Origin of the sequence: Bradyrhizobium sp. CB82 (assembly GCF_029714405.1) — a bacterium.
In the GTDB taxonomy this organism is placed as follows: Bacteria; Pseudomonadota; Alphaproteobacteria; order Rhizobiales; family Xanthobacteraceae; genus Bradyrhizobium.
In genome coordinates this window covers 3207821-3265491 of sequence record NZ_CP121650.1, presented here as the reverse complement: position 1 = coordinate 3265491, position 57671 = coordinate 3207821, and the positions used below count along the sequence as shown (strand labels likewise).

The window sequence follows — 57671 nt, the reverse complement described above, 5'->3', positions numbered from 1 at the left end:
ATCATGCGCTCGGCGAGATCGACGATCTTGACCGGCTGGCCCATGTTGAGCACGTAGACCGAGACGTTCGAACGCTCGGCCCCGAGCGCGTGGGTCGCAGCCGTGATCACGAGGTCGCAGGCCTCGCGGATGGTCATGAAGTAGCGGACCATGTCGGGATGAGTAACCGTGACCGGACCGCCGGCATCGATCTGCGCCTTGAATTTCGGCACGACCGAGCCGTTCGAGGCGAGCACGTTGCCGAACCGGACCGAGATCAGGCGCATCGGCGACTTGGCTACCACCTGCGACGACAGATCGTGATCGAGCGCCTGGCAGTACATCTCCGCAAAGCGCTTGGTCAGGCCGAGCATCGAGACCGGCTCGATCGCCTTGTCCGTCGAGATCATCACCATGGCTTCGGCGCCCGCGGCGAGTGCGGCGTCGGCCACGTTGATCGAGCCGAAGATGTTGGTCTTGACCCCTTCGCTCCAGTCGCGCTCCAGGATCGGCACGTGCTTGAGCGCAGCGGCATGGAATACGATGTCAGGCTTGAACTCGGCCATCAGGCGCATGACGCGTTCGCGATCGCGGATGTCGGCGATCCGGCCTTCGATCGTCGCCGCAGACCCCCGCGCCGCAAGCGCTTCCGTGACCGCATAGAGCGCCGGCTCGGAATTCTCCAGCACCAGGAGGCGCGCGGCGCCGAAGGCGACGACGCGCTCGCAGATTTCGGAACCGATCGAGCCGCCGCCGCCGGTGACGATCACGGACTTGTCCCTGATCAGGGTTTCCAGGCGCGCATAGTCGATCTTCTCGCTCGGGCGCAGCAGAAGATCCTCGACCGCGACGGCCGTCAGCCGCGGCGTGTCGCCGCTCTCCAGCGAGGGCATGCGGTTGACGATCACGCCAAGCTTTCGCGCGCGCATCAGGATCGATTCCGGATGGGCTTCGGGCTCGAACGCGGACTGCGTCATCACGAGGCGGGCAATCGGCTTGTTGCGCTTGGCAAAGTCGCCAATGACGTCCTCGATGTCGTCGATGCCGCCCAGCACCGGCACGCTGCGGATGAGCTGGCCGCGATCGGCGCTCGACGGCGACAGCACGCCGACCGGCCAGATGCGCTTGATCGCCCCGCTCTCGATACCGCGCAAAAGCACCTCGGCATCCGCCGCTCGGCCGATCAACAGGGTCGGCGCGGCATCCTCGATCCTGGCGTGACGCCGCACCCGCGTATAGCGGAAGTAGCGATAGGCGAGCCGCGACGCGCTCAGGAAGGAAATTTCCAGGAACCAATAGAGGATGATGGTCACCTTGCCGAGGAAGAAGGTGCCATGAACGTTGGGGGCCAGGAAGATGTAGTCGAGCACGAGAAGCGCGACGGCGAGCACCGTCGCGGCGCGGATGATGTTCAGCGCGTCCGGCAGCGAGATGAACCGCCACTTCGTCGTGGTCAGATTGAAGAGGAAGAACACGACGGCGCTGAAAGCGAGGAAGTAAGGCAGGATCTGGAACAGGAGCGGAAGACGCGCGAAGAAGAGGTCTCCGCCCTCGAATCGCAGGTAGAACGCAACAAACAACGCTGCCGTCGTTGCCAGCAGGTCGTGGAGCGCGATCAGGAAATTGCGCGAGTTAAGATGCGAAAGTCGCGTCATCCGCAGACCGATGATATCCAGTTGTCTACAACCTGACCGCGCTGATAGCCCATCTCGTCAAGACTTGCCAGCAGCGAGAGAGCTCAGGAACCAGCTTCCCCCACCTTTGGCCGAGCTTGCCGCGCGCGGATCACCATGCCGCCGGCAACGCCGACGCCGATGACGTACATCCAGCCCTCGTGAAAGTCGAACAGATGGGAGTTGAAGAGCGACGTGAAGATATTCTGGACGACGACCAACAAGCCGATCCAGTTGGCAAGTCCGTCGCCGCGAAACAGCAGGAGATGCACGAGCCAGATCGCGTAGAGAACGACGATGCCGATGACGCCCCATTGCACCGCGACGTTCAGCGTCTGGTTATGGGGATTGCCGATCACCTCGGCGGAAGCCTGGTAGTGCCCACTGGGGGTGGCGACCTGCTCGAACAATCCGCGCGTCGAACCGGTGCCGTGCCCCATGATCGGCGCCTCCGCGAAGAAGCCCAGCGATTTCCGCCAGAATTCGATTCGAAGCCCCATGGAGGTCGGAATGCCCTGCTCCTTGTAGAGACGGTAGTCGCTGGAGAAGGTATCGGCGGTCCTGCGCAGTTGGGGCGAGGACTGCCACGCCAGCAGCCCGAAAACGACGAGAGCGCCACAGATGACCAGGATGCTGCGCCATTGCAGATGCAAAAACGCAAACACAGCCAGCATGATCGGGACGGTGACGAGCGCGGTACGCGAGACGACAACGAAGGCCATGTTGACGAAGAAGCTCAGCGCCAGCGCCGTGAGCAGCGTGGCGAGCCAATATCTCTTTTCACGCAGCAGCATCACGACCGGGTAGGCGAGCGCGACCGCGCACAGCGTGAATTCCTGGCTCTGGTCGATGTAGTTCTTGACGAAGATGCCGCGCTCGACATTTCCAGGCTTGATCGAGAGTGCCGGATTGAACGCGACCAGCCAGGACATCACCGACAACAGCGCGCAGGAGACGAGGAAGGCGACGAACACCCATTGTCCGCGCGGGGAGCGCTCGAAATGATAGAGCAGGACCGGGAGCACGAGCAGCTTGACGGTCGGGTTTACGGCATAAAGCCGCGCACCCCACGCCGCATCCGACCACAGCATTCCGACCAGCGCGAGCAGGACCAGCGCGATCGGCGCCGCACAGATCGGCCGCTTCAGGGATTGCACGAAATCCCTGACGTCGAGAAACGGCACCATGCAGACGAGCATGAGGGCATTGAAGATCGCGGCCAGCGATGTCGACCACGGCAGCGAGGCCGCGGTCAGGACGGCGAACAGGTCCACGGTCTCGGCCCATGCGGCCGGGCTCCGCAGGCGGCGCAGCATCATCGCGCCGGTTGTTTCCCGCGTCAGCGCCGTCACGTCGTCCCTCCCCGCGCCCGGTTGACGAGAGCGGTCGTGCTGAATCCCCTGAGGATATCGACCAGCACCACCGTTCCGCCCGCGGCTTCGACGACGTCATAGCCGACCACCTGCTCGCGGGTATAGTCGCCCCCCTTCACCAGCACGCTCGGCTTGATGTCGGTGATCAGATTGATCGGCGTATCCTCTTCGAAGATGACGACCAGGTCGACGGCTTCGAGCGCCGCCAGCACCTCGGCCCGCGCGCGCTCGTTCTGCACCGGCCGGTCCTCGCCCTTCAGCCGGCGCACCGAGGCATCGCTGTTCAAGCCGACGACGAGGCGGTCACAGGCGGCGCGCGCTGCGGTCAGCACCTTGACGTGGCCGGGATGCAGGATGTCGAAACAGCCATTGGTGAAGCCGACGCGCAAGCCCTGCTTGCGCCAGTCCGCAAGCTGTGCGGCAAGCGCACCAGGCGCGAGCACGATCTTCTCCTCGGCCGCAAGATAGGCATGCGGCAGGATCTTTCGCCGCAGCTCGGCCGCGCTCACGCTCGCAGTGCCCTGCTTGCCGACCGCAACCGCAGCCGCGGCGCTGGCCATGCGCAGCGACGTGTCCCAATCGGCACCTGCCGCGAGCGTCGCGGCAAGCGCCGCCGAGACGGTGTCGCCGGCGCCCGAGACGTCGCGCACCTTCACCGGATAGGCCGGCACGTGCACGGCTTCGCCCTGGCGCGGCACCAGCGTCATGCCGTGCTCGCTTCGCGTCACCAGGATCGCTTCGCAATCGGCAAGCCGCATCACGTCCTGCGCCGCCTCGGCGATATCATCGACCGTGTCGGCGCGGCTGCGGGTCGCCTCGGCAAACTCCTTGCGGTTGGGCGTGAGCAGGCTGGCGCCGCGATAGATCGCCCAGTTCGGGCTCTTGGGATCGACGATCACGCGCTTGCCGAGCTTTCGCGCGGCGTCGATCACGTTGCGGATCACGCGCGCGGTCAGGACGCCCTTGGCGTAGTCGGAGAGCAGAACGATGTCGGCGCGGGGAAGCTGCGGCAGGATCGCCTCGATCAGCTTCAGCTCGATCTCGGTGGAGGCCGGCGTCGCCTGCTCCCAGTCGGCGCGCAGCATGTGAGTGGAAAAATGCTCGGAGACGAAGCGCATCTTGCGCGTCGTGGGGCGCGATGGATCGCACACCAGCACGCTTTCGACACCGGCGACCTCCGAAAGCGCTGCCTTGAGCCGCGCACCCGCGTCGTCCTCGCCGACGAGCGCGGCGAAGATGCAGCGCGCGCCGAGGGAGACGACGTTGCGCGCCACGTTGCCGGCGCCGCCGATATGGGTCTCGCTGCGCTGCGCGGCGATAACGGGCGCCGGCGCCTCCGGCGAAATCCGCGACACCTCGCCATAGACGAACTCATCGAGCATGAGATCGCCGATGCAAAGCACGGTGCGGCCGGCGATGGCCTCCGCGAGCGTATCGAAATCGAAGATCGGCGTTTGCATGGTCCTCAACGCCTCAGCGGAAACGGTCGGGCCGGTCAAGGTAGCCCCCGACATAGGCCTTCACTGCATCTTCGAGCGCCGTGAAACCGCCGTTGTAGCCGGCGCGGCACAGGCGATCGACCTCGCTCTGGGTGAAATACTGATAGCTGCCGCGGATCGCCTCGGGCATGTCGATGTATTCGATGTTGGGCTTGCTGCCGAGCGCGGCGTAGGCCGCGAGGATCAGATCCTTGAAGCTGCGCGCTTTGCCGGTTCCGACGTTGAAGAGTCCGGAGACCGAGGGCGTTGCCAGGAGCCACATGATGACCCGCACGACGTCGTCGACATAGATGAAATCGCGCCGCTGGTCGCCGTCGGCGATGCCCTCGCGATGCGACTTGAACAATTGCACGATGCGGCCGGCCCTGATGTCATCGAAGCGGCGCGCCAGCACGCTCATCATCGTGCCCTTGTGATACTCGTTCGGACCGAACACGTTGAAGAATTTCAGCCCCGCCCATTGCGGCGGCAGGTTTTCGCCGCGCGCGAGGCGCTCGGCAACGGCGAGATCGAACAGATGCTTGCTCCAGCCGTAGAGGTTCATCGGCCGCAATGTCTTCAGCGCGGCGAGCGATGCGTCGTCGCCAAAGCCTTGCTCACCGTCGCCATAGGTGGCGGCCGACGAGGCATAGATGAACGGCACAGCATTCGCCGCGCACCAGTTGAGAAGGCGCATCGAGAGGCGGAAATTGGTCTCGATGACGAGATCGCCATCGGTTGCGGTGGTCGAGGAAATGGCCCCGAGGTGAACCACGGCGTCGAGCCTGCGCCCATTCAGCCAGTCAATCAGCTCGGCCGGCGGCACGACATCGGCAAGCTGTCGCTTGGCGAGATTGCGCCATTTGCCCTCGTGGCCGAGGAGGTCGCAGACCACCACGTCGCTGCGGCCCGCATCATTGAGCGCCGCCACGACGTTCGACCCGATAAAACCGGCCCCGCCGGTCACCAGCAACATTCCACCGTCCCTGCCCGATTTGCCAAATTCAGCGCGACTGCCCAATAACCCGTCGCAAGCCCCTGCCGTAGCGCATGATCCGCCAAAGTGTAAGCGGTTTTGGATCGGAACTGTCCCGCCTTTACCTGCCTGTGCAGAGCGGCTACCGAACGGACGCTATCGACATTGCTTGGGCTCCCTTTAAGAAATGAACACAGATTCGCAATTTAGTGGATTTGAGGATCCGGCCGACAAGCGCCCGATCCTGATCGTGCCCTACATGTGGATCGGCGATTTCGTTCGCGGCCACACCGTGGTGCGGGTCTTGAACGAGCGCTGGCCGAATCGGCCGATCGACCTCCTGACCACCCCGCTCTGCGCTCCCCTGGTCGATTACATGCCGGGCGTACGCGAGGGGATCGTCTGGGACCTGCCGCGCAGCCGGCTCGCAGCTAACCGGCAATTCGGCCTCGCAAAGCTGCTGCGCGAGCGGAAGTATGGCACGGCGCTGGTGCTGCCGCGGACCTGGAAGGCGGCCATCGCGCCGGCGCTGGCCGGTATCCCCGAACGGGTCGGCTTCGTCGGCGAGTTCCGGTTCGGCCTGATCAACCGCTGGCGTTGGGGCGAGAAGCGGCTCCCGCGCTTCATCGACAAGAACGCCTCGCTTGCCCAGCCTGAGGGCGCACCACTGCCCCCGGAATGGCCGGTTCCGGAGCTGCGGGCCCCGCCCGAGGAGGTCGCGCGCTGGCGCCAGGCGAACGGCCTGACCGGGGTCACCGCGGTCGCATTGGGCCCCGGATCGGTCGGCGCCTCCAAGCGCTGGACCTACTATCCCGATGCCGCCCGCCAGTTTGTGGAAAAGGGCCTGGATGTCTGGGTGGTCGGCGGCCCTGGCGAGAAGGCCATGGCCCAGGAGATCGTCGCTGCCGGCGGGCCGCGCGTGCGCGACCTGACCGGCACGGACTTGCGCAATGGCGTGCTCGCGATGGCGGCGGCCGGCGTTGCCATCTCCAATGATTCCGGGCTGATGCATATCGCAGCCGCGCTGGGCACGCCGACCATGGGTATCTTCGGCCCGACCAGTCCCTACCTCTGGGCGCCGCTCAACGGCCTCGCCGCCACCGTCGTGCAGAACAAGTCGATCCTCTCCTGCCAGCCCTGCCAGAGCACGATCTGCCGGATGAACGACCATCGCTGCATGCGCGACATCGCGGCCTCCGAGGTCGTCGCCATCGCGCAGCGCGTGCTCAGCGAAAGCGGCGCGCGGGCAATGACCTGACAGGGGCACTAGCGGCTCAGTTTGTCTCTCCTCCGTCTTCCGGCTGCTGCCCCCTTCTTGACGGCCTTCTTCCCGGCGGCGCCGAACGACGCGGAGAAATATTTCAGCCTCTCCTGCCTTCTCAGGTCCTCCCAACGAGCACGCGCCTGACCGGCCGGGCAACAGGCCTCTCTGCCAGCGGGCGCCGGGGAAGGAAGAAGCTCTTGACGAGAATGGGATCGGTATCTCCGAGCGTCGTTCGCTCCTCGACGAGCAGGCTCATGACCGAGCGCATCTTCATGATCTCCTCGGCCACGAAGGCGCAGCTGTCACCCCGGTTGATCTGGTCCCGCATGATCGCCTCAGCCTCGAGCATGCTCACGCGTAGCGCCCTGATAAGTCTTCGTATTTCGTTGATGCGATTGTCCATGGCCATCTCCACTCAGGGATAGCCAGGTTAAGAACAAAACATGAACAATGTGTCAAGACGGCGCCGGTTCAGAGCAGCGGACGATAGACCTCCCCGATCCGCCCCGCCTCGGCATCGAGGCTGAACCGTTCGAGCACCCGCGCCCGTCCGCGCGCGCCCATCGCGAGCGCCGCGGCCGGATCACGCATCAAGGGCTCGAGCGCGGCGACCAGGGCGTCCGCATCGCCCGGCGGTGCCAGCACACCGGTGGCGCCATCCTCGACCACGAGCTCGGCCGCGCCGGCGCGTGAGGCCACAAGCGCGCTGCCCGTCGCCATCGCCTCGATCAGCGTCAGGCCAAAGCCTTCGTTGCGCGAGGTGAAGGCGTAGATCGTCAACCGCTGATACCAGCGCTGCACCTCTTCGATCGGCAACTCGCCGGTGATGACGACGCGCGCTTGGAGGCCGGCGGCCTCGATCCGCTTTTTGAGATCGTTCGCGAACGGCATCTGCTCCGGCGTGATCGCGCCGACGATGACGGCGGTGAAGTCCGGATAGCGCGGCAACAGGCGGCACATCGCATCGACGAAGACATCGCTGCCCTTCTGCGCGCGCACGCGGCCGAAGCAGCCGATGGCGTAGCGGCCCGGCAGCGCGACTTCCGCAAACGCCGCGGCGCGATCCTGCGGCGGCGCATAGACGTCGGTGTCGACGCCATGCGGAATCACCGTCGCCTTCACTTTCAGGAACGATGCCGAGATGTCTGACGTCGCGATGATCGCATCCATCCGCCGGATCAGCCAACGCGTGATCCAGCTATGATGGCGCTGCGCAGCCGATGTGAATACGAGCTTCAACGGCCAGCCGAGCGCGCGCAGGAGCACGCCCGCGATCATCTCGTTGTTGCGCCGCGCGTGCCAGATCAGCGGCGCTCGCCGGCGCCATAGTTTCAGGAAACCGGCAATGCTCAAGCGCGCGATCCCCTCCGGCGCATCCGAGCCGAGCCATGCGGCGCGGAACAGCTTTGCCAGGCGCGGCGCGACCATCCGGTTGGTCGCGGTCACACCGGAATAGCGCCTGTGCAGATTTGGCACGATCAGTTCGAGATCGCCCGGGAAATTGGCCACGTCACGCTCCGTTTCGTGAGGCTCCTATACGCAACATTAAGCATAGTGACCAGTTCAGCCGCGCCGATACCCCCTCTTCACCAGGCAAACGTTAGCATCATCGGATGATCGGAAGACGGGTGAGATCATGACCGTGCTTGTCACCGGCGGCGCCGGCTACATCGGAAGTCACACCGTTCTGGCGCTGGCGGAAGCCGGCGAGGACGTCGTCGTGATCGACGATCTCTCCACCGGCTTTTCCGCTTACCTGCCGGAAGGCGTGCCGCTGTTCATCGGCGATGCCGGCGACGAGAACCTGCTCGAAGGCGTGATCGCCCAGCACAACATCGAGAGCATCGTCCATTTCGCAGGCTCGGTCGTGGTGCCGGACTCGATGCACGACCCGCTCGGCTACTACCGCAACAACTTCATGACTGCGCGCAACCTGCTCAACGTCGCAGTCAAGCGCGGCATCAACCGATTCATCTTCTCGTCGACGGCCGCCGTCTACGGCAATCCGGACCGGGTGCCGGTGCCCGAGCACGCGCCGACGCGGCCGCTCTCGCCTTACGGCTCGTCGAAGCTGATGACCGAGATCATGCTGCACGACGTCGCCTCGGCCTACGGCATGCAATTTGTCGTGCTGCGCTACTTCAACGTGGCCGGCGCCGACCCGCAGGCCCGCATCGGGCTTGCCTCCGTCGGCGCCACGAACCTGTTCAAGATCGCGGTCGAGGCCGCGACCGGCCAGCGCGCCAAGATCGACGTGTTCGGCACCGACTATCCGACCCCGGACGGCAGCTGCATCCGCGACTTCATCCACGTCACCGATCTGTCGCAAGCGCATCGCTCCGCACTGGCTTACCTGCGCGGTGGCGGCGCCTCGACGACGTTGAACTGCGGCTATGGCCGCGGCTACTCCGTGCTCGAAACCATCGATGCCCTGCGCCGCGTTTCGGGGCGCAGCTTTGCGGTCCAATATGCACCGCGCCGTCCCGGCGACATCATGACCATGGTCGCCGACACCAGCCGCATCCGCAGCGTGCTGGACTGGAGGCCGCAATACGAGAATCTCGAGACCATTGCGGCCCACGCGCTGGCATGGGAGGAACAGCTGTTCCGCGAGCGCCATGACGAGCTACGCCAGGCGGTCTCGGCGTAGAATCGTTAGGTTTGCAAGTCCTTAATTGGGCTTGAAAAACCCTGCCTGAGCGGGCACAGAGGCCATTCGATCCCTGACGCGCGGGCAGGTTTGCCCCTTGCGCCGTCAATGGACTACGGATGGCCCAGTTTCCAAAGAAAATCACCGACGATCCCTATGCGGCAGCGATCCTGATTCGCCGCCTCGTCATGGAGCAGGGGATCAGCTATTGGCGGCGCTACCTCGTCGCCTTCGCGCTGATGGCGGCGGCCGCCGGCGCGACCGCAGCCGCGACCTATGTGCTCGGCCAGGTCATTAACCAGGCCTATGTCGACAAGAACGTCCCGGGCATCGCGATGCTGTCCGGCGTGACGGTGGTCCTCTTGTTCATCAAGGGCGTGGCGACCTACGGCCACATGGTGATCCTGACCAAGATCTCTAACGCCATTCTCGCCAACAACCAGCGGCAACTCTTCGCCAAGCTGATGCGCGAAAGCATCGGCTTCTTCTCCGAGCGGCACTCCTCGGAATTTCTTGCGCGCCTGACCGCCGGCGCCAAGTCCATCACCGACGTCCTCAACATGCTGGTCAATGCCGTCGGGCGCGACCTGTTGATGCTGCTCGCCATGATCGGCGTGATGGTCTGGCAGGATCCGCTGATGTCGTTCATCGGCCTCGTCGCGGTGCCGCCGGCGATGCTGGTGCTTCGCAAGCTGGTCAAGCGCATCAAGGGCCTCGCCCATAACCAGTTCACCGGCACCGCCGACATTCTGGAAACCATGCAGGAATCGCTGCAGGGCATCCGCACGGTCAAGGCGTTCACGCTGGAAGATGCGATGCAGAGCCGCATCGACGAGAACATCGCCGTCGTCGAGCGCAACGCCAACAAGATGGCGCGCGTCGCCAACCGCTCCAATCCACTGATGGAGATGCTGGGCGGCTTTGCGGTCGCCGGCTGCCTGCTCTATGGCGGCTACAGCGTGGTCGCGCTAGGCGCCACCCCGGGCCAGTTCTTCTCCTTCATGACCGCCTTCCTGATGGCGACCGAGCCGGCCAAGCGGCTGGCGCGGCTCAACATCGACCTCAACAGCCAGCTCGTCGGCGCCCGGATGCTGCTCGAGGTCGTCGACAGCCCGGCAAGCGAGCAATCCGATGACGACAAACCGGCCTTGAGGCTGTCGGACGCGCGGATCGAGCTCAACGACGTCAGCTTCGCCTATCGCGCAGGCGAGACCGTGCTCAACCGCATGAGCTTCACTGCCGAGCCCGGCAAGGTCACCGCGCTGGTCGGCCCTTCCGGCGGCGGCAAGTCGACCGTGCTGGCGCTGCTGCTGCGATTCTACGAGGTGACGCAGGGCGACATCCTGATCGACGGCCAGTCGATCGCGTCGGTGTCGCGCAAATCGCTGCGCGGGCAAACCGCCTATGTCGGCCAGGACGTCTATCTGTTCCGCGACACCATCCGCAACAACATCGCCTTCGGCAGGTTTGGTGCGACCGACGACGAGATCATCAATGCCGCCAAGGCGGCCTGCGCCCACGACTTCATCATGAGCTTCCCGCTCGGCTACGACACGCCGGTCGGCGAGCACGGCACGCAGCTTTCCGGCGGCCAGCGCCAGCGTATCGCCGTCGCCCGGGCGCTGATCAAGAACGCGCCGATCATCCTCCTCGACGAAGCGACAGCCGCGCTTGATTCCGAATCCGAGAAGCAGGTGCAGGAGGCGATCGAGCATCTCTGCCGGAACCGCACCACCATCGTGATCGCGCACCGTCTGCACACCATCATGCACGCCGACGCGATCCTGGTGGTCGAGGGCGGCGAGATCGTCGAGCGTGGACGGCATGACGAGCTGCTGCGCCGCTCGGGCCGCTACGCCTCGTTTTTCCGCCTGCAGCACCATGCGACCAGCCCCGTCGCGCTGGGCGCAACCGCTTAGGAATCCCTATCACCCCAAGAGCAGCGAGACCGTTTCATGAACGCCGCCTCCTACGTCATCCCGCTTCCGCCGCAGGCTTCGCTTCCCGTCGTCGGAGAGACCGGCCGCTACCCCGTCCGCCGCATATGGTGTGTCGGCCGCAACTATCTCGAGCACATCCGCGAGATGGGCAATGACGAGCGCGCCCCGCCGTTCTTCTTCGCCAAGCACGCCGACATGCTGGTGCCCGATGGCGCCACCATCCCCTATCCGCCGCTGACCAAGGACCTGCATCACGAGGTCGAGCTGATCGTCGCGATGAAGAGCGGCGGCCTCAACATTCCCACTGAGAAGGCGCTCGATCACGTCTACGGCTACGCCGTCGGCATCGACCTGACCCGCCGTGACCTCCAGATCGCTTCGCGCAAGAAGGAGCGTCCCTGGGAGATCGGCAAATCGTTCGATTACTCCGCGCCGTGCTCAGCGGTTCAGCCGGCCTCGAAGATCGGTCATCCGTCGAAGGGCAAGATCTGGCTCACCGTCAACGGCAAGGAAGCCCAGAAGGGCGACCTCACCGAGCTGATCTGGAACGTGCCGGAGATCATCTGGCAGCTTTCGCAGCAGGTGAAGCTCGCCGCCGGCGACATCATCATGACCGGCACACCCGCCGGCGTGTCGCAGCTCCAGCCAGGCGACAAGCTCGAATGCGGCGTCGACGGCGTCGGCTCGCTGAAGGTGTCGATCGGCCAGCCGGAGTAAAGCTGCACGACGTCAACCAATCAAAAGGCCCCGGCGTGTCCGGGGCCTTTTTGCATTTCTGTTGGATCACTCAGGCACAAGAGGTCGGGAGGACCCGATCTACCAGGCCTTCACCGGTCGGTTGGCGTGACTGACCTGCGGGACACCGCGGTTGAGCGACATGTGGGAATGCACACACAGCCAGCCATCGGCATTTCTGGAAAATACCATCGTCGCGCGGCCGGGGCGCGGGAACGGAATGCCATCGGGGTGATAGCCCGTGCTCGTCCACGGTGCGATCACGGTGACCATCGTGCCGTCGGGGGACGCCAGGATCGAGGTCTGATCGAGGACGAAGTGAAAGTCGGTCGTCTTCGGCCAGACGTTGTCCCACTGAGTCGCGACCCATTGATCGAGACCAGGGATGACGTCGCTATGCGTGCCGAAGGCAAGCACATCCGGATGGAAGAGCGGCCTCGCCGACGCGTAGTCGACCTCGCGGACATAGCCCGCGAAGGTTTCCAGCCACTGGCGGAAGAATTGTTCTGTCTCGGCGTCGGCGGTCGGCAACGGGGCCATTGCCTATTCCCAATTCAGCGCGACCGCGGCAATCACCGCAGCGCCGACATCACGATGAGGCCGAGGATCAGCGCCGTCAGCGAATATTTCAGCGTGTAGTAGACGCTGCGGTTCCATTCCTTGACCTTACGGCTCGCAAGGTGGATCTCATAGAGCTTGCCGAACACCTTGTTGAGCACGCCGACATTCTCGCCGTCGACGTTCTGGGTCGCCGATGCCTTGACGATGTGATGGCTGACCCAGCGGTTCATCGCCGTCATGAAGCCGAACTTCATCGGACGCTCGACGTCGCAGAACAGGATGATGCGATTGACGTCGGTCGCGTTCTCGGCGCTGTGGATGAAGGTCTCGTCGAACATGAAGGCCTCGCCGTCGCGCCACACGCATTCGACGCCATCGACGAGAATCCGGCACTTGTTCGAGTTCGGCGTGACGAGCCCGAGGTGATAGCGCAGCGAGCCGGCGAAGGGATCGCGGTGCGCGCCCAGCTTGCCGCCCGGCGGCAGCATCGCGAACATCGCGCCGTGCACGGACGGAATTGAGTTCAGAAGCTCCACCGTCTTCGGGCACAGCGTGCGCGCAGAAGGCAGGAAGTCGTCGTACCACTTCAGGTAAAAGCGCTTCCAGCCGCTTTTGAAGAACGAGTAGAATCCCCAGTCGTTGTTCTTGGCCGCGGCGCGGATGAAGCCTTCATCGAACAGGCGCACGGCCTCGTCGCGGATCGTCTCCCAATTCTCGCTGAGCCGTTTCAGCTCAGGAAACTGGTCCACCGAGATCACCGGCTTGTTCGGCACGGCCGAGCCGGCATACATCAGCACGTTGTAGGGTGCGAGATAGGTCGAATGATCGCCGAGCTGGCGCGCAAAGCGCAGCCGCTGCTTGCCACGGAAATGGACATAAATCGTCGAGGCCGCAAGCACATAGAGGATGACGAGTTGCGGCGCAAAGAGCTGTTTCAGCATTTCCCCGATCCCAAGTGACCCAGCTGGGGTGTCGTGTAGCCCGGCCCGGCGCCAGCGGCAAGGCGCCGCAAACGGGTTCCGTCGTTCTCGACAGTAACAGTTGAGTCAGCTGGGGATGCCGATCACGCCCGCGCGAGTGCCTGCAGTCCCCTAAAGGTCAGGCGCTTGGGATCCCTGACGCCTTCGAGATAGAGCCGGCGAATGAAGGTGGTGACAGCGTCGCGGTCACAATCGGTCAGCGCGACAACGGCGTCGACCGCGATCTTCTGGGCTTCCATTGGGCTACCCTCAGTTAGCGAGCACCCCGGCCGAAAGAGCCTAGGACGTCCCGGTTAATCCGGCGTTAACCGTTTGGGCAGCATGGCCGATTCATCGCAGGCCTCGAATACGCAAAACAACGCATGCCGCGGTTTGATGCGGCCGGCGCGTGCCGGCCGGGCGCGCCTTTCAGCTCGCGGCGATATCGAGGACGGCCTGGGCAAAGGCCTGCGGGGCTTCCTGGGGCAGGTTGTGCCCGATACCGCCGGTGATCGTCCGGTGCTCGTACTTGCCGGAAAACTTCTTTGCGTAGGCGGAGGGCTCGGGATGCGGAGCGCCGTTGGCGTCGCCCTCCATGGTGATGGTGGGCACGGCGATCACGGGCAGGCCCGCCAGCCGTTGCTCGAGCTCGGAATACTTGGCTTCGCCCTCGGCCAACCCGAGTCGCCAGCGATAATTGTGGATCGCGACGTCGACGTGATCGGGATTCTGGAGCGACGCCGCGCTGCGGTCGAAGGTGGCGTCGTCGAAGTTCCATTTGGGCGAGGCGAGCTTCCAGATCAGCTTGGCGAAGTCGTGCGTGTTCTTCGCATAGCCTTCGCGCCCGCGCTCGGTGGCGAAATAGAACTGATACCACCATTGCAGCTCGGCGACCGGCGGCAGCGGCATCTTGCCTGCCGCCTGGCTGGAGATCAGGTAGCCGCTCACCGACACCATCGCCTTGACGCGCTCCGGCCAGAGCGCCGCGATGATGTTGGCGGTCCGCGCGCCCCAATCATAGCCGGCGAGCGTCGCCTGCTTGATGCCCAGCGCATCCATCAGCGCGACGATGTCGACAGCGAGCGCCGCTGGCTCGCCGTTTCGCACCGTCTCGCCGGACAGGAAGCGCGTCGTGCCATAGCCCCGGAGATGAGGAACGATGACACGATATCCCGCCTTCGCCAGCGCAGGCGCGACATCGGCGAAACTGTGGATGTCATAGGGCCAGCCGTGCAGCAGGATCACCACGGAACCATCGGCCGGACCAGCCTCGGCGTATCCAACGTTGAGGACGCCGGCATCGATCTGCTTGATCGCGGCGAAGGACGTGTTCGTGCCCGGCTTGATTGCCGGCACGGTCGAGGGACTCGCCTTGCCGGACTGCGCGGCGGCAACGCTGCCGAGAACGAATGGTGCGGCGACGCCGATCGCGGCGGTGGCGAGGAAACGACGGCGATCGGCGTTTGGTTGTCCTGACATATTCATCTCGTGCAATTCGAAGGCACGCAACACGCGGCCAATGTGTCGCTGTACCAGGCATGTGGGCCCAACCGAGAGGCCGGCGAATGGCCGGTCTCCGATACACACTCTTCCGCCCGGCGAGCGAGTCACAATTCAGCGAGTGTCGATAGCCTTCTTGAGGACCGCGAACTGCTTCTTCAACCGCGGCACGGCAAAATCCGTGAAGGCCCGTACCTTCGGGACCGAGAGCCGGCCCTGCGGCGAAATCAGGTGCACTGGTATTTCGGGATCCTCGTCGCCTGCGAGCACGATGTCGAGGTCGCCGCGATGCACCTGCTCGGCGACCTGATAGGAATACATCCGCGCGACGCCCCGGCCGGCGACCGCGGAGGCAACCGCGGCATAGGTGCTGTTGATCACGAGCCGCGGCGCGAACTGAACGGTTCGCGGCACGACGGAGCCGGCCTGCGGCGCAAACGTCCAGGAATTCGGCAGGTGGGCCATGGCGACGATCTGATGCTTGGCGAGATCGCCGGGCTCTGTGATGCGTGGATGCTGGTTGAGATATCGCGGCGCAGCCACCACCACACGGCGTACGTCGCCGAGCTTCATCGCGACCATCGCGGAGTCCGAGAGAGGACCGATTCGGAGCGCCACGTCGATGCCCTCCTCGATCAGATTGACCGCCCGGTCGAACAGCAACAGTTTTGCCGACACAGTCGGGTAGGCATCCAGGAACGCATCGAGGATCGGCCGCAGCACCATCTCGCCGGAAACCACAGGCGCAGTGATCGCGAGGGTGCCGCGCGGCGCGGCACGCGGCCCTGCCGCAATATCGTCGGCCTCCTCCAGCTCGGTCAGCACGCGTCGGCAGATCGCCACGTAACGCTCGCCCTCCTCGCTGAGCTTGATCGAGCGCGTCGTCCGGTGCAGGAGCTCGGTGCCGACCCGCTCCTCCAGGAAGGCGATGGCTCGGCTCACCGCGGCCGGCGAGCGGCGGAGTTTGCGGCCAGCAGCAGCAAGGCTGCCTTCGTCCACCGCAAGGACGAACACCTTCATCGCGTCGAGACGATCCATGCGCTTTCCGTCGCCCCAGCAAAGTCCGACCGCAAGCTAGGCGCTCACACGCGGCACGACAACCGCCGCAAGGGCTGATCGGCCATTCGATCGCGCCGCGAAAGAGTATCTGCCGGACAGCGCGTATTCGCGCGGACGCTCCGGCGGCGTACCTCAGCGGGCGAGCCCGTCGTCGCTCCCCAGCCGACGGGCATCCATTCAACACCAGGAGCCCAACATGGGTATCGAGCAGAAAGTCGCCATCATCACCGGTGCATCGCAGGGCATCGGCGCCGCCCTCGTTCAAGCCTACCGCGACCGCAACTATCGGGTCGTCGCAACGGCCCGCAGCATCAAGCCGTCGAGCGATGACGAAGTCCTCGCCGTTCCCGGCGACATTGCCGACTGGAACACCGCCGAGCGCGTGGTGTCTCAGGCCGTCGCCCGCTTCGGCCGTGTCGACACGCTGGTCAACAATGCCGGCATCTTTGTCGCAAAGCCGTTCACGCAATACACGGCCGAGGATTATGCGGCGGTGATGGGCATCAACGTCGCGGGCTTCTTCCGCATCACGCAGCTCGCCATCGCCGAGATGGAAAAGCAGGGCTCGGGCCACGTCGTCCAGATTACAACCACCCTGGTTGATTACGCCAATTCCAACGTGCCGTCGGTCCTGGCGTCGCTGAGCAAGGGTGGTCTCAATGCGGCGACGAAATCGCTGGCAGTCGAATATGCCAGGCGGGGCATTCGCGTGAACGCGGTTGCGCCTGGCGTCATCAAGAGCCCGATGCACCCGGTCGAGACCCACGCCCAGTTCGGCGCGCTGCACCCGGTCGGCCATATGGGCGAGATGTCCGACGTCGTCGATGCTGTCCTCTATCTCGAGCAGGCCGGCTTCGTGACGGGCGAGATCCTGCATGTCGACGGCGGCCAGAGCGCCGGCCATTGAGCCGACAGGAGGATTCACCATGCCCATCGTCACCATTCAAGTGACCCGCGAGGGAGCGACGCCGGGTGCGACGTCGCTCACCACGGAGCAGAAAGCTGCGCTGATCAAGGGCTCGAGCCAGTTGCTACTCGATGTCCTCGGCAAGCCGCTGGATTCGACCTTTGTGGTGATCGAGGAGGTCGCTACCGACAATTGGGGCTGGGGCGGCCTGCCCGTTCCCGAATTCCGCCGCCGCCGCGCGACGTAACCAGGCTGATCCGCGCGGGACACGCGACCACCAGCTTCGCGCTGTTCCAGGCGGCCGCGGCCTATGGCTTCTCCTGGTTGTATGCGCAGACCGGCGGTGACTATCCCGTTCTGTTCGAGCTCGGTGGCGGCGCGCTGGTGCTCGCGCTGGCGATCGATCTCGGCATGGCACTGACGATGCGCAAGCCACAAAGACGATGACGGCGCCACTTGCGAATACTACGTCACGCCGTCGTCGATCCTGCCAAGGCAACTACAAGATGTCGAGTGCGTAGGTCTGCCAGAGGGGCCAATGCCGGTTCGAACCTTGCCTCGGCAGCCTTGCAATCCGACGCCGGCTATTCTGCGCCGGTTCTCGTCACGTTCTGCACCAACGACTTCAGCCATTGGCCCTGCTGCAGGACCAGCTCACACTGCCTTCTTGCGTGTGAGCTGGACAGCTCAATCAATTCCGACACTGTTCTCGCGCGGCTCAACTCCCGCGTATACTGCAAGGTCGCACCTGCGTTCAGTTTCACCAGCTCGAGCAAGACGGCGTGGCACTCGGCGGCAGTGCCCTCCAAGAGGTCGTTTTCCAAACGGACAAGCTTCTCCGTGGAGTCCGATCCTGCTTGCACACCCAACCTCATTGCCTCCAGGGACCGAGTCTGCACGTCGTCGATTTCCGCGGCGAGATCGGTCGTGCCGTCGCAATTTTCGGCCTGCGCGGAGCACGCTGGCACCATCGCAGTTGTCTTTTGAACAGTTGTCTTTTGAGCAATAGTCTTTTGAGCAACAGTTCTGGCCGTCCGCCCGCCCCGCGGTCCATCCTCCCGCGAGACGACAACCGGGTCCTTCGGCATCTCCACCAGGCTCTCGTCGATGCTACGGCTCATCGCCGCAGTCAGCTCCACGAGCGAACGACGCCTGGCACGGGCACCATCAGCAGGCATTCTTGACTGCGGCTTGTCCATGTTCATCAAACTCCCCGACGAGATGCTCCGATATCCAACCCCACAGAGCGACAATTTCGTCCGCGGCTTTTCCTTCCGGCGCGAACTCGGTCACGCCCAACCCTGCCCCGAGTGCATCCTGATGATCGTTCCGTTGCGCAATAAAGGGGAGCGCGAGCACGCCGAGCGAGTTGAGCGATGTGGCAGCTTCGCTCAGCCGGCAACCCCGTGTCGGCGTCTGATTGAGAATGAAGGCAAATCGGCGGTTGAGCCTGCGAATGGCGATCAGCGTGGGCACTGCGGCTTCGATATCAGCCGGGCTCGGACGGGCCGGGATGAGAGAAAGATCGGCGTTGGCAATAGCACGCATCGCCAGGCGGTTGTTCGTGGCGGCCGTGTCGATGATTGCAAGCCAGATCCCTTCCGCGCGGAGACGCGCTATCAACGGCTCGATCTCGGCGGGATCAGCAAGGCACGCGACGCGAGGATAGAGATTCTCGCGGCGGTCCTTCCATTTCGAAATTGTTCCTTGTGCGTCCGCCTCGACAAGAGCTACCCGCTCTCCGCGCTGCATCGCCGCCACTGCAAGGCCGGTGGCCAGCGTACTCTTGCCGCTGCCACCCTTTTGCGTGACCAGAGCAAGGACGTACATGTCCCGCGCTTCTCCTAGGTGGCAACGACGCGGAACTCAGACGTTGTCGGAAATAAATTGCTACGCGACGCAATGATGCTACCGCAGGTCATGATTCGACTCAAGCTATCGGCGAGTTCCAACATCCTGAGATTCACGAATACTGCATCACGCCGTCATCAACTTTGCCGTAGCGCAGTGACACGATGTCGAGCGCGTAGTTCTGATAGAGTCGCCACGGTCGCTTCGAACCCTGCTTCGGCATCTGCGCGATCGAGCGTTGCACATAGCCCGAGGTAAAGTCGAGCGACGGTTGCGCCGATATCGTCGGATCAGAGTTGTACGGCATGCATTGTCGAAAATTCTGCCGATCCATGTAGTTGATGAGCCGGCAAACGTATTCGCAGGTGAGATCGCATTTCAGCGTCCACGACGCGTTGGTGTAGCCGAAGGCTGAAGCCATGTTCGGCACGTCGGCGTACATCATGCCCTTGTAGGTCAGCGTCTTGGCGAAATCGACCACGCGGCCGTCGACGCTGATCTCGAGCCCGCCGACGATCTGAAGCACGAGCCCGGTCGCGGTGACGATGATGTCGGCGGCGAGCTCGCTGCCATCCTTGAGGCGAATTCCATCTTTCGTGAAAGTGTCGATCTCGTTGGTGACGACGGAGGCACGTTTCTCGCGGATCGCCGTGAAGAGGTCGCCGTCGGGCACCAGACACAGCCGCTGATCCCAGGGATTGTAGCGCGGCGTGAAATGCGTCGCGACGTCGTAGTCCGGCCCCAGCGCGATTCTCACGCCCTTCAGGATCAGGTCCTTCACCTTGGCGGGCCGGCGCCGGCTGAGCTGGAAGAAGAACATCCCCCACATCACGTTGCGCCAGCGGATCAAATGATAGGCGAGCGTTGCCGGCAGGTTGCGTCGCAGCTTGTTGGCGAGGGGATCCTGCGCGGGACGCGACACCACGTAGGTCGGCGAGCGTTGAAGCATGACGACGTGCGAGGCCTTTTTCGCAAGCTCCGGCACCAGCGTCACGGCCGTGGCGCCCGATCCGATCACCACGACGCGCTGATCCGCGTAGTCGATGTCCTCGGTCCACTTCTGCGGATGCACGATGCGGCCTTGAAAATCCGCGGTGCCCCTGAATTCCGGCGTGTAGCCTTGCTCGTATTTGTAGTAGCCGGAGCACATGAACAGGAAATTGCAGGTGAAGCGCACGATCTCGGATGCGCCTTCGCCCGTCAGACGTTCGGCTTCGACGGTCCAGCGTGCATCGGGCGTCGACCACGACGCACGCTTGACGCGATGGCGGAAGCGGATCTTCTTGTCGATGCCGTTCTCGGATGCCGTCTCGCGCACGTAGTTCAGGATTTGCGGCCCGTCGGCGATCGCCTTCGGATCGGTCCACGGCTTGAAGGAATAACCGAGAGTGAACATGTCGCTGTCCGAGCGGATCCCGGGATAGCGGAACAGATCCCAGGTGCCGCCGATGCAGTCGCGTCCCTCGAGGATGACGTAGCTCTTGCCCGGGCATTTCGTCTTGAGATGATAGCCCGCGCCGATGCCGGACAGGCCCGCGCCGACGATGAGGACGTCGAAATGTTCTTGTTGCATGGTTTCCTCCGCCGCCGAGGATTGTCCGACCATCGCCGCAGCCCGTCAATCGCCAATCGACCCCGATGCAACCGTGAGGAGAGTAGTTTCCGGCCGCAAAGCAAAGAAGCCCCGGATTGCTCCGGGGCTTCTGCATGTTGAAACGATCGGACCTCAGTAGCGATAGTGATCCGACTTGTACGGACCTTCCTGCTTCACGCCGATATAGTCGGCCTGGTCCTTGCGCAGCTCGGTGAGCTTCACGCCGATCTTGGCGAGGTGCAGGCGGGCGACCTTCTCGTCGAGCGTCTTCGGCAGCACGTAGACCTTCTTCTCGTACTTGCCGTCCTTGTTGTTTGCGAACAGCTCGATCTGCGCCAGCGTCTGGTTGGTGAAGGACGCCGACATCACAAAGCTCGGATGACCCATGGCATTGCCGAGATTCACGAGACGCCCTTCCGACAGCATGATGATGCGGTGCTTGTCGGGGAATTCGATCTCATCCACCTGCGGCTTGATGTTGGTCCACTTCAGATTACGGAGCGCCGCGATCTGGATCTCGTTGTCGAAGTGGCCGATGTTGCAGACGATGGCGCGATCCTTCATCGCGCGCATGTGCTCGATGGTGATGATGTCCTTGTTGCCGGTCGCGGTGACGAAGATGTCGGCGCGCGGCGCGGCGTCTTCCATGGTGGTGACTTCATAGCCCTCCATCGACGCCTGCAGCGCGCAGATCGGGTCGATCTCGGAGACCATGACGCGGCAGCCGGCCTGGCGCAGCGAGGCGGCCGAGCCCTTGCCGACGTCGCCGAAGCCAGCGACCATAGCCACCTTGCCCGACATCATCACGTCGGTGCCGCGGCGGATACCGTCGACCAGCGATTCACGGCAGCCATAGAGGTTGTCGAACTTCGACTTGGTGACGCTGTCGTTGACGTTGATGGCGGGGAACAGCAGCGTGCCCTTGTTGGCCATCTCGTAGAGGCGATGCACGCCCGTCGTGGTCTCTTCCGAGACGCCCTTGATGTTCTTGGCGATCTCGCCGAACCAACCTTTCGGCTTCTCCTTCAACAGGCGCTTGATCAGCGCGTAGAAGATCTCTTCTTCCTCGGAAGCAGGCTTGTCGAGGAAGGCGGTGTCGCCGTTCTCGGCGCGAACGCCGGCATGCACCAGCATGGTGGCGTCGCCGCCGTCATCGAGGATCATGTTCGGCGTGCCGCCGCCATGCCAGTCGAACAGCTTCGCCGTGTAGTCCCAATATTCGGTCAGCGTCTCGCCCTTCACGGCGAAGACGGGAATCCCGGCCGCAGCGATCGCAGCGGCGGCGTGGTCCTGCGTCGAGTAGATGTTGCAGGAGACCCAGCGGATGTCGGCCCCGAGAGCTGCGAGCGTCTCGATCAGGACCGCGGTCTGGATCGTCATGTGCAGCGAGCCGGCGATGCGCGCGCCCTTCAGCGGCTGCTTCGGGCCGAACTCCTCACGGGTGGCCATCAGGCCCGGCATCTCGGTCTCGGCGAGCGAGATCTCCTTGCGGCCGAAATCGGCCAGCGAAATGTCCTTGACGATGTAATCGGTGAAGCCAGGCTTCGCGTTCATGTCGAGCTTCCTGTTGTTTGAAAAAGTCATTCCGGGGCGCTCTGAAGCGAGCGAACCCGGAATCCGTAAGGTTCGAGATCCCGGGTTCGCCGCTGGCGCTGCGCCTCGGAATGACGGAATTGATCAGACCGCGCGCTTGAACGGCTCGACGAGATCAGTCTTCTCCCAGGAGAAGCCGCCTTCATTGTCGGGCGTACGGCCGAAATGGCCGTAGGACGAGGTGCGCGCGTAGATCGGACGGTTGAGGTCGAGATGGCTGCGGATGCCGCGCGGCGTCAGATCCATCACTTCGGCCGCGGCCTTCTCGAGCTTGTCCTCGGAGACCTTACCGGTGCCGTGCGTGTCGATGTAGATCGACAGCGGCCGCGCCACGCCGATGGCGTAGGCGAGCTGCAGCGTGCAGCGGTCGGCAAGGCCGGCGGCCACGATGTTCTTGGCGAGATAGCGCGCTGCGTAAGCGGCCGAACGGTCGACCTTGGTCGGATCCTTGCCGGAGAACGCGCCGCCGCCATGCGGGGCTGCGCCGCCGTAGGTGTCGACGATGATCTTGCGGCCAGTCAGGCCGGTGTCGCCGTCGGGACCGCCAATGTAGAACTTGCCGGTCGGATTGATGTGCCAGATGGTCTTGCCGTTGATCCAGTCCTTCGGCAGCGCCTCGCGCACATAGGGCTCGACGATGTCGCGAATCTGCTTGGACGAGATGTCCTCGACCAGATGCTGGTGCGAGACCACGATTTCGCGCACACCGACCGGCTTGCCGTTCTCATACTGCACGGTCACCTGGCTCTTGGAGTCAGGGCCCAAGACCTTCTCGCGGCCGGAATGGCGCGCTTCGGAGATCAGCCGCAGGATCTTGTGGGCGTAGAAGATCGGCGCGGGCATCAGATCGGGCGTCTCGTTGGTGGCGTAGCCGAACATGATGCCCTGGTCGCCTGCACCCTCTTCCTTGACTTCGCCCGGCTGAAGCGCATCGACGCCCTGCGCGATGTCGGCCGACTGCGGATGCAGGAGGATCTCGATATCCGCGGTCTTCCAGTGGAAACCTTCCTGCTCGTAGCCGATGTCCTTGATCGCGCCGCGCACGACGCTCTCGATCTGCTCGTTGGTGACCGACGCGGGACCGCGGGTCTCGCCCGCGATAACGACCTTGTTGGTGGTCGCAAGCGTTTCGCAGGCAGCGCGGATCTGCCATGGGTTAATGCCGGCTTTCGGTCCTTCGCGGTAGAACAGATCGACGATCTCATCGGAGATCCGGTCGCAGACCTTGTCCGGATGGCCCTCAGACACCGACTCGCTGGTGAAGAGATAGGACGCTCGCATCAGTAACCCCTTGTCCCGCCCCGTTGGGCGGCCGTTAGCAATGTTTACTTTTGGATGATGTCAATCACGCCGGCGCGAGATGACGTAGGATTCGTCGTAAAACCAGAGCCCGTTGTACTTGCGGAGCACGTCCCTGGCAGCATCCAGAGTGCGGCCGTTTTGAGTCATTTCCGTCAATCGGTCGTCCTCAATCTGAGCGACATACACCGCCGCATTCCACGCTGCAAAGGCTGTCGAGGTTCCGATGGCCCCGGTCACCTCGTTGGGCAGCGCTTCCATATCATACCGGAAGATCGAACGGTTATCGGCATATGTGTTAAAGTTAAGGTCGCGGCCCGCCGATCCGAGCTCGTATTTCACAGCGCGCAATAGCTCATGACGGCTCACCGAGAAAGGGTTTTCTCCGGGCCAGACAGCCTGGATAATTTCCATGCCCGGATCCTGGCCGTGAGAGTGGATACCGATCAGGCGACCACCGGCCCGTAAAGACCGCGCCAGCGGTGCAATGATGCGTTTTGCCCGGAAATTGACCGATGATTTGGCCCGGTATGGCTGGGATGCAATAACGAGGTCGAAATTGGCCTCGGTCTGGCCCGGACGCGGAATGGTCGAATCAAGCAGGAATCGGTGGTCCTCCCGGTACAGCACCAGCACCACCGGCCGCTCGTAAAGCGGCATGCCGGTCCGCGGGCCGACTGCCGCACGCCAGTTCTGCTCCAGGAAGGGCTTTAAGTCGGCGATCTGAGTCTCGAAATCGCCCGAAGCGGTGCCCCGCAGCGGCACCTCATGCCAGACCGTGGCGGCGGCCGCCGCAGGTGACGCCGGCGTCAGCCAGGGCGCCTCGGCATAGTGCATGTTGGTGAAGACGAAGACCGAGGCCGGATGCTCGAACAGCCGGTCCGGCACCTTCTCCAGAGTGAGGCGGACGTCCTCGAGACTGAGCTCCTTGCCCGCGACATAGAACGGCATGTGTGGAAAGCGCTGATGCATCGCGCGCAGCACACGCGCGAGCACCGTGCCGTCGCCGACGCCGGCATCGAACACCCGCAGCGCCGGCGGCCGCGGATGAATGCTGGCAAGCTCCAGCGCCACGCGATCGGCGATCACCCGCTTCTCGCTACAGGTGTGGACGAACAGCAGGTATTTCTGCCGGTTCTCGAAGAAGCGGAAATTGCCGCGCGGATCGCGCTTCTCGGGCGGCACCTGCAAGCCCCGCGGCGGCGGCACGCCACCCGGCATCGATACGGCCATATAGGCCTGGATGCGCTCCAGCGTGTCGATGGTGATTCGCTTGCCCTCACGCAGCCGCTGCACCAGTTTGCCATCGTTCACCGCACGCCGGCCAAAGGTCGATTCCGCCATGTCGGCCTTGCGGCAGAATTCGGTGATTTGGCTCAGGATCTCGTCGTTTTTCATGGGTGGGACGGAGTGGGCAGCGGGCTGGGGCCCACAGCTCCTACCACGATCTGCCCACAGGGGGAATGCGGGTCCTGCCTGTCAGTTCAATCAATCATCTCGTCGGCATTGGACAGCAGCGCGGGCGGCAGGACGAGGCCGAGCGCTTTGGCCGTCTTCAGGTTGATCAGGAGTTCGAACTTGGTCGGCTGGTAAATCGGGATGTCCCCCGGTTTGGCTCCCTTCAGGATTTGGTGCACATCCTGGGCCATGCGCCTGAGCAATTCCGCGAGGTCGACCGTATAGGCCATCAATCCACCAGCATCGACGTAATCGCGGTACGGACCATCGTCGGCAAGCGGTGTTTCAGGGCAAGCTCTGCAATGAGCTGCCGGTGAGCGTAGAGGTCGCCTTCGCCTGTGATCAAGACTGCTTCCGGCCGTCGCGCGGCCATCTCCGTGAAGAGACGTTCGATCTCCGCAGTCGTCCCGATGTTCGGGACCATCGAGACCAGTGAAATTCCCAACTGGCTGCTGACATCGCGCAAGGCCTGCCCAAACGAACCTTCCCACCCGTCACGCATCCCGAGGAAGGCGACGCTCGCGGTCTGAGAAACGGCTTCCTTCAGCAATGCGAGGCGCTTCCCCCAGATCTCGATGCCCGCATCGAGTGTGATACCGGTCAGGTTGCCGCCGGGCCGGGCCAGGCTGACGATCAGCCCTGCCTTCAGCGGATCCAGCATGAACGCCACCAGCGGTATCGTGCTGGTCCTGGCCTTGAAGGCGACCACGACCGGATTGGTCCCGGTGACGATCAGATCCGGATTGCGCGCCACGATCTCCCGGGCGAAGTCGGCATAGCGCTCGTGATGCCCCTCGGCGGAATAGCGCTCGATGATCAGATTCTGGCCTTCGACGTAGCCCAGCCGACGGAGCTCTCCGAAAAACGCCCGCCACGCGGTCCCCCCGCCGGCTTCGGTCAGGAGGCCAACGGGGATTGCCGGATGGAAGATCGCAATGCGCTGGGGCGTGCCGCGCTGTGCCCGCGCGGGTCGGATCGCCGTTGCAAGCAACAGACCGGCTGTAAAATCGCGCCGCCTCATTGCACAACGCCCTGGACGTCTGAGCAACGCTCGCATCGTATCAGGTTACGAGGGCGCGACGCAGAGGAATTGGCGGCAGCTGGCCTTCAGGAGCTGATCCAGCCCAGGTCGAATTGGGTCATTGTTTCTGCCCTTGAACCATCACCGGCAACCCGGCAACAAACAAGACAGGCTTCACCTCCGGGGGATTTCCGACCATGCGCCGCCTGCTCGTTGCGCTCGGCCTGCTTGTCACGGCGCTCTGGAACGCTTCGGCCCTCGCGCAGTCGCGCGCGCAGCTCGGGCCGCTCTGCACCACCGACACCACGCCGGCGGACCAGCAGATCGACGCCTGCAACAAGATCATCGCGCTGAAAGTGTTCAAGGGCGGCCAGCTCGCCACCGTCTATTTCTGGCGCGCCGTGGGGTGGAACAAGAAGGGCGACTACGCGGAGGTCATCACGGATGCGACCGAAGCCATCCGCCTGGAGCCGAGCCAGGCCGTCTACAATCTGCGCGGCTCGGCCTATTTCGACAAAGGCGAGTACGACATCGCGATCGCCGATTTTGACGACGCGCTGAAGCTCGGGCCGCCGAGCGGGATCATCTTCCACAACCGCGGCAACGCCTTTCAGGGCAAGAAGGACTATGCCAGGGCGATTGCCGATTTCGATGCGGCGATCAAGGCCGATCCGAAATCAGCCTTCTCGTACCAGAACCGCGGCGCCTGCAAGGAGGCGCTCGGCGACCTCGATGGCGCACTTGCCGACATCAACCAGGCCATCCGCATCGACCCGAGCCTGTCGCAGCCGCTGGTGCACCGGACCACGATCTGGCGCGCCAAGGGCGAGCTCGACCGCGCCGTTGCCGACGGCAGCGAAGCGATCCGGCTCGCCAGGGACAAGCCGCCGGTCAACATCATGACGCCGCCGAACAGCGTGCTGATCTCGGCCTACACGTTCCGCGGCCTCGCCTATGAGGCCAAGGGCGACTACGCGCACGCCAAGGAGGACTACAAGGGCGCGCTCGGGGTCACCGCCTCGGACGCCGCAGCAAGTCCAACCAGGCGACCGCGAAGGTGCGGCTGTCGCTACTATAAGATGCAACCGTGCCGACGCCAGGTGATACGCCGACCTCGACGGCGCAGCAGACGAATGCGCCTGCAGGGCAACCGGCGAGCACGGCGCCTGCACCCTCGCCCACTCCGGCAGGCCGCGGCAAGCGCATGGCGCTGATCATCGGCAACGGCGCCTATGCCCACGTCAAGGCGCTGCCCAATCCGCCCAACGATGCGCGCGCAGTCGCAAAGAGCCTGCGCGACATCGGCTTCATGGTGTCGGAGGGCATCGACCTCGACCGCGCGGCGATGCAGAAAATGACGCGCGACTTCCTGCGCGATGCGGCGCGGGCGCAGGTCGCGGTGGTCTACTACGCGGGCCACGGCGTGCAGATCGACGGCCGCAACTATCTCATCCCGATCGACGTCGAGCTGAAGGCAGGCGCCAACATGATGGAGGCGATGATCGACATGGATACGATCATGGCCGGCCTCGACGATCAGGTCCGCACCAACATCCTGATCTTCGATGCCTGCCGCAACGACCCGATGGCGCCGCAGGTGGCGAGTGCCGGCGCCAATCGCGGCATCGAGGGCGCCTCGGGCCTCGCAGCGCCGACCAGTCTCGGCGCGGGCGCAACGCTGGGCGCTGGCACGCTGATCGCATTCGCCACGGCGCCGGGCCAGGTTGCGCTCGACGGCGAAGGCGCCAACTCACCATTCTCGTCCGCGCTCTCCCGCCATATCGGCACACCGGGGCTCGAGGTGCAGCAGATGCTGACGCGCGTGCGTGCGGAGGTCGTCGCGTCGACCAAGAACAAGCAGGTGCCATGGTCGAACTCGTCGCTGCTGGGCGAGGTTTATCTGGCGGAGAAGTGACGGCGCCAGTGCGCCGTCGGTCAGGAGCGCCACGCTATCCGCCACGCGCTCAGCTGTCATCGCCCGGCTCGACCGGGCGATCCAGCATTCCAGAGACAGCGAAGAAGTACGGAGAAGCCGCGGCGTACTGGATTCCCCGCTTTCGCGGGGAATGACAGCGAACTAGTGGGCTTCAGTTGCCCCACACTTCCTTCGCGATCTCGACCGCGAGGCTGAGCTTGGCCCACTGCTCGTCCTCGGAGAGGATGTTGCCCTCCTCGGTGGAGGCGAAGCCGCATTGCGGGGATAGCGCGAGCTGCTCCAGCGGCGCGAACTTGGCGGCTTCTTCCAGACGGCGCTTGATGTCGTCTTTCTTCTCGAGCTCACCGAACTTCGAGGTGATGACGCCGACCACAACGACCTTGTTGCCCTTGGGCAGGAAGCGCAGCGGCTCGAATCCGCCGGCGCGGTCTGAGTCATACTCCAGGAAGTAGCCGTCGTAATTGGTGCCGGCGAGCATGGTCTCGGCGACCGGCTCGTAGCCGCCCGAGGAGATCCAGGTCGAGCGGAAATTGCCGCGGCAGACATGCGTCGTCACCACCATATCCGCGGGCTTCTCGGCCAGCGCGTAGTTGATGATGCGCGCGTAGATCTGCTGGAGGCCGTCCGGATCGTCCCCGCGCTCGCGCGCCTTCTTCAATTCGTCCTGCGAGCAGAGATAGGCCCACACGGTGTCGTCGAACTGGAGATAGCGGCAGCCGGCGTCGTAGAAAGCCTTCACGGCCTTGCGGTAGGTCTTGCCGAGGTCCTCGTAGAACGCATCGAGATCGGGATAGACGTCCTTCGAGATCGCCTTGCGGCCGCCGCGAAAATGCAGCACCGCCGGCGAGGGGATCGTCATCTTGGCGGTGACGTGGGCCTGGTCGGCATATTTCTTCAGGAACCTGAAGTGGTCGAGCATCGGGTGGTTATCGGGGAAGTCGAGCTTGCCGATCACCCGCACCGCGTCATGCCGCGTCTCGACGCCCGCGAACTGGATGCCCGTGTCCGGGTGGAACAGCTCGCAACCGGTGAGCTTCGACAGGAAGTCGAAATGCCACCAGGAGCGGCGGAATTCGCCATCGGTCGCAAGCTTCAGGCCGATCGAGGCCTGCTTATGCACGACCTTCTCGATCTCCATGTCCTCGATCTTGCGCAGATCATCGGCCGAGATCTCGCCCTTCTCCGACTTCGCGCGGGCTTCCTTGATCTTCGCCGGACGCAGGAGGCTGCCGACCTCGTCGGCGCGGAAGGGGGGTTTGGTTCGCTGCATTGGTTCACTCCCGAATTTCTAATGGGCGGCCGCCCCGGCGACACCGAGGTGTCGCTCGAGGACCGACGGGTCGGCCTTCAGCGCGGCGCTCGGGGCGTCGTGGACGATCGTTCCGCGCTCCAATATCACAACGCGGTCGGCAAGCCCCAGAATCTTTTGAGCGTTCTGCTCGACGATGATCGAGCAGATGCCGCCGGCCCGGGTGATGGTCCCGATCGCCTTGAGGAGCTCCTCGACGATGATGGGCGCAAGCCCCTCGGTCGGCTCGTCCAGCAGCAGCACCTTGGGATTGAGGGTCAGCGCGCGGCCGATCGCCAGCATCTGCTGCTCGCCGCCGGAAAGCTGGTTGCCAAAGTTGCTCCGCCGCTCCTTCAATCGCGGGAACATCTCGTAGACCTTCTCGACCGTCCAGAGGCCGGGCTGGGCCACGGCGGTCATGTTCTCCTCCACCGTGAGCGAGCGGAAGATGTTGCGCTCCTGAGGCACCCAGCCGATGCCGGCGCGCGCGCGCTGGTCGGGCCGCAGCGAGGTGACGTCGGTACCGGCGAGTGCGACCGAGCCGGAAAATCGTCGTGTGACGCCGACGATGGAGTTGATCAGCGTGGTCTTGCCAGTGCCGTTGCGGCCCAGCAGCGCAAGCACCTGCCCCTCGGCGAGGCACAAGGACATGTTGGGCAGCACCACTGCCTCGCCATAGCCGGCGCGCAGAGATTCGATTGCGAGCAGGTCAGACATTGACCGCCTCCTCGCCGAGATAGACGGCCTTGACTTGCGGATCGCGCGCAACCTGGTCGGGCGGCCCCTCGGTGAGCAGCGCGCCCGAGACCAGCACCGAGATGCGGTCGGCGAAGGAGAAGACGAGATCCATGTCATGCTCGATCAGGAGCACGGTGACGTCGCGGGGCAGCGCTGCCACCACGGCAAGGATGTCGTGGCGCTCGCTTTCGGGCACGCCGGCGGCGGGTTCGTCGAGCAACAGCACGCGCGGCCTGGCCGCGATTGCGACGGCGATCTCGAGCAGGCGCTGCTTTCCGTAGGGCAGCGTCACCGTCTGCTCGTTCATGACGTCGAGCAAATGGAAGTGCTTGAGGAGCTCGGCGATCTCGCCATTGACGTCGTCACGGGTACCCATCCGCCGCCACCAGTCGCCGCCATGGCCGAGGCGTTCGGAGACGGCGAGGCCGATGGTTTCGAGCGGCGTCAGGTCGGGATAGAGCTGATTGATCTGGAAGGTGCGCGACAGGCCGCGCAGCACGCGCTTATGCACGGGCAGATCGGTGATGTCCTGGCCTTCGAGCAGGATCCGACCACTGTTCGGCTTGAGCACGCCGGTGAGCTGGTTGATCACCGTGGTCTTGCCCGCGCCGTTCGGGCCGATCAAGGCATGGCGGGCGCCCTGCTCGATCCTGAGCGACAGGTCGCGCGTCACGCGCAGGCCGCCGAACTGCTTTTCGAGATTTTTGGTTTCGAGCGCGATGGTCATGCGTCGCTCTCCGGCACGGCGACGACCGCCTTGCGACCGGCAATCTGCTTGATGATCAGGTTCGGCACGAACAGTACCCAGCGGTGGAGGCGCTGGCGGCCGACCAGCACAATCACGACCAGCACGAGGCCGATCCAGAACTGCCAGTATTGCGGGGTGATGGTGGAAAACCATTCCTGGAGCATGCGGAACACGACCGCGCCGATCAGACCGCCATAGAGATAGCCGGTGCCGCCGATGACGAGCACCAGCATGAGGTCGGCGGAGCGCTCGAAAGCGAACACGTCGAGCGAGGCGATCGCCGTGGTCTGGGTGAACAACGCACCCGCAATCCCCGCATAGAATGCGGCAAGCGTATAGACCGCGATCAGGCGGCGGTTCACGGGAATGCCGATGGCGGCGGCGCGCAGCGGATTGTTCTTGATGGCGCGCAGCGACAGGCCGAACGGCGAATGCACGATGCGGCGCGCGAGCAGGAACAGGACGAACAGGACGGCGAGCGAATAGAAGAACCCGGTCTTGCCGAACATGTCGAAGGCAAACGTTCCGAAGATCGGCTGCATCTCGATGCCTTGCAGGCCGTCAGTGCCGCCGGTGATGTTGGAGAAGCGCTCGGCGAGCGCTTCAAGCAGCAGTGCGATGCCGAGCGTCACCATGAGCCGGGTCAGGTCGACGCCGCGGATGACGAGGAAGCTGGTGACAAAGCCCAGCACCATCGCCGCAAGACCGGCGACGACGAGCGCAATCACCGGCTCGTTGATGATCCCGTGCAGCGCGAGAAGCCCCGCGCCATAGGCCCCGACGCCGAAGAAGGCGGCATGACCGAGTGAGACGATGCCGGCATAGCCGAGGATGAGATCGAGCGACATCGCAAACAGCGCAAGCCGCACGATGTCGGTCATGATCAGATAGCGCGAGGGAAACACGAAGCCGCAGGCCAGCACGAGTAGCCAGAAGGCGACTTCGCCATAGTGCCAGCGCGCATGGCGCTGGGCATGATAACCGACGTCGGATGCAGTGCTCATCGGCTCAACTCAACGCGCAGCCGCGCGGCCGAACAGGCCGTTCGGGCGCCAGATCAGGATCACGATCATCATGGTGTAGATCACGAAGGGACCCATCTTCGGCACGTAATACTTGCCGGCCACGTCGCCGATGCCGAGCAGAAGCGAAGCCAGAAATGGACCGGTAATTGAGGAGGAGCCGCCGACGGTGACCACGATCAGGAAGTAGATCATGAATTTCAGCGGGAAGTACGGATCGAGCCCGAGGATCTCCGCGCTCAGCGCGCCGCCGAGGCCCGCGAGGCCGCAACCGAACGCAAAGGTGAAGGCGAACACCTGCGGCACATTGATGCCGAGGCCGCTAGCGGCGCGCGGATCGTCGACCGCGGCGCGCAAGCGGCTGCCAAAGCGGGTCTTCGCCAGCACGAGCTGGAGCGCGATGGTGAGGAGACCGCAGATGAGGATGATCATCAGCCGGTAGCGGCCGATGCCGACGCCGAACAGGTCGAACTGGCCCTGGAGCGCCGCCGGCAGATTGATGAACACCCGCGACGATCCCATGACGTAGTCGACGGCCGCAACCGACATAAACGTCAAGCCAATCGTGAACAGCACCTGGTCGAGATGGCTGCGCGTATAGAGGTGGCGGTAGAGCGTTCGCTCCAGCGCGATGCCGATCACGGCGGCGGAGACGAAGGCGAGCGGCAGTGCGGCGAAGAACGGCCAGCCCTGCTGGTTGACCAGCACGGCGCAGATATAGCCGCCGGCCATGGCAAAGGCGCCGTGCGCGAGATTGACGAAGTTCATCAGACCGAGCGTGACCGCGAGCCCGCAAGCGAGCACGAACAGCAGCATGCCGTAGGCAACGCCATCGAACAGGTTGGTGAGGATTGCGGTCATCGGACGTCTTAAATCATCTCATGTGTAGCCAAGGGCCGTACTGCGCTCCCTCTCCCGCTTGCGGGAGAGGGTTGGGATGAGGGTGTCTCCAAAGAGAGACTCCCAACGAGGAGATAGCCCACACCCGGCGCTTTGCGACGAACCTCTGCCGCAAGGGCGAGAGGTGCAGTGAGTTTGCGGCGCGCTCCGCAAACAACACGTCCTTATTTCTTGGTCTTGCCGAGATCCTTGACGGCCTCGAACGTCTGGAATTCGACGTTGTAGAGCTCACCGTCGACCTTCTCGACCTTGCGGATGTAGATGTTCTGCACAATGTCGCGCGTCTCGGGATCGATCGAGATCGGGCCGCGCGGGCTCTCCCACTTCTGCCCCTTCATCGCCTCGACCAGCTTGGTGCCGTCGGTGCCGCCACCCGTCTTCTTCAGCGCCTCGTAGATCAGGTGGATGCCGTCATAGCCGCTCACGGCCATGAAGCCCGGGCGGTTGCCGAAGGCCTTCTTGTAGGCCGCAACGAAATCCTTGTTCATCTGCGATGGATGCGCCGCAGAGTAGAGATGGGCGGTCACGGTGCCGAGCACGGCATCGCCCATGTTGTTGAGGAGATCGTCGTCGGTGACGTCACCCGGTCCGATCACCTTGATTCCGGCCTTGTCGAGACCACGCTCGGCATACTGCTTCATGAAGTTGCCGCCCTGGCCCGCCGGCACGAACACGAAGATCGCGTCGGGCTTGGCGTCCTTCATTCGCTGAAGGAACGGCGCAAAGTCCGGATTGGCCAAGGGCACCTTGACCTCTTCGACGACCTCGCCGCCGCCGGCGGTGAAATGCTCCTTGAAGAAGTTGAGCGCGTCATTACCCGGCGCGTAGTCCGAGGTCAGCGTTGCGACCTTCTTGATGCCGTTCTTCACCGCCCAGTCGCCGATGATGGTCGAGGACTGCGCCAGCGTGAAGCTGGTGCGCACGATATAGGGCGAGCGCTCGGTGATGATTGAGGTGCCGGCCGCCATCACGACTTCCGGAATCTTCGCCTGGGTGGCGAGCGGCGCCGCGGCGAGTGCCGCCGGCGTCACGCCGAAGCCGGCAATGAAATTGACCTTGTCGTTGACGATCAGCTCCTGCGCGGCGGTCTTGGTCTTGTCGGGAATCGCGGCATCGTCCTTGACGATGATCTCGACTTTCTTGCCGGCGACGGTGTCGCCCTTCTGCTGCATGTAGAGTTTGATCGCGTTCTCGATCTGCTTGCCGGTCGAGGCCTGGCCGCCGGTCATCGGCAGGATCAGGCCGACCTTCACGGTATCGTCCGCCCTGGCGGGCGTGGCGGCCACGAGGCCCGCGACGGCCGCGAGCGTGGCCACCCATGACAATTTGCGACGTCCGAACATCAAAATGTCCCTCCCCTTATTCCTTCTCTTGCGCTCTGAACCGAGTGCCCGGCTCTGCGTCACCATTACCAAGAACGGACCATGCGGCGGGGCCACATGGCGTCTTTCGCGCCCCTATTGTCAATCGAACGTTCGGCGACCATTCGGCGCAAGCTGGACGATACGATCCTCGACAATAAGGAGCGATTTTACGGTAATCTATTACCTATTATTCCTATTATCGGGCCTACCGACAATTTGTACGCTTGTACAAATAGAATGGCCTTGTCAACGAAGATCCCTTCGTTCGCCACGCGATTTGTGACGAGCTTTCTGGGGGACTGTAAGCGGGCCTGACCGACGATGGATGGATGATTCCACCATTCATTTGCAGAATTTGAACATCGCCTGATGGAATGCCGGCTCGGCACTTTGGTATGAAAATACCCTTCTCGAATAAGCCAATTTTACCTGTTGAAGCCTAACCTGCTCGAGACACTGACGCGCTGCGGCGCTCGATCAATCACCGCACCGGCGCCTTCGAAAAGATGACCATGCATTTCCGTTCGCTTCCGATCGTCGCCGCAATCACCTTGCTGGCCTCCGGGCTGACCGGCTGCGGCACGGTCAACGAGAAGCTTTCCGCAGGGATGGGCGACTACGTTCCGCACTGGGCCGGCGGCCTGCCGGCCGACGCCCCTCCACGCCCCGGCACGCCGCAATACGACGCCTGGATGAAGGAGCGCGAACGCAAGCGGATGATGCCGGCCGCGGACCGCGAAAAGGAAGAGCAGGCGCAGAAGGGCGCCACGGGCGCCACCTCCGGCGACGCCGTGCATTAGGATGGCGACTCGCCACTCCTCCACTTACTAATCCATGAACACCACGGTCTTACGGCCGTTGAGAATGACGCGGTCGTCCAGGTGGTAGCGGATCGCCCGCGCGAGCACGCGCCGCTCGATGTCGCGGCCCTTGCGGACGAGATCGCCGGGCATGTCGCGATGGCTGATGCGCTCGACGTCCTGGTCGATGATCGGGCCCTCGTCGAGATCGTGCGTCACGTAGTGCGCGGTCGCGCCGATCAGCTTGACCCCGCGCTCATGGGCCTGGTGATAGGGCTTTGCGCCCTTGAAGCCCGGCAGGAATGAGTGGTGAATGTTGATGCAGCGCCCCGACAGCTTTGCGGAAAGATCGTCCGACAGGATTTGCATGTAGCGCGCGAGCACCACGAGATCGGTCTTCGTCTTGGCGACGAGATCGAGGATCTGCGCCTCCTGCTCGCGCTTGGTTTCCCTGGTGATAGGTAGATGATGGAACGGGATCTCGCCGAAATCGAGCCCGGAATAGGCCTCGCGCGGATGGTTGGAGACGATCGCGGTCAGGATCATCGGTAACTCGCCGGTGCGCCAGCGATAGAGGATATCGACCAGGCAGTGGTCGGACTTCGACACCAGCAGCATCGCGCGGCGATGCACCGCGCGGTCGCGCATCTGCCACTCCATGCCGAAGCGCTCCGCGATCGCGGCGAAACCGGTCTGCAAGGCCGACAGCTCGACGGCGAGATCGGCGGCCGTGAACACCACCCGCATGAAGAACTTCTTGGTCTCGATATCGTCGAACTGCTGGGCGTCGAGGATGTTCTGTCCGTTATGGGCGAGGAAGGTCGACACCGCCGAGACGATGCCCGGGCGATCCGGACAGGAGAGCGTCAGAACATATTGATGGTCGGGCATGAGCGTTGATGAAGGTTTGGGCAAGCGATACGGAACAGGTCGATTTGCGTCCTGCTCTATCACCGGTGCCGGCCTTGCGCCAATCCCAAGACCGGAGTCAGGATGAACGCAACATTGCAATTCCAAACCGAGGCTCGACCATGGCCGACCGGCTGAACGGCTACCGCATCCTGATCCTGGAAACGCGCGAGGAGGCCCAATTTTCCAAGCTTCTCGCTGAACAAGGCGCCGACGTCGTGCAATGCCCGATGTTCGCCATTCACGACGCGCCGGACCCCGCGCCGGTCGAGGCGTGGATCCGACGCTCTGTCGACAGGCCGTTCGACGACCTCGTGCTGATGACCGGCGAAGGCCTGCGGCGGATGATGAAGCTCGCGCGCGAGCGCGGGATCGACCAGGCGTTTGTCGCGGCGTTGGCGAAGTCGCGCAAATTCACCCGTGGCCCCAAGCCCGGCAAAGCCCTCCGCGAGGTCGGGCTGGATTCGCAGCAGACCACGGAGAAGCCGACCACCGAGGGCGTCATCGAGATGCTATCGAAGATCGATCTCCGGGGGCATCGGCTCGGGATTCAGCTTTATCCGGACAAGGATCACAGCGCGCTGATCGGCTCGCTCGAGGCGCAAGGCGCCGAAGTCGATAGCGTGTTGCCCTACGTCTACGATCCCAAGGCGGCGGATGCGAATATCGTCACTGCGATCGACGACATGGCGGCGGGACGGATCGATGCCATCGCGCTCACCAATCTGGGCCAGGTCCGTCGCCTGGTCGAAGCCGCGAAGGCGCATGGCAGCGAGGCGCGCCTGCGCGCAGGATTAGAACGGACGCTGATTGCGTCGGTGGGACCGGCGGTCTCCGGCGAACTCGCGGCGCACGGCTTGCGCACCGACATTGCGCCGGTGGAAGACCACTACTTCATGCGTCCGCTCATCACGGCGATGGCGGCGGCGCTCGCCGAGAAGCGGCCGAAGGTAGCGGGTTAATCGCCGGACACCGGTGCCTAGCCTGCCACCTGCGAGGCAGCCGACATCAACTCCTGTGGGCTCGGCGCCCCGAACATGCGCTGGCCGCCGTCAGGAACCTCGGTAAAAGTCCAGCGCACGATCCCCTCCCGATCGAGCAGGAATTGGCCGAATAGCTGGCCCTGGCCGGTTGCCGCCATGCGCTGATCGGCTTCCATCATCTCGTAGCCGTCCTTGTTGTTGAGGTACTCGGCCGCCGCCGGCCGGGTCATCGGCCCGGGCAATTCGCCCGGCATCGCGACCGGCATGCTCATGACCACATCCATGCCAACCTTGCGCGGCCACTCGGTCTCGTTCTCCGTGAATTCGAGATTGGGCAGGCCGAAGGCGCGATGCGAGACCCGCTCGGGGTCGGACGCGGCGAGCAGGTTTGGCAATGGATGATAGCGGAAGTAGAGCCGCGCGCGCTCGATCGGCGTATTGACCACGGTGAGGCTTTCGACGCCCTTGTCGCGCAGAGCTGCATCAAGCTGTGCCTGTGCCGCGATGTGGCGCCGGCAGAACGGGCAGTGCAAGCCACGAAACAAGCCGACCAATATCGGACTATGCCCGCGAAAATCTTCGAGCGCGATCTTTCCCTCGCGTGTGATGGCGTCCAGCACGATATTCGGTGCACGATCGCCCGGTTGAAGTGGTCCATCGACATGACGCTCTGACATGGTTGAACTCCCTCACGTTAGCTAGCGGTGCCTAGCCTGCCATCTGAGAGGCCGCCGACATCAACTCCCGAGGGTTCGGCGCTCCGAACATGCGCTGGCCGCCGTCAGGAACCTCGGTGAAGGTCCAGCGCACGATCCCCTCGCGGTCGAGCAGGAACTGACCGAACAACTGGCCAAGGCCGGTTGCTTCCATGCGCTTGTCGGCTTCCATGATCTCGTAACCGTCCTTGTTGTTGAGGTAGTCAAACGCCGCCAGTCGATTCATCGGTCCGGACAATTCGCCCGGAATTTCGACCTGCATGCTCCTCACCACATCCATGCCTACCTTGTGCGGCCACTCGGTTTCGCTTTCGGTAAACTCGAGATTGGGCAAGCCGAACGCGCGGTGCGACTTGCGCTCGGGATCGGATGCGGCAAGCAGATTGGGCAACGGGTGGTACCGGAAATAGAGTCGCGCGCGCTCGATCGGCGTGTTGACCACCGTGAGGCTTTCGACGCCTTTCTCGTGCAGGGCGGCGTCAAGTTGCGCCTGTGCCGCGATATGGCGGCGGCAGAACGGGCAATGGAGCCCCCGAAACAAGCCGATCAATATCGGACTTTGTCCGCGGAAATCTTCGAGCGCGATCTTTCCTTCGCGTGTGATGGCGTCCAGCACGATGTTCGGTGCACGATCGCCCGGTTGAAGTGGTCCATCGACATGAGTTTCGGACATGGTCGAACTCCCTCACATTGGCTAGTCAAGAAACGGCAGGACGATCAGCCCTGCCGGATCGAGCCCGTGCCGGGCGCAGACCTCATGGGCGAGCGCGAAATACCGCTCGGCCTCGGGCATGTCGCCGCGATCAAGGTTCAGCGTCGCAAGACCATCATAGCATGGAAAGAGCAGCTGCGGCTCGCCGGTCTCGCTCGCCACGTCGATGGCCTCCTTGTAGCAGCGGGCGGCGAGATCGGGGCGGAAATGGCATTGATGGATCTGCCCGAGCACGATCAAAGGTACCGGGAGATGCTCGCGCTGATCGAGCGCACGGTCGATCTCGACCGCCTTTTCGGCAGCCGGCACGCCCTCCTCGGTGCATCTGTCCGTGAAAGTGCAACAGGCGACGGCAAAGTTGGCGAGGAGTCGTGCCTGGAAGCCGAGATCGGCGATGCGAAGCGCAATACCTAGGCCGCGCCGGCAAACCTCCATGGCTTGCGCCGGGTCGACGATCGTATAGAGCACGCCAAGGTTGGTGTAGCCGCGACACGCCACGTTGAGGAGGCCAGCGGCTTCGGCTGCCGCGACACTTTGCTCCACCTCGCGCACCGCCTCCTGGTGCCGTCCAAGCCGCGCCAGCGCAACCGCCTTGGTGTTGAGCGCCTCCGCAACGGCACGCGCCGCCTCGAGCCCGGCCTGCCCGTCCGCGTCCGCCGGCACGGACCGCGCGTAGCCGAGCGCCTCGTCTGCCCATCTCGCGGCGGCGACGTGATCGCCCACACGAAACGCGAGGCGGCCGCGCTCTTGCAGGAGGTGCGCCCATTCGATCGGTGCCTCGATCCCGCCAAGCCGCTCAGCCGCTTCGGCGTAGTGCGCCTCTGCCTTGGTGCGCTTGCCGGCGTCCCACAACAATCGGCCGAGCTTGCGAAGAATCCGGGCTTCGCCGATGCGGTCCCCAGCGGCACGGTGCCCCTCCAGCGCGCTCTGATAGTGCTCCTCGGCCGTGCTTCGGCGGCCGGCCACGCGACAGAGGTCCGCAATGCGCTCGTACAGGACCAGGTGCTCCGGCTGTCGTTCGCTACCGGTCGACAGCACAGACAGGGACTGCTGGTAGAAACGAAGGGCATCGTCATTGGCATAGCTCGCGCGTGCGCGATCGCCGGCCACGCGTAGATAGCGCGCGCCTCTCAGCTTGCTTGCGCTCAGGCTGAAATGATGCCCGAGCAGAATCAGGTCTTCGAGCCGTTCGGGCTCCTTGCCATAGAGCCGCTCTAGAGCGGCACCAATCCGTCCGTGGAGTTCGATTCGGCGCTGCAACAGCAGGTTCTGGTAGATCACGTCCTGAAGCATGGTTTGCGTAAAGCGATAGGATCGCAACGAACTCGAGTTCGAGCCCGCGACCTCCTCGACGATCTCGGCGTCGCACAGAAGTTCGAGCCCTGCTTCGACCCTCTCCCGCTCGGTTGCGGTCGCACGGAGAACAGCCGCATCAAAGCGCGGGCCGATCACCGCGGCCTCCTGGGCCAGCCGGCGCACATCATGCGGCAGCCGGTCCAGGCGCGCCAGCAACAGCGCCTGAATGCTTGCCGGGATATCGGCGGCGGCTTCATCCGACTTGATCCGCCACTGCGCACCGTCACGCTCCAGGGTACCGGCTTCGATGAGTCCGCGGATGATTTCCTCGAGGAAAAGTGGATTGCCGCTCGCGCGCTCGAGGATTCGACTGAACAAATGTCCCGGCGCTTCACGCCAGCTGGGACTGAAATAGGCCGCCAGCAGCCTTTGTCCGTCTACGTCGCCGAGCGGAGGCAATCGAAGGGTTGTATGGCTGATCCGGCTCGAACCGAACCGATCCAGTTCGAGCATTGGCCGATGTGTGAACAGCAGCATCAGTCGCGTCCGCTCCAGCCGGTCCATCAGAAACCGTAGTGCTTCAAGCGACACCGCATCGGCCCAATGCAGGTCCTCGACGATGATCAGAAGCGGCGACAAAGCGAGGCGCCGTTCGAAGACGGTGCGGATCGCGAAAAAGATCTGTCGGCGGAGCTGCTCCGGCTCGACATGCCTCAGCACGGCGTTCGGGTCGCCGAGGCCAAGAACGTGCAAATAGAGAGGCATCAAGCGGTCGGCCTCCTCGGCCGGGAGGCCAAGCTCTGACAGCGCTTCGGCAACCTTCGCCGCCGCCTCTGCGGCGCCGGCCTTCTGTGCGATACCATAGGCACTGCGCAGCACTGCGGCGAGAGTGCCGTAGGATTGTTCGCCCAGCGGCGAGCAGACCGCCTGCCGGATCGCCACGCCCGCAAAGCGATCCTCATCGCGGATACGGCCGACGAATTCGTTGACCAGACGGGTTTTCCCGATACCCGCCTCACCGACCAGCCGCACCAATTGGGCCGCGCCGCCGCACGCGAGGTCAAGGCTGCCGATCGTGCGCGCAAGCTCGGCGTCGCGCCCTATCAGCGGCGCATTGAGGCCCAGCGTGTCGAGGCCTCGTGCCGCACGGGGCGCCTCGAGCGGCGCGTTCAGACGGTGAACCAGAACGCTGCCCATCTTCCCCTTGAGCGAGACCTCGCCAAGCGAGTCGTAGGAGAACGCATGCCGCGTCAGACGGTGGGTCAACGGTCCGACCAGCACCTCGCCCGGAGACGCCATCGACTGCAATCGCTGGGCAGTATTCACCGTGTCGCCCGTCACCGAGTAGGATTTGGCAACACCTACGCCCAGCCCCCCCGCAACGACGTGTCCGGTGTTGATACCGACATGGAGCAGCAGCGGTGAACCGGCGTAGGCCTTCACGCGCTCGCTGAGGCGCGCCGTCCGGCTGATCATGTCGAGGGCAGAGCGGACCGCCCGCTCCGGATCGTCCTCGTGCGCGGCCGGCGCACCGAACAGAGCAAGCAGCGCATCGCCGATGAACTTGTCCACGAAGCCGCCAAAGCTTTGCACCGCGGCCGTCAGTTCCTCGAACAGTTCGTTCTGAAGCGTCTGCATGACCTCGGGGTCGAGCCGCTCGCTCATCGAAGTGAAACCGCTGAGATCGGCAAACAGCACGGTGATGGTACGGCGATTTGCTTCGCTATCGATTTTATCCGCCGGCGGTCGAAATGAGCGTTCAGCCTCGACTGTCGGCACGAGCAGTGGCGTTGGGAGTGTTTTCGGGCTCGTCCGCACCGATGCCTGCCCGCCGCCTTGGGGGTCCTCACAGACGAGGGCGCCGCATTTCGGGCAATAGGCGAAATCCGGCGCGCATGGAAAGCCGCAGGCAGGGCACGGGTTCGGCTGCTTCGTGCCGCACTTCGGGCAGAAGGCAAAGCCGCTCTGAACCTCGAAACTGCACCCCGAGCACTTCATGGCCCAAGTCCTTATGGCCCAAGTCCTCGCGGAAAGCCGCGATCTCCTGGACCCTGCCGAATGGGTCCAGGGTTTGGACCAGAATGGGCTCGGCGCGCCGGAAGAGCAAGCGGCGCCTGCCCTGTCCCTCCACGAAACAATTTGGACAGCGAGCAGATGCTGCGGGTGCACTGGCGTATCGAAGGGCGGCCCCACGTGCATCGCGAGTTGTCGGCGAGCATGGCGGCATGCGGCAGCGTCAATTGACACGCGCATCGCCGGCACTACGCTGACGAACAGAAGAACAGATAATATGGGCAGGGAATCGCCGTGAAGCCCTTCATCTCATCTTGAACACAGCCGCACGACCTTCCCCGCTCGCGCCATTCCGCATCCGCAACTATCGCTTTCAATGGCCATCCGATCTGCTCACCTCCTGGGCGTTCGAGGTCGAGACGCTGGTGCTCGGCTGGTACATCATGGTGGAGACGGGCTCGGTGCTGCTGCTGACCATCCTGGCATCGCTGCAATATGTCGGAACGCTGATTGCGCCGGTGTTCGGGATGATCGGAGACCGCATGGGTCACAGGGATCTTCTCGTCGCCATGCGTCTTGCCTATACGGCACTGTCTTCGACCGTCATGGCGTTGGCCCTCACCGGCCATCTGGCGCCGCTCAATGTGATGATCATCGTCGCGGTCATGGGCCTGATCCGTCCTTCCGATCTCGGCATTCGCGGCGCGCTGCTCGCCAGCATCATGCCGGCCGAACAACTGGTTGGTGCCATCAGCCTGTCGCGCACGACCCAGGATAGCGCGCGCATCGCCGGCGCCCTGAGCGGCGCCGGACTGTTTGCCGCGCTTGGCATCGGCCTCGTTTATGTGGCGATCGCCGGTCTCTATTTCGCGGCCGCGATCCTGATGCTCTGCCTGACCCGGCCGCCAAAGTCCTCTGCCGCAAACCATCACCCGACGGGCGACCGCGCCAGCACGAGACTGCTGCGCGACCTGAAGGAGGGCATCGTTTATGCCTGGAATGGCCCGGGGATGAGAGCGGCGCTCTGTGTCGCATTCTTGGCCAATCTCACGGCCTTTCCGCTGACGAACGGACTATTACCTTTCGTCGCGCGCGACATCTTTCATACCGATCAGACCGGTCTTGGCTATCTGTCGGCGAGTTTCGCCGTGGGCTCGCTCATCGGTTCGATCACGCTCAGCCTTGTGGGCGGCTTGCGCATCGCCCGGCTTCTGATCGGCGCGACACTCGCCTGGTACGCGATGTTGCTCGTGTTCGTGGGGCTGAGGACCATGCCGGTTGCCATGGCCTGCCTCGTGCTCGCCGGCATCGCCCAGAGCATGTCGATGATTGCGGCCGCCGTGATCCTGATGCGTGCGGCAAGCGCGCACCTCCGGGGCCGCGTGATGGGGGTGCGCATGATGGTGATCTACGGCTTGCCACTCGGGCTGCTGGCGGCAGGCAGCTTGATCGATCGCATCGGCTATTCGGCGACGGGCTCGCTGTATGCGATCTCGGGGTTCATTGCGATGATGGCAATTGCCGTGCGCTGGCGCGACGATCTGTGGCCGGCGCATGCGCCAGCCAATGCGCGATGATGGGGGGCACCTCAAGCCCTAATCCCCATACCCGCGCAGCCGCTCGACATCGAGGATCGTGACGCCGCCATATTCGAGCCGCAGCAGCCCCTCCCTCTCGAGCCGGTTCAGCGCGCGGTTCGCATTCTGCCGCGACATACCCGAGAGTGCGCCGATCTCCTCCTGCGTGATCTCCAGATGCGTTTTGGAATCCGGATAGAGGATCGGGTTGAACAGCGAGGCGATGCTGCGGGCAAGGCGTGCGGTGGCGTCCAGCGTGCGGTTCACCTCGAGCATGCCGATGAACTGGCCGAGCCGCTCGTTGAGCTGGCGCACCAGGAAGCGGTTGAAGCCGACGCTATTCTCGAACAGCCAGAGGAAGGCACTGCGCTCCATCAGCGCCAGGCGGCTGTCGCGGAGCGCGACCACGTCGTAGCGCCGCGGCTCGTTCTTGAGCACGCTGCCCTCACCGAACCAGGCCCCCGCGGTGAGCCCCGCCAAACTCGTCTCCTTGCCATCGCGCGAGACCCCGCCCATCCGCGCGAGCCCACTGACCACGCCGGCCCAATAGTCGAACTTGTCGCCGCGCATGAAGACCGTCTCGCCGTTGACGTAGGATTTTTCGATGATCCCGGCACGGGCGACCCCGATCTCACGTATCGTGAGCTCGCGCGACCAGGCGGCGATGCGCTTCAATTGATCCTCTGAAATCATGATCCCGAAGCCAACCGCACCGTAACGTCACCCCGCCCGATTGCTGCACCGCAACAAGCATCTGCCCTGCGCCGAAAGAAGCAGGACCAGCCCCGCGAAAAACTTTGCCCACGAATTGTCAGGCACAAGACATTTCAAAATAGCGCTTTACCCTATTGAGGACCACCTCGCGCGATGCGGCTTTTGTTCCCAATGGGGACAACGCCGCGTCGCGTGATCGGGACGGGACCATCGGCTGCATGGTTTCGTCCGAACGGCCGATATAGGATCGGCCCAAGGAAGTGGACGAAAGAGCGCCAAAGCGCCGTCGCCGGGGAGGGAATTATTGGTGGCAACCAGTCTTGAAGTGCGCGGCGTGTCCTTGCGGTTCGGCGGTGTCCGCGCGCTGACCGACGTCAGCTTTTCCATCAAGGACGGCGAGCTGTTCTCGATCATCGGCCCCAACGGCGCCGGCAAGACCTCGATCGTGAACTGTATTTCCGGTCGCTACAAGCCGACCGAAGGCCAGCTCCTCTATCGGGACCGCGACATCACCGGATTGACGCCGAACGCCCGCGCCTCGCTCGGCATCGGCCGCACCTTCCAGAATCTCGCGCTGTTCCACCATATGAGCGTGCTCGACAACATCATGGTCGGCCGCCATCACCTCTTGAAGAACAATTTCATCACGGGCTCGCTGTACTGGCTGACCGGCGCACGCAAGGAGGAACTCGCGCACCGCCGCAAGGTCGAGGAGATCATCGACTTCCTCGACCTGCAATCGGTTCGAAAAGCGCAAGCCGGCACCCTGCCCTATGGCCTGCGCAAGCGCGTCGAGCTTGCGCGCGCCATGGCGCTGGAGCCGCGGCTCATTCTCCTCGACGAGCCGATGGCCGGCATGAACTTCGAGGAGAAGGAGGACATGGCCCGCTACATCGTCGACCTCAACGAGGAGTTCGGGATGACGGTGGTGATGATCGAGCACGACATGGGCGTGGTGATGGATATTTCCCATCGCGTGATGGTGCTGGACTTCGGCCGCAAGATCGCCGAGGGCGATCCGGCCGCGGTGCTGGCCGATCCCCACGTCAAGCGCGCCTATCTCGGCGAGGAGGACGAGGTGCTGGTCGATCCCGACGACAAGCCCGCTGCCCCGGAGTGCGCGGCATGATGGATTATGCGGGGCGCGTCGCGCAGGCCGACACCTATCCGAAACTGCTGCGGCTGAATGCGACGGAGCACGGCAGCGAAGTCGCCCTGCGCGAGAAGGATTTTGGGCTCTGGCGTCTCTTCACCTGGAGCGACTACCAGAAGCGGGTGCGCGATTTCGCACTCGGCCTCGTCGAGCTCGGCCTTGGGCGTGGCGATGTCATCGGCATCATCGGCGACAACCGGCCGGACTGGGTCGCGGCGGAAGTGGCGACGCACGCGATCGGCGGCTTGAGCCTCGGGCTGTACCGCGACGTGCTGGATGAGGAGGCCTGCTATCTCCTCAACTATGGCGAGGCGCAGCTCGTCTTCGCCGAGGACGAGGAGCAGGTCGACAAGCTTTTGGGGCTTGCGGACCGCGTGCCGAAACTGAAGCACATCATCTATTCCGATCCGCGCGGCATGCGGAAATATGACGATCCGCGCCTGATGCCGGCCGAAAAGCTCGCCGAGCTCGGCCGTGCGCGCGCGGCACACGAGCCGGAGCTGTACGACAAGCTGGTAGACGCAACCAAGGGCGAGGACGTCGCGATCCTCTGCACGACGTCGGGCACCACTTCGCATCCCAAGCTCGCGATGCTCGCCGCCGGCCGTGTGCTCGGCCATTGCGCGACCTATCTCGCTTTCGATCCGAAGGGGCCGGAAGATGAATACGTCTCGGTGCTGCCGCTGCCGTGGATCATGGAACAGGTCTATGCGCTCGGCAAAGGTTTGCTCTGCCGGATGAAGATCAATTTCGTCGAAGAGCCCGACACAATGATGAACGATCTGCGCGAGATTGCGCCGACGTTTGTGCTCTTTGCCCCGAGAGTATGGGAGTCGATCGCTGCCGATGTCCGTGCGAAGGTGATGGATGCGACGCCGTTCAAGCAGCGGCTGTTCGATCTCGGCATGAAGACCGGGCTGGCTGCGCTCGCGCAAGGCAAGCATTCGGGCCTCGCCGACATGATCCTGTTCCGCGCGTTGCGCGACCGCCTCGGCTTCACGCGGCTGCGCTCGGCAGCGACAGGTGGCGCGGCGCTTGGGCCGGACACCTTCAAGTTCTTCCAGGCGATGGGCGTGCCGCTGCGCACGCTTTACGGCCAGACCGAGCTGCTCGGGGCCTATACGCTGCACCCGGAAGGCAAGGTCGACCCCGACACCACCGGCGTGCCGATGGCCGACGATATCGAGATCCGCATCGACAATGCCGATATTCATGGCGTCGGCGAGATCGTGGTGCGGCATCCCAACATGTTCCTAGGGTACTACAAGAACCCCGAGGCGAGCGTCGCCGATATCCGGGATGGCTGGATGTTCTCGGGCGATGCCGGCTACTTCAACGCTCATGGGCAGCTCGTCGTCATCGACCGCATCAAGGACCTCGCGGAGACCTCGCGCGGCGAGCGCTTCTCGCCGCAATTCATCGAGAACAAGCTGAAATTCTCGCCCTATATCGCGGAAGCCGTGGTGCTCGGCGCGGGACGCGACGCACTCGCGACCATGATCTGCATCCGCTACTCCATCATCTCGAAATGGGCGGAGAAAAACCGCCTCTCCTTCACGACCTATAGCGACCTCGCCTCGCGGCCCGAGGTGTATGAGCTGCTTCAGAAGGAGGTCGTGACGGTCAACGCGACCTTGCCTCCGGCGCAGCGCATCTCACGCTTCCTCCTGCTCTACAAGGAGCTCGACGCCGACGACGGCGAACTGACCCGCACCCGAAAGGTACGCCGCGGCGTCATCAACGAGAAATACGCCGATATCATCGACGCCATCTACCGTGGCGATGCCAACATCCCCGTCGACACCGTGATCCGCTTCCAGGACGGCACCACCCAGCGCGTCCGCACCACGCTGCGCGTGGTCGACCTGGGCGGGCGCGGCCACTTGGCGGAGGCGGCGGAGTGAGCACTCTCCGAGCAATGAGCGCAGTGCGCGTTGCTGTGCCCCCTCCCCTTGTGGGAGAGGGCATCTCCGCCATCGGCCATACCCCCACTCGGGTGAGGGGTTCTCTCTCCGCATCGTCACCGCCGAGACAACCCCTCACCCGTCTTCGCTTCGCGAAGCCACCCTCTCCCACAAGGGGAGAGGGTGCACCGCCACCGCTTCTGCATTCTGCGCAGGCCTCGACATGAACACCGCATTCCTCATACAGCTCCTGGTCAACGGCCTCGTGGTCGGCACGCTCTATGGCGTCGTCGCGATGTCGTTTGTGCTGATCTACAAGGCAACGCAGGTCGTCAACTTCGCGCAAGGTGAATTGCTGCTGGTCGGCGCCTGGGTGTGCTGGGCGCTGCTGGCAAAATACCAGGTGCCGTTCTGGATCGGCATGCCGATGACACTCGTCTTCATGTTCGTCTTCGGAATCGCGATCCAGGTGCTGATCCTCAGGCCGATGATCGGTGAGCCGATCATCTCGGTGATCATGGTGACGATCGGTCTCTCCACCGTGTTCCAGGCCGCGCTGAAGTGGATGTTCGGCGTCAACCCGCAGCCCTTCCCGCGCGTGTTCGAGAGCCAGTCGTTGAACCTGTTCGGGCTTCAGATCCAGACCGTCTATATCATGAGCCTCGTCGTGTCGGTCGCAATGATGATCGGCATGGCCTGGTTCTTCCGCGCCTCGAAATATGGCCTTGCGATGCGAGCGACCGCGTTCAATCAGCAAGTGGCGCAGTCGCTCGGCATTTCCGTGAAAAGCGTGTTCGCGATGGCCTGGGCGATCTCGGCGACGGTGTCGGCAGTCGCTGGCGTCGTCGTCGCCGTGGTGAACGGCGTATCGTCGGGGCTGGCCGCCTACGGCATCAAGGTGTTTCCAGCGGCGATCCTCGGCGGGCTCGATTCGGTCGGTGGCGCCGTGCTCGGCGGCATCATCATCGGACTTCTCGAGAACTTCGCGCAATATGTCGACAGCCAGTATCTGCACTGGGGCAATCTCTACGAGATCGCGCCCTTCTACGTCCTGATCATCGTGCTGATGATCAAGCCTTACGGCCTGTTCGGCACCCACGACATCGAGCGGATTTGACCATGGCCGGCCCTGCCCTCATCCCTGCTGGTGATTTCCGCACGACCTACGCGGCCGACACCACGATCTTCCCGACCAGGACCAGCCGCAACTTTGCGATCGCCGGCGTGCTCCTGCTCTGCCTCGCACCGCAATTCTTCGGCGGCTACTGGCTCAGCATCCTGATCCAGATCGGCATCTTCTCGATCGCGGCACTTGGCCTCAACATCCTGGTCGGCTTCACCGGCCAGATCTCGATCGGCCACGCCGCCTTCTTCCTGCTGGGCGCCTTCACCTCGGCCTATATCTCCAACAACGCGCCGATCCCGGTGTTCTTCGCGATCCCGCTCGCCGGCATCGTCACCGCGCTCGTTGGTCTGATCTTCGGCATTCCGGCGGCGCGGCTGAAGGGGCTCTATCTCGTCATCGCGACGCTCGCGGCGCAATACATCCTGCTCGACTTCTTCTCGCGCGCCGAATGGTTCTCCGGCGGTTCGGTGCCGGCCAGCGCCGAACCGTTCTCGATCTTCGGCTATACGCTGCGTGGCGATAAGCAATATTTCTACGTCGTGCTCGCCTACGTGCTCGCGAGCTACATCCTCGTCACCAATCTGATGCGCACGCGCGACGGCCGCGCGCTGGTCGCGATCCGCGACCACTATCTCTCCGCGGAGATCATGGGCATCAACCTGACGAAATACCGCACGCTGTCGTTTGCGCTCGCCGCCTTCTTCGCCGGCATTGCCGGTGCGCTCTATGCGCACTACCAGCAGGTCGTCTCGCAGGAGGGTTTCGGCATCGAGCGATCGATTCTGTTCCTCGCCATGATCATCATCGGCGGCACCGGTTCGATCATGGGTACGCTGATGGGCACCGCCTTCGTGGTGCTGCTGCCGGAATCGATGGAGTGGCTCAGCCTGCATCTGAAGGGCGGCGCGATCGATCATGCGCTGTCGCTCAACACCAACATTACGTTCCTGCGCGAGATCGCGATCGGCCTCATCATCATCGCGTTCCTGATGTTCGAGCCGGATGGGCTCGCGCATCGCTGGCGGCAGATCAAGGCCTACTGGAAACTCTACCCGTTCTCGCATTGAGCGCGGGCAATTGGACGGAAACGATAACAGGAGGAACCAACCGATGAAGACGAAATCCTTTTTGAGCACCGCGTCGCTCGCGCTTGCGATCGCAGCCTTTTCGGCCAGCGCGCGGGCGCAGATCGCGATCGGTCACCTCGCCGATTATTCCGGCGGCACGTCCGACGTCGGCACGCCTTACGGCCAGGCGGTCGCCGACACGTTTGCGTGGATCAACAAGAGCGGCGGCATCGGCGGCAAGCAGCTCAAACTCGATACCAATGATTACGGTTATCAGGTGCCGCGCGCGATCGCGCTGTACAAGAAGTGGTCGGCGCCCGACACCAAGGTCGCAGCGATCATGGGCTGGGGCACCGCCGACACCGAGGCACTGACCGGCTTCCTCGCGCAGGACAAGATCCCCGACATGTCGGGCTCCTATGCCGCCGCGCTGACCGATCCCGAAGGCACCAGCGGCAAGGCGAAGGCCGCGCCCTATAATTTCTTCTACGGTCCGACCTATTCGGATGCGCTGCGCGCGATGCTGATGTGGGCGGCTGAAGATTGGAAAGCCAAGGGCAAGAGCGGCAAGCCGAAGTTCGTCCATATGGGCGCGAACCACCCCTACCCGAACGCGCCGAAGGCCGCCGGCGAGGCGCTGGCGCAGGAGCTCGGCTTCGAGGTGCTGCCGCCGTTGGTGTTCGCGCTGACGCCGGGCGACTACAGCGCCCAGTGCCTCAGCCTGAAGTCCTCGGGCGCCAACTACGCCTATCTCGGCAACACCGCGGCCTCCAACATCTCGGTGATGAAGGCCTGCAAGTCGGCCGGCCTCGACATCCAGTTCCTGGGCAATGTCTGGGGCATGGACGAGAACGCCGCCAAGACCGCAGGCGATGCCGCCGACGGCGTAATCTTCCCCTTGCGCACCGCGGTCAGTTGGGGCGGCGACGCGCCCGGCATGAAAACGGTGATGGAAATCTCGAAGATGTCGGATCCGACCGGCAAGGTGTATCGCCCCGTGCATTACGTCGCAGCCGTGTGTTCGGCGATGTACATGAGGGAGGCGCTGGACTGGGCCGTCAAGAACGGGGGCGCGACCGGCGAGAACGTCGCCAAGGGCTACTACCAGAAGAAGGACTGGGTGCCGGCAGGCATGGAGGGCGTCTGCAACCCCTCGACCTACACCGAGAAGGATCACCGCGGCACAATGAAGGTCGACCTCTATCGCGCCAAGGTGACCGGTGCGACCGACGGCGACCTCAACGACCTCATGGCCAAGGGCGCGATCAAGCTCGAGAAGGTGAAGACCGTCGAGCTGCCGCGTAAGCGGGAATGGTTCGGGTGGTGAGCCGATCATTACCCCACATACAACTGTCATCCCCCGCGCAGGTGGGGGATCCAGTACGCCGCCGCTTCTCAGGGAACCTCAGGCGTCTCTGGAATACTGGGTCACCCGCCTTCGCGGGTCACGACATCGAGAGAGTAACTGACCATGAGTGACGTGGCTCATATCGAGCGCCCCTCCCCGAGCGTCGTTCCCACGCCGCCGCTGCTCAGCGTGCGCAACATCGAGGTCGTCTACGACGACGTGATCCTGGTGCTGCGGGGCTTGAGCCTCGAGGTACCCAAGGGTGCGATCGTGGCGCTGCTGGGCGCCAATGGCGCCGGCAAATCGACGACGCTGAAGGCGATCTCCGGCCTGCTCAAAACCGAAGACGGTGAGGTCACGCGCGGCGAGATCATGTTCGACGGCGACCGCATCAACGGCATCGATCCCGACAAGATCGTCCGCCGCGGCATCTTCCAGGTGATGGAGGGCCGACGCATCGTGGCCGACATGACGTCGCTGGAGAACCTCAAGCTCGGCGCCTTCACCCGCAGCGACCGCGAAGTCGATGCCGATCTCGCCATGGTCTTCAACTATTTCCCGCGTCTGAAGGAGCGCACGGGCCTCGCCGGATATCTGTCCGGCGGCGAACAGCAGATGCTCGCGATCGGTCGCGCGCTGATGGCGCGCCCGAAGATGATCTTGATGGACGAGCCGTCGATGGGGCTGTCGCCGCTGCTCGTGAAGGAAGTGTTCGCGATCATCAAGAAGATCAATCGCGACCTCGGTGTCACCATCCTGCTGGTCGAGCAGAATGCGCGCGCCGCGCTCTCGGTTGCGAGCCATGGCTACATCATGGAGCAGGGCAAGGTCGTGCTCGACGGCACCGCCGACGAGCTGCGCGACAACGAGGACGTCAAGGAGTTCTACCTCGGTGGCGCCGGCGACCAACGCAAGAGCTTCAAGAACCTCAAGAGCTTCAAGCGGCGCAAGCGCTGGCTGTGAGCATCCATAGCGTTTTCGAGCAAAGTGGAAACCGGTTCGCGTGAAGAAAACGCGTCAAAACAAATCAGGCTTGGTTCTGGAATCAGAACCAAGCCTCCTAGGCCAGCACTTGCTCGGCTTCCGTCACCGCGCAGAGAACATGATAGAACGACGACGCAGGAATGGTCTCGACCAGCGACTTGCCTTCGCGGTCGAATTGATCGTACCAGCCGCCCCTCACGGGATGGCTGAGATAGTGCCGTTCAAGCCGAACCAGCGCCGCGCGCGCCTTGTCCGCTGCGCCCGGCTCGCCCGATTCGGCTTGCGCGATCCACGCTTTCGCGATCTCGGTCTGCGGCCACAGCCGCCGCGAATGCCGACGGATGTTGCCGTCGACGTCGGCTTCGTCGATGAGGCAGCCGGTGGCGGTATCGTAACTGCGCACCGCCGTCTCAAGCAATTCGCCGCGATAGCGCCCCGTCGGGCAGCCAGTGATGCGCTCGAACCCTTTCAGAAGCCAGACCCATTCGGCCTGGTGCCCGGGCTCGACGCTGGCCGGCTCGATCTTCGACCAGTCCTCCTCGAAATATTCGCCGAGCACGCGCTTCTGCTTGTCGTAGAGATTGGCCAGAAACAACGCGAAGAACTCGCCGGCGCGATTCTGGAACGACAGATCGTGCGTCGCATCAAAGCACGCGATCATCGACTCGAACAAATGCATGTGCGGATTCTGCCGGCGCGGCATCGCCGTCGGCAGGCTCTCGTGAACGCCGCCATGTGGCGAGCGCAGATGCGCGTCGATAAAGGCGAGCAGCGCGTCGATCTCGGCGCGAATTTGCGCGTCCTTGTCCAGCGCGTAGACGGTCGCAAGTGCGAGCAGGATGAAGGCGTGGTCGTAGGCGTCGCGCTTGCCGTCCAGCACGGTACCCTCCGGCGTCAGCCGGTGCACATAGCCGGGACGGCCGTCCGGCGCCTTGGCACGCGCCAGCATGTATTCGAGGCCCTTCACTGCGATCGCACGGCCATCCGGATACCAGCCCATCTGCGCCGCCTTGGCGTAGCAGTAGATCTGGCGGGCCTGCACGAAAACCCGGCGCGGCGCCGCACGATCCGCCGAGCCATCCTTGTGCAGACGGTCGATGAAGCCGCCCGAAGCGGCATCCCAGCCCTCGCCCGACCACAACGGCAGCGCCTCGCCGATCATCCGCTGCTTCAATCTGGCGACGACATCGGCGGCCTCGTCCGTCGTGATCCCCTGTTCGTTGGCCATTCCATCTTCTCCAGCTCCGGTTGCCGCCCTGATAGCGACGCGCGCGAGGCGGCGCAACGGATGCGAACCAGTTGAGGACCAGCCATGACCGCCCATTACGACGCCCTTGAGACGCGCGCGCCTGACGAGCGCGAGGCCGATCTGTTCTCGCGCCTGCCGGGCATCCTGCACCATGCCATGGCCGCTCCGGCCTATGCCGAGCGCCTGAAGGGCTTCGAGCCGGCTTCCGTGACCTCACGGGCGGCGCTGGCGCGGCTGCCCGTGCTGCGCAAGTCGGAACTGCCGGCCCTGCACAAGGCCTCCCTGCCCTTCGGCGGCTTCGTGGCACTTCCGCCCGGGGCATTCGCACGACTCTTCACCTCGCCCGGACCGATCTTCGAACCGGAGGGAACCCAGGCCGACCCCTGGCGCGGGGCGCGAGCATTGTTCGCCGCGGGTTTTCGGCCCGGGGACGTCGTGCTCAACACATTCGGCTACCATCTGACCCCCGGCGGCTTCATTTTCGACGCCTCCGCGCGAGCGCTGGGTTGCGCGGTGATCCCTGCGGGCCCAGGCAACACGGAAGCGCAGTTCGAACTGATCGAGGCCTACCGGCCGATCGGCTATAGCGGCACGCCGGACTTTCTGAAGATCCTGCTCGACGCCGCCGCGAGCGCGGGGCGCGATGCCGCCTCGATCAAGCGCGCGCTGGTCTCGGGCGCCGCGTTTCCGCCCTCGCTCCAGGCCGAGATCAAGGCGCGCGGCATCGACGCCTACCAGGCGTTCGGCACCGCCGATCTCGGTCTCATCGCCTTCGAGAGCGAGGCGCGCGAAGGCATGGTCGTCAACGAGGACCTGATCATGGAGATCGTCAAGCCAGGCACCGGCGATCCCGTTGCGCCGGGAGACGTCGGCGAGATCGTGGTGACCTCGCTCGACCCGCATCATCCCTGGATCAGACTTGCGCTCGGCGACCTCACCGCGGCGCTGCCGGGCAGGAGCTCCTGCGGTCGCACCAACATGCGTATCAAGGGCTGGATGGGTCGCGCCGACCAGACCACCAAGGTCAAGGGCATGTTCGTCCGCCCCGAGCAGATCGCCGAGATCGGCAAGCGCCATCCCGCACTCGGGCGCCTGCGCCTCGTCGTCACCCGCGAGCACGAGACGGATTCGATGACGTTGATGGCCGAGACGGCGGGATTGAACGAGGCGCTCCGCGAGGAGATCGCCACCACGTTGCGCGCGGTGACGAAGCTTGGTGGCAATGTCGAGCTGGTGAGCCCGGGCGCGCTGCCGAACGACGGCAAGGTGATTGCCGACGAGCGCTAGGCTAGTGGCTATGCCGCGAGCCCATCGCCGGGCTCGACGGCCAGCTCACGCTGGCGTGCAAGCGAACAGGGCAACCAGCGGGAGATCACGACGATTCGGACCACTCGGATCAAGTCCGCCACAGGACACGTCCACCTCGCGAGCGGTGCTCGAGCGTGATCCGGAAAAGTGCGCAGCGGTTTTCCCTCGCGACAAACGCGGAACGCGTTTGCGCGGAGATCATGCTCAAACAAAGCGCGACCCCAATCTCATCGCGCTTCAGTCCCCGTTTGAGGCGATTGGACCGGGCACGCCATTTGAAATTTCGGATTTTTGATCTTTGTATTCCTGTGGAGTACTACTCGTTTGACCCCGATTTCTCGTTGCGATAATGTTGTCCTTAGAGGTTAGACTGTGTTTTCAATGATTTTCCAGCGGTGGCGAACGCGCAAACTCCCGTTAGCTTGTCCGCATTGCGCCAGTGCAGCTTCCCCCAAAAGCGCGTCACGGGCGCGCTTTATCGTCCACGGCGACCTCACATGTGAAAATTGCGGCCAGAAAAGCGATGTTGCTGGTTGGCGGATTGCCGGAGCCACAATACCTCCAAGCCCGCATTCCCCGTCGCACGCCGCGCATCAATGACTTGGTCGCCGCGCGAACTTCTTGCCATGTTGGCCGGCAGTGCGGCCCTACAGGCCGCCGTTTGGCTTGTGAGCCCTGCAGTCACCTTCGATCGTGATGGCATTGCAAAGCAATTTGCGCTCCAAATCGAGCATTCCAGATTCGCACCTTCCCCGGCATGTCACCGCAGCGATTTTGCGAGCCGGATCATGTATCTGGGACCGTCGGACCGGGAACCTTGCATCGCCCCAAGGGCTACCGTATTAGCAGGTTGATCCACGCCCTCGTTGCCGCCGCGGAAATCGGCCTTTTCCGGACCCTATTGACGTGCTTGAGCGAACACTCGTCACCATCGCCGAGACCGAGACGATTGAGGAAGCCTTCCGGCGCCTCAATGCCAACATGCTCGGCATCCTCTTTGCGCAGGATGCCGGCGGGCGGATCGTCGGCGCGGTGACCGACGGCGACATCCGCAGGCGGATGTTGACCGGCATCACCATCCACGACAGCGTCGCAGCCTGCGTCAATCGCAAGTTCGTCTGGGCGCGCGCCGGCGGACCGCGCGAGCAAATCCTCAAACTGCTCGATCAGCGTGTCCACGTGGTCCCGATCCTCGACGCCGAGGGCCGGCTGGTCGACGTGTTCAGCCGCGAGCTGTTCAACCTGTCGGAAGAGAGCGAGGTGTTCGCACGTGCCCGCTCTCCAGTGCGTATCAGCTTTTCCGGCGGCGGCACGGACCTCACCCACTACTTCGTGGCGAACGACGGCGGCGCGGTCATCAATGCCACGATCAAGATGTACGCCCATGCGACGCTCAGGCGACGCAGCGACGCCCGGATCTGGATCTACTCGCACGACTTCCGCTGCACGGTCGAGGCAAACAGTCTCGCCGAGCTCGGCGCGGGCGGCGATCTCGCCTTGATCAGATCGGTGATCCGCCTGATCAAGCCTACTTACGGGTTCGAGCTCGAGGTCTCCGCCGACTTCCCGGTCGGCTCCGGGCTCGGCGGCTCGGCCGTGGTGTCCTCCGCCATCATCGGCTGCTTCAACGAATTCCGCAGCGATCAATGGGACCGCCACGAGATCGCGGAGATGGCATTCCAGGCCGAGCGGCTGATGCTCAACATCCCCGGCGGCTGGCAGGATCAATATGCCACCGTGTTCGGCGGCTTCAATCACATGGAGTTCTCCTCCGACCAGAATACCATCGTGCCGCTGCGCCTCGACCCCAACATCATCGCCGAGCTCGAGGAGAGTCTGGTGCTCTGCTACACCGGCGCAGGGCATGACTCCGGCGCGATCCACCGCGACCAGAAGGCGCAGCACGAGACCTCGGACGCGGTCGCCGCCGCCGCCAAGCAGAAGGAGGTGACGCGCGAGATACGCAAGCATCTCCTGCGCGGCCGGCTTCTCGAATGCGGCCGGCTGATCGACGAGGCCTGGCACGCCAAGCGCAAGTTTAGCTCCAAGATCTCCTCGGACGAGCTCGACGATATCTATGACTTCGCCAAGTCGCACGGCGCGGTCGGCGGAAAACTGCTTGGCGCCGGCGGCGGCGGCTATTTCATGTTTTTCGTGCGCCCGTTCGAGCGCTACCCGCTGATCTCCGCGCTGGAGCAGAAGGGCCTGCGCTGTGCGCGCATCATGTTCGAGGAGAACGGCCTCAGGACCTGGAAATCGCGCTTCCCGGCCCAGCCGGCCGACGAGTGAGACGAGATTGTCGATGACTTCGCCCCATAAGACCGCCCCGATCCGCATCGGCGACCGCCTGGTCGGCGATGGCGAGCCCTGTTACGTGATCGCCGAGATCGGCAACAACCACAACGGCGATTTCGACCGCGCCATCGCGCTGGTCGATGCTGCGGTCGCTGCCGGGGCAGATTGCGCCAAGTTCCAGATGCGCAAGCTCGACGAGGTCTATCGCGCTTCCTCGCTGTCCGGAAAGGATGATGACCTCGCCGTCGAATACACGCTCGATCTGCTCCGCCGGTTCGAGTTGACGACGGAGCAGCAGAAGAAGATCGCCGACTATTGCTCCTCGAAGGGCATTCAATATCTCTGCACGCCCTGGGACGCCAGAAGCGTCGCGGTGCTCGAAGGTTTTGGCGTTGCGGCCTACAAGGTCGCCTCCGCCGACCTCACCAACCTTCCACTGCTCGCCAAGCTGATCGCCACCGGCAAGACGCTGATCGTCTCGACCGGCATGAGCACGACGGACGAAATCAAGACCGCGGCAAAATTCCTCGACGAGCGCAAGGCGAGCTATGTGCTCCTGCATTGCCAGAGCACCTACCCGGCGGCGCTTCACAACATCCATCTGCGCTTCATGCAGACGCTGCGCGAAATCCATCCGATCGTGGGATACTCCGGCCACGAACGCGGCACCGCGGTGTCGACGGCAGCAGTGGCACTCGGCGCCGTCGTGATCGAGCGCCACATCACGCTCGACCGCGAGATGGAAGGCCCGGACCATGCTGCGAGCCTGGAGCCGGAAGAATTCAAGGCGCTCGTCGCAGGCATCCGCGAGGTGGAAGCGGCACGAGGCGAAAAGCTCGCCGAGCGTGCGCTGAGCCAGGGCGAATTGATCAATCGCGAGAACCTCGCCAAGAGCCTCGTCGCTGCGCGCGACATCTCGCCCGGCACGGTCATCTCCGACGACGACATCGCCGTGAAGAGCCCGGGCCAGGGCCTGTCGCCGCTGAAAATGCCGGCACTGATCGGCAAGGTCCTCAAGCGGCAAATGGCAGCAGACGATTATTTCTTTCAGAGCGACCTCGACGAGGGCGCCGCGAAAGCGCGGCGCTACCGCTTCGACCGCCCGTGGGGCGTCCCGGTGCGCTATCACGACACGGAGCGCTTCCTCGAAATCTGCGAGCCTGACATCATCGAGTTCCACCTCAGCTATAGCGATATGGAGCGCGATCCGGCGGCCTATCTGTCCGGCACCTACGATCTCGGCTTCGTCGTGCACGCGCCGGAGCTGTTCGCCGGCTCCAAGCTGATGGATCTCGCGACGCCCGACGAGACGCTGCGGCGCTACTCGCTCGAGCAGACACAGGCGGTGATCGACATCACCCGCGGCCTGAAGAAATTCTTCCCGAAGACGAAGCGCCCGCCGATCGTCGCCAATATCGGCGGCTTCACCATGGACGAGCCGCTGCCGCCGGAAGAGAAAGCCGAACGCTACCGCATCTTTGCGCGAAGCCTGAAGGAGCTCGATATGGACGGCGTCGAGCTGACGCCCCAGACCATGGCGCCGTTCCCATGGCACTTCGGCGGACAGCGCCACCAGAACATCTTCATCTTCCCGGAAGAGTCCGCCGCATTCTGCGCCAAGCATGACTTGCGGATGTGCGTCGACATCTCC

At 63.8% G+C, this 57671-nt stretch carries 49 protein-coding genes and 2 pseudogenes (2 of these 51 running past the window's edge); 20 read left to right on the top strand and 31 right to left on the bottom strand.

What is annotated here, in order from left to right; all coding sequences use genetic code 11:
• From QA640_RS15620 to rfaD, 4 genes are all read right to left on the bottom strand, one after another.
• Positions 1-1634: the 5' portion of a nucleoside-diphosphate sugar epimerase/dehydratase gene (locus tag QA640_RS15620; RefSeq protein WP_283041498.1), read on the bottom strand. Its footprint begins 277 nt before the window's first position; only the first 1634 of its 1911 coding nucleotides appear in the window; it begins with the start codon at positions 1632-1634; its stop codon lies off the left edge, out of view.
• Between the two features lie 83 nt (positions 1635-1717).
• Positions 1718-3004 carry an O-antigen ligase family protein gene (locus QA640_RS15615; protein ID WP_283041497.1) on the bottom strand — a complete coding sequence of 429 codons (1287 nt, stop codon included), beginning with the start codon at positions 3002-3004 and terminating at the stop codon, positions 1718-1720.
• Positions 3001-4485 carry a D-glycero-beta-D-manno-heptose-7-phosphate kinase gene (gene rfaE1, locus QA640_RS15610; RefSeq protein ID WP_283041496.1) on the bottom strand — a complete coding sequence of 495 codons (1485 nt, stop codon included), beginning with the start codon at positions 4483-4485 and terminating at the stop codon, positions 3001-3003. Before rfaE1 ends, QA640_RS15615 begins: the two co-directional genes overlap by 4 nt.
• Positions 4486-4498: 13 nt before the next feature.
• Entirely contained in the window at positions 4499-5479 is a 981-nt protein-coding gene (rfaD, locus tag QA640_RS15605) for an ADP-glyceromanno-heptose 6-epimerase (RefSeq protein ID WP_283041495.1), read from the bottom strand.
• A 187-nt stretch (positions 5480-5666) separates the two neighbouring features.
• Here rfaD and waaF point away from each other — a divergent pair, with 187 nt between their 5' ends.
• A complete protein-coding gene (waaF, locus tag QA640_RS15600; protein ID WP_283041494.1) occupies positions 5667-6737 on the top strand; it encodes a lipopolysaccharide heptosyltransferase II in 1071 nt (356 codons plus the stop codon).
• A gap of 121 nt (positions 6738-6858) precedes the next feature.
• Here waaF and QA640_RS15595 read toward each other — a convergent pair whose 3' ends face one another.
• Both QA640_RS15595 and QA640_RS15590 read right to left on the bottom strand, forming a co-directional pair.
• Complete coding sequence (locus QA640_RS15595; RefSeq protein WP_283041493.1) at positions 6859-7146, bottom strand: hypothetical protein; 288 nt, start codon at positions 7144-7146, stop codon at positions 6859-6861.
• A 68-nt stretch (positions 7147-7214) separates the two neighbouring features.
• On the bottom strand, positions 7215-8252 hold the full coding sequence (locus tag QA640_RS15590) for a glycosyltransferase family 4 protein (RefSeq protein WP_283041492.1): 1038 nt from the start codon (positions 8250-8252) through the stop codon (positions 7215-7217).
• Positions 8253-8379: 127 nt separating this feature from the next.
• Between QA640_RS15590 and galE the strand changes: the two genes are divergently transcribed.
• The 3 genes from galE to QA640_RS15575 all read left to right on the top strand — a co-directional run bounded on the left by galE (position 8380) and on the right by QA640_RS15575 (position 12050).
• Positions 8380-9393, top strand: a complete 1014-nt coding sequence (gene galE / locus QA640_RS15585; RefSeq protein WP_283041491.1) for a UDP-glucose 4-epimerase GalE — start codon at positions 8380-8382, stop codon at positions 9391-9393.
• Between the two features lie 119 nt (positions 9394-9512).
• The gene (locus QA640_RS15580) at positions 9513-11312 is read left to right on the top strand and encodes an ABC transporter ATP-binding protein (protein WP_283041490.1); all 1800 of its coding nucleotides are present in this window, start codon (positions 9513-9515) and stop codon (positions 11310-11312) included.
• Between the two features lie 36 nt (positions 11313-11348).
• Complete coding sequence (locus tag QA640_RS15575; RefSeq protein WP_283041489.1) at positions 11349-12050, top strand: fumarylacetoacetate hydrolase family protein; 702 nt, start codon at positions 11349-11351, stop codon at positions 12048-12050.
• A 99-nt stretch (positions 12051-12149) separates the two neighbouring features.
• Here the strand turns inward: QA640_RS15575 and QA640_RS15570 are convergent, their stop codons facing one another.
• The 5 genes from QA640_RS15570 to QA640_RS15550 all read right to left on the bottom strand — a co-directional run bounded on the left by QA640_RS15570 (position 12150) and on the right by QA640_RS15550 (position 16126).
• Complete coding sequence (locus QA640_RS15570; protein ID WP_283041488.1) at positions 12150-12608, bottom strand: nuclear transport factor 2 family protein; 459 nt, start codon at positions 12606-12608, stop codon at positions 12150-12152.
• A gap of 32 nt (positions 12609-12640) precedes the next feature.
• Entirely contained in the window at positions 12641-13570 is a 930-nt protein-coding gene (locus QA640_RS15565; RefSeq protein ID WP_283041487.1) for an aspartyl/asparaginyl beta-hydroxylase domain-containing protein, read from the bottom strand.
• 122 nt (positions 13571-13692) lie between these two features.
• Positions 13693-13848 carry a hypothetical protein gene (locus QA640_RS15560; RefSeq protein ID WP_283041486.1) on the bottom strand — a complete coding sequence of 52 codons (156 nt, stop codon included), beginning with the start codon at positions 13846-13848 and terminating at the stop codon, positions 13693-13695.
• A 169-nt stretch (positions 13849-14017) separates the two neighbouring features.
• Positions 14018-15067 carry an alpha/beta hydrolase gene (locus tag QA640_RS15555; protein WP_283041485.1) on the bottom strand — a complete coding sequence of 350 codons (1050 nt, stop codon included), beginning with the start codon at positions 15065-15067 and terminating at the stop codon, positions 14018-14020.
• A gap of 135 nt (positions 15068-15202) precedes the next feature.
• Complete coding sequence (locus QA640_RS15550) at positions 15203-16126, bottom strand: LysR family transcriptional regulator (RefSeq protein WP_283041484.1); 924 nt, start codon at positions 16124-16126, stop codon at positions 15203-15205.
• Between the two features lie 217 nt (positions 16127-16343).
• Between QA640_RS15550 and QA640_RS15545 the strand changes: the two genes are divergently transcribed.
• The 3 genes and pseudogenes from QA640_RS15545 to QA640_RS15535 form a co-directional block, all read left to right on the top strand.
• Complete coding sequence (locus QA640_RS15545) at positions 16344-17054, top strand: SDR family oxidoreductase (protein ID WP_283041483.1); 711 nt, start codon at positions 16344-16346, stop codon at positions 17052-17054.
• 19 nt (positions 17055-17073) lie between these two features.
• Positions 17074-17301 (top strand): 4-oxalocrotonate tautomerase family protein, encoded by a 228-nt coding sequence (locus tag QA640_RS15540; RefSeq protein WP_283041482.1) that lies wholly within the window; start codon positions 17074-17076, stop codon positions 17299-17301.
• Between the two features lie 20 nt (positions 17302-17321).
• Positions 17322-17501 (top strand): annotated as a pseudogene (locus QA640_RS15535) (YbfB/YjiJ family MFS transporter); the annotation flags it as partial.
• A 137-nt stretch (positions 17502-17638) separates the two neighbouring features.
• Here the strand turns inward: QA640_RS15535 and QA640_RS15530 are convergent.
• The 8 genes from QA640_RS15530 to QA640_RS15495 all read right to left on the bottom strand — a co-directional run bounded on the left by QA640_RS15530 (position 17639) and on the right by QA640_RS15495 (position 25870).
• The gene (locus QA640_RS15530) at positions 17639-18253 is read right to left on the bottom strand and encodes a phasin family protein (protein ID WP_283041481.1); all 615 of its coding nucleotides are present in this window, start codon (positions 18251-18253) and stop codon (positions 17639-17641) included.
• A complete protein-coding gene (locus QA640_RS15525; RefSeq protein ID WP_283041480.1) occupies positions 18222-18884 on the bottom strand; it encodes an AAA family ATPase in 663 nt (220 codons plus the stop codon). Before QA640_RS15525 ends, QA640_RS15530 begins: the two co-directional genes overlap by 32 nt.
• 133 nt (positions 18885-19017) lie before the next feature.
• A complete protein-coding gene (locus QA640_RS15520) occupies positions 19018-20478 on the bottom strand; it encodes an NAD(P)/FAD-dependent oxidoreductase (RefSeq protein WP_283041479.1) in 1461 nt (486 codons plus the stop codon).
• A gap of 153 nt (positions 20479-20631) precedes the next feature.
• Positions 20632-22053: an adenosylhomocysteinase gene (ahcY, locus tag QA640_RS15515; protein WP_283041478.1), complete on the bottom strand. Its 1422-nt coding sequence runs from the start codon at positions 22051-22053 to the stop codon at positions 20632-20634.
• Between the two features lie 123 nt (positions 22054-22176).
• Positions 22177-23373 (bottom strand): methionine adenosyltransferase, encoded by a 1197-nt coding sequence (gene metK, locus QA640_RS15510; RefSeq protein WP_283041477.1) that lies wholly within the window; start codon positions 23371-23373, stop codon positions 22177-22179.
• 60 nt (positions 23374-23433) lie between these two features.
• Complete coding sequence (locus QA640_RS15505; RefSeq protein ID WP_283041476.1) at positions 23434-24789, bottom strand: hypothetical protein; 1356 nt, start codon at positions 24787-24789, stop codon at positions 23434-23436.
• Between the two features lie 86 nt (positions 24790-24875).
• Positions 24876-25079, bottom strand: coding sequence for an ABC transporter substrate binding protein (locus QA640_RS15500; RefSeq protein WP_283041475.1), 204 nt, complete (start codon positions 25077-25079; stop codon positions 24876-24878).
• The gene (locus QA640_RS15495) at positions 25079-25870 is read right to left on the bottom strand and encodes an ABC transporter substrate-binding protein (RefSeq protein WP_283041474.1); all 792 of its coding nucleotides are present in this window, start codon (positions 25868-25870) and stop codon (positions 25079-25081) included. Before QA640_RS15495 ends, QA640_RS15500 begins: the two co-directional genes overlap by 1 nt.
• 197 nt (positions 25871-26067) lie before the next feature.
• Between QA640_RS15495 and QA640_RS15490 the strand changes: the two are divergent.
• Positions 26068-27785, top strand: a pseudogene (locus tag QA640_RS15490) (caspase family protein).
• A 172-nt stretch (positions 27786-27957) separates the two neighbouring features.
• Here the strand turns inward: QA640_RS15490 and QA640_RS15485 are convergent.
• The 6 genes from QA640_RS15485 to QA640_RS15460 all read right to left on the bottom strand — a co-directional run bounded on the left by QA640_RS15485 (position 27958) and on the right by QA640_RS15460 (position 33845).
• Positions 27958-29076, bottom strand: a complete 1119-nt coding sequence (locus QA640_RS15485) for a cobalamin-independent methionine synthase II family protein (protein ID WP_283041473.1) — start codon at positions 29074-29076, stop codon at positions 27958-27960.
• Positions 29077-29094: 18 nt separating this feature from the next.
• A complete protein-coding gene (locus tag QA640_RS15480; RefSeq protein ID WP_283041472.1) occupies positions 29095-29811 on the bottom strand; it encodes an ABC transporter ATP-binding protein in 717 nt (238 codons plus the stop codon).
• Complete coding sequence (locus QA640_RS15475; protein WP_283041471.1) at positions 29804-30559, bottom strand: ABC transporter ATP-binding protein; 756 nt, start codon at positions 30557-30559, stop codon at positions 29804-29806. Before QA640_RS15475 ends, QA640_RS15480 begins: the two co-directional genes overlap by 8 nt.
• Positions 30556-31584: a branched-chain amino acid ABC transporter permease gene (locus tag QA640_RS15470; protein ID WP_283041470.1), complete on the bottom strand. Its 1029-nt coding sequence runs from the start codon at positions 31582-31584 to the stop codon at positions 30556-30558. Before QA640_RS15470 ends, QA640_RS15475 begins: the two co-directional genes overlap by 4 nt.
• A gap of 9 nt (positions 31585-31593) precedes the next feature.
• Positions 31594-32463, bottom strand: coding sequence for a branched-chain amino acid ABC transporter permease (locus QA640_RS15465; protein ID WP_283041469.1), 870 nt, complete (start codon positions 32461-32463; stop codon positions 31594-31596).
• 203 nt (positions 32464-32666) lie between these two features.
• Positions 32667-33845, bottom strand: coding sequence for an ABC transporter substrate-binding protein (locus QA640_RS15460; protein WP_283041468.1), 1179 nt, complete (start codon positions 33843-33845; stop codon positions 32667-32669).
• A gap of 527 nt (positions 33846-34372) precedes the next feature.
• Here QA640_RS15460 and QA640_RS15455 point away from each other — a divergent pair.
• Positions 34373-34666, top strand: a complete 294-nt coding sequence (locus QA640_RS15455) for a hypothetical protein (protein WP_283041467.1) — start codon at positions 34373-34375, stop codon at positions 34664-34666.
• Positions 34667-34693: 27 nt separating this feature from the next.
• Here QA640_RS15455 and purU read toward each other — a convergent pair whose 3' ends face one another.
• Positions 34694-35557 carry a formyltetrahydrofolate deformylase gene (gene purU / locus QA640_RS15450; protein WP_283041466.1) on the bottom strand — a complete coding sequence of 288 codons (864 nt, stop codon included), beginning with the start codon at positions 35555-35557 and terminating at the stop codon, positions 34694-34696.
• Positions 35558-35697: 140 nt separating this feature from the next.
• On the opposite strand from purU, the gene QA640_RS15445 reads away from it, so the two are divergent.
• Positions 35698-36537 (top strand): uroporphyrinogen-III synthase, encoded by an 840-nt coding sequence (locus tag QA640_RS15445; RefSeq protein WP_283041465.1) that lies wholly within the window; start codon positions 35698-35700, stop codon positions 36535-36537.
• Between the two features lie 17 nt (positions 36538-36554).
• Here the strand turns inward: QA640_RS15445 and QA640_RS15440 are convergent, their stop codons facing one another.
• The 3 genes from QA640_RS15440 to QA640_RS15430 are packed head-to-tail and all read right to left on the bottom strand — an operon-like array spanning position 36555 to position 41280.
• On the bottom strand, positions 36555-37235 hold the full coding sequence (locus QA640_RS15440) for a redoxin domain-containing protein (RefSeq protein WP_283041464.1): 681 nt from the start codon (positions 37233-37235) through the stop codon (positions 36555-36557).
• A gap of 31 nt (positions 37236-37266) precedes the next feature.
• Positions 37267-37947, bottom strand: coding sequence for a redoxin domain-containing protein (locus tag QA640_RS15435; RefSeq protein ID WP_283041463.1), 681 nt, complete (start codon positions 37945-37947; stop codon positions 37267-37269).
• Between the two features lie 21 nt (positions 37948-37968).
• Positions 37969-41280, bottom strand: a complete 3312-nt coding sequence (locus QA640_RS15430; RefSeq protein ID WP_283041462.1) for an adenylate/guanylate cyclase domain-containing protein — start codon at positions 41278-41280, stop codon at positions 37969-37971.
• 329 nt (positions 41281-41609) lie between these two features.
• Here QA640_RS15430 and QA640_RS15425 point away from each other — a divergent pair, with 329 nt between their 5' ends.
• Entirely contained in the window at positions 41610-42872 is a 1263-nt protein-coding gene (locus QA640_RS15425; protein WP_283041461.1) for an MFS transporter, read from the top strand.
• 18 nt (positions 42873-42890) lie between these two features.
• On the opposite strand, the gene QA640_RS15420 is transcribed toward QA640_RS15425, so the two are convergent.
• The gene (locus tag QA640_RS15420) at positions 42891-43565 is read right to left on the bottom strand and encodes a Crp/Fnr family transcriptional regulator (protein ID WP_283041460.1); all 675 of its coding nucleotides are present in this window, start codon (positions 43563-43565) and stop codon (positions 42891-42893) included.
• 328 nt (positions 43566-43893) lie between these two features.
• Between QA640_RS15420 and QA640_RS15415 the strand changes: the two genes are divergently transcribed.
• The 6 genes from QA640_RS15415 to QA640_RS15390 all read left to right on the top strand — a co-directional run bounded on the left by QA640_RS15415 (position 43894) and on the right by QA640_RS15390 (position 51147).
• Complete coding sequence (locus QA640_RS15415; RefSeq protein ID WP_283041459.1) at positions 43894-44715, top strand: ABC transporter ATP-binding protein; 822 nt, start codon at positions 43894-43896, stop codon at positions 44713-44715.
• Positions 44712-46643: a long-chain fatty acid--CoA ligase gene (locus tag QA640_RS15410; RefSeq protein ID WP_283041458.1), complete on the top strand. Its 1932-nt coding sequence runs from the start codon at positions 44712-44714 to the stop codon at positions 46641-46643. Before QA640_RS15415 ends, QA640_RS15410 begins: the two co-directional genes overlap by 4 nt.
• Positions 46644-46866: 223 nt before the next feature.
• Complete coding sequence (locus QA640_RS15405) at positions 46867-47760, top strand: branched-chain amino acid ABC transporter permease (protein ID WP_283041457.1); 894 nt, start codon at positions 46867-46869, stop codon at positions 47758-47760.
• Between the two features lie 2 nt (positions 47761-47762).
• Positions 47763-48836 (top strand): branched-chain amino acid ABC transporter permease, encoded by a 1074-nt coding sequence (locus QA640_RS15400; protein ID WP_283041456.1) that lies wholly within the window; start codon positions 47763-47765, stop codon positions 48834-48836.
• Positions 48837-48879: 43 nt separating this feature from the next.
• Complete coding sequence (locus tag QA640_RS15395; protein WP_283041455.1) at positions 48880-50163, top strand: ABC transporter substrate-binding protein; 1284 nt, start codon at positions 48880-48882, stop codon at positions 50161-50163.
• A gap of 144 nt (positions 50164-50307) precedes the next feature.
• Positions 50308-51147: an ABC transporter ATP-binding protein gene (locus QA640_RS15390; RefSeq protein WP_283041454.1), complete on the top strand. Its 840-nt coding sequence runs from the start codon at positions 50308-50310 to the stop codon at positions 51145-51147.
• A gap of 97 nt (positions 51148-51244) precedes the next feature.
• Here the strand turns inward: QA640_RS15390 and QA640_RS15385 are convergent, their stop codons facing one another.
• Complete coding sequence (locus tag QA640_RS15385) at positions 51245-52396, bottom strand: AGE family epimerase/isomerase (protein WP_283041453.1); 1152 nt, start codon at positions 52394-52396, stop codon at positions 51245-51247.
• An 84-nt stretch (positions 52397-52480) separates the two neighbouring features.
• On the opposite strand from QA640_RS15385, the gene QA640_RS15380 reads away from it, so the two are divergent.
• The 3 genes from QA640_RS15380 to QA640_RS15370 form a co-directional block, all read left to right on the top strand.
• The gene (locus tag QA640_RS15380) at positions 52481-53704 is read left to right on the top strand and encodes an AMP-binding protein (RefSeq protein ID WP_283041452.1); all 1224 of its coding nucleotides are present in this window, start codon (positions 52481-52483) and stop codon (positions 53702-53704) included.
• Positions 53705-54631: 927 nt separating this feature from the next.
• Positions 54632-56014, top strand: coding sequence for a CBS domain-containing protein (locus tag QA640_RS15375; protein WP_283041451.1), 1383 nt, complete (start codon positions 54632-54634; stop codon positions 56012-56014).
• A gap of 13 nt (positions 56015-56027) precedes the next feature.
• Positions 56028-57671, top strand: partial view of an N-acetylneuraminate synthase family protein gene (locus tag QA640_RS15370; RefSeq protein ID WP_283041450.1) — the 5' portion only. It continues 276 nt past the right edge of the window; the window shows 1644 of its 1920 coding nt (coding positions 1-1644); its start codon is at positions 56028-56030; the stop codon falls past the right edge of the window.

Coding starts and splice junctions, on each gene's coding strand:
- rfaE1 (WP_283041496.1), bottom strand. CDS start 4,485: ATGCAAACGCCGATCTTCGATTTCGATACGCTCGCGGAGGCCATCGCC.
- rfaD (WP_283041495.1), bottom strand. CDS start 5,479: ATGTTGCTGGTGACCGGCGGGGCCGGTTTTATCGGGTCGAACGTCGTG.
- waaF (WP_283041494.1), top strand. CDS start 5,667: ATGAACACAGATTCGCAATTTAGTGGATTTGAGGATCCGGCCGACAAG.
- QA640_RS15595 (WP_283041493.1), bottom strand. CDS start 7,146: ATGGACAATCGCATCAACGAAATACGAAGACTTATCAGGGCGCTACGC.
- galE (WP_283041491.1), top strand. CDS start 8,380: ATGACCGTGCTTGTCACCGGCGGCGCCGGCTACATCGGAAGTCACACC.
- QA640_RS15580 (WP_283041490.1), top strand. CDS start 9,513: ATGGCCCAGTTTCCAAAGAAAATCACCGACGATCCCTATGCGGCAGCG.
- QA640_RS15575 (WP_283041489.1), top strand. CDS start 11,349: ATGAACGCCGCCTCCTACGTCATCCCGCTTCCGCCGCAGGCTTCGCTT.
- QA640_RS15570 (WP_283041488.1), bottom strand. CDS start 12,608: ATGGCCCCGTTGCCGACCGCCGACGCCGAGACAGAACAATTCTTCCGC.
- QA640_RS15565 (WP_283041487.1), bottom strand. CDS start 13,570: ATGCTGAAACAGCTCTTTGCGCCGCAACTCGTCATCCTCTATGTGCTT.
- QA640_RS15560 (WP_283041486.1), bottom strand. CDS start 13,848: ATGGAAGCCCAGAAGATCGCGGTCGACGCCGTTGTCGCGCTGACCGAT.
- QA640_RS15555 (WP_283041485.1), bottom strand. CDS start 15,067: ATGTCAGGACAACCAAACGCCGATCGCCGTCGTTTCCTCGCCACCGCC.
- QA640_RS15550 (WP_283041484.1), bottom strand. CDS start 16,126: ATGGATCGTCTCGACGCGATGAAGGTGTTCGTCCTTGCGGTGGACGAA.
- QA640_RS15545 (WP_283041483.1), top strand. CDS start 16,344: ATGGGTATCGAGCAGAAAGTCGCCATCATCACCGGTGCATCGCAGGGC.
- QA640_RS15540 (WP_283041482.1), top strand. CDS start 17,074: ATGCCCATCGTCACCATTCAAGTGACCCGCGAGGGAGCGACGCCGGGT.
- QA640_RS15530 (WP_283041481.1), bottom strand. CDS start 18,253: ATGGACAAGCCGCAGTCAAGAATGCCTGCTGATGGTGCCCGTGCCAGG.
- QA640_RS15525 (WP_283041480.1), bottom strand. CDS start 18,884: ATGTACGTCCTTGCTCTGGTCACGCAAAAGGGTGGCAGCGGCAAGAGT.
- QA640_RS15520 (WP_283041479.1), bottom strand. CDS start 20,478: ATGCAACAAGAACATTTCGACGTCCTCATCGTCGGCGCGGGCCTGTCC.
- ahcY (WP_283041478.1), bottom strand. CDS start 22,053: ATGAACGCGAAGCCTGGCTTCACCGATTACATCGTCAAGGACATTTCG.
- metK (WP_283041477.1), bottom strand. CDS start 23,373: ATGCGAGCGTCCTATCTCTTCACCAGCGAGTCGGTGTCTGAGGGCCAT.
- QA640_RS15505 (WP_283041476.1), bottom strand. CDS start 24,789: ATGAAAAACGACGAGATCCTGAGCCAAATCACCGAATTCTGCCGCAAG.
- QA640_RS15500 (WP_283041475.1), bottom strand. CDS start 25,079: ATGGCCTATACGGTCGACCTCGCGGAATTGCTCAGGCGCATGGCCCAG.
- QA640_RS15495 (WP_283041474.1), bottom strand. CDS start 25,870: ATGAGGCGGCGCGATTTTACAGCCGGTCTGTTGCTTGCAACGGCGATC.
- QA640_RS15485 (WP_283041473.1), bottom strand. CDS start 29,076: ATGCAGCGAACCAAACCCCCCTTCCGCGCCGACGAGGTCGGCAGCCTC.
- QA640_RS15480 (WP_283041472.1), bottom strand. CDS start 29,811: ATGTCTGACCTGCTCGCAATCGAATCTCTGCGCGCCGGCTATGGCGAG.
- QA640_RS15475 (WP_283041471.1), bottom strand. CDS start 30,559: ATGACCATCGCGCTCGAAACCAAAAATCTCGAAAAGCAGTTCGGCGGC.
- QA640_RS15470 (WP_283041470.1), bottom strand. CDS start 31,584: ATGAGCACTGCATCCGACGTCGGTTATCATGCCCAGCGCCATGCGCGC.
- QA640_RS15465 (WP_283041469.1), bottom strand. CDS start 32,463: ATGACCGCAATCCTCACCAACCTGTTCGATGGCGTTGCCTACGGCATG.
- QA640_RS15460 (WP_283041468.1), bottom strand. CDS start 33,845: ATGTTCGGACGTCGCAAATTGTCATGGGTGGCCACGCTCGCGGCCGTC.
- QA640_RS15455 (WP_283041467.1), top strand. CDS start 34,373: ATGACCATGCATTTCCGTTCGCTTCCGATCGTCGCCGCAATCACCTTG.
- purU (WP_283041466.1), bottom strand. CDS start 35,557: ATGCCCGACCATCAATATGTTCTGACGCTCTCCTGTCCGGATCGCCCG.
- QA640_RS15445 (WP_283041465.1), top strand. CDS start 35,698: ATGGCCGACCGGCTGAACGGCTACCGCATCCTGATCCTGGAAACGCGC.
- QA640_RS15440 (WP_283041464.1), bottom strand. CDS start 37,235: ATGTCAGAGCGTCATGTCGATGGACCACTTCAACCGGGCGATCGTGCA.
- QA640_RS15435 (WP_283041463.1), bottom strand. CDS start 37,947: ATGTCCGAAACTCATGTCGATGGACCACTTCAACCGGGCGATCGTGCA.
- QA640_RS15430 (WP_283041462.1), bottom strand. CDS start 41,280: ATGAAGTGCTCGGGGTGCAGTTTCGAGGTTCAGAGCGGCTTTGCCTTC.
- QA640_RS15420 (WP_283041460.1), bottom strand. CDS start 43,565: ATGATTTCAGAGGATCAATTGAAGCGCATCGCCGCCTGGTCGCGCGAG.
- QA640_RS15410 (WP_283041458.1), top strand. CDS start 44,712: ATGATGGATTATGCGGGGCGCGTCGCGCAGGCCGACACCTATCCGAAA.
- QA640_RS15405 (WP_283041457.1), top strand. CDS start 46,867: ATGAACACCGCATTCCTCATACAGCTCCTGGTCAACGGCCTCGTGGTC.
- QA640_RS15400 (WP_283041456.1), top strand. CDS start 47,763: ATGGCCGGCCCTGCCCTCATCCCTGCTGGTGATTTCCGCACGACCTAC.
- QA640_RS15395 (WP_283041455.1), top strand. CDS start 48,880: ATGAAGACGAAATCCTTTTTGAGCACCGCGTCGCTCGCGCTTGCGATC.
- QA640_RS15390 (WP_283041454.1), top strand. CDS start 50,308: ATGAGTGACGTGGCTCATATCGAGCGCCCCTCCCCGAGCGTCGTTCCC.
- QA640_RS15385 (WP_283041453.1), bottom strand. CDS start 52,396: ATGGCCAACGAACAGGGGATCACGACGGACGAGGCCGCCGATGTCGTC.
- QA640_RS15380 (WP_283041452.1), top strand. CDS start 52,481: ATGACCGCCCATTACGACGCCCTTGAGACGCGCGCGCCTGACGAGCGC.